We start from the raw sequence: 44552 nt of genomic DNA, 5'->3' as shown, positions 1-44552 counted from the left end.
ACGCATGAAGCTTACCAGTACTAATCGTTCGATTGGCTTGATCGTTCCCATTGCTCATGCTCATCTCCAGATGAGCGACGTGTTCAAAACAAAACGAGTTGGCTCGACCAACTCACCAGCTTCTCATCCGGTTTGCGCCAAGCTAGRCGCAAATCTTGCGCTTTGCCGACCTGGTGGTTCTGGCGGGGTGGCTGCACCCGTTCCCATTCCGAACACGGCCGTGAAACGCCCCAGCGCCGATGGTACTTCGTCTTAAGACGCGGGAGAGTAGGTCGCTGCCAGGTCTGCAAAGCGCAAGAAAATCCGGAAAACAAAGATCACCTTCTCTTCATGCCTCGGCCCAGCCGAAACACGGGCCGCCCTCAAGCGGCCCTTTTGTTTTGCTAGACCGAAGTCATCAGTGCGTCCCTTACACGAGACAAATCGCTTCGCAATTTGCTCGGCACAGACCATAAATCCCTTCGGGATTTACGTTACCGCGATAAATCCCATCGGGATTTACGCTTGGCGCGGGGTGGAGCAGCCCGGTAGCTCGTCAGGCTCATAACCTGAAGGCCGGGCCGCAGGTTCAAATCCTGCCCCCGCAACCAAATCAAAAAAAGCCCGCATGGAGAAATCCAGCGGGCTTTTTGACGTTTGAACGGCGCGCACACAGGGGCGACCCTCATCGGGTGGAGAGAGGCGGCGGCGGTGGCGGCGTCGTCGAGCCCGGACCCAGCGAGCGTTGGACCATGACGCTATCGGCCCAGCGCCCGTAACGATAAGCGACACCCGGAAGCAGGCCGACGCGTACGAAGTTGAAGCGTTCGTGCAAAGTGAGGGAGGCGACATTGTCGGCGTCGATGTAGCCGATCATCTGGTGAAAGCCGGCTGCGGCGCAGGCGTCGATCAGGCCCCGCATGAGCAGACGTCCGACGCCTTGACCGAGATGCTCGTGGTGAACATAGATCGAGTGCTTGACCGTGTAACGGTAGGCGGGGCGCTTGCGAAACAGCACGACATAGGCGTATCCGACCACCACGCCCTCCTTCACCGCGACGAGATGGGGCAAGCGGCGGCTTTTCAGGTTCTTCCGCCGCTCGCGAAGGTCGTCCGGCTGTGGTGCGTCGCCCTCTTCGACACCCTCTTCTATGCCGCGTCGGATGTGGCGGCGATAGATGGCCAGCATGGCATCAACGTCGCTCTCCCGCGACCGGCGAATGATGATTGCTTCATCCTGCGGCATGAGGGGTCTCGAAACTCCAATATTCTATTCAGCGACGACGTAGGTATGAAGTCGTATGCGACCCGACGCGTCGGTTTGGCGGTAAAGGCCCTGGATCTCGACGTCGAAGCCGGGGAAAGTGTTGAAGCAGGTTTCGAACATCTTGAGATAGTCGATCATCGGCTGTGCGCGCTCGGTCAGTCGCTCGCCCGGCACGATTGTGGCGATCCCCGGCGGATAGACGACAAAAGGTGTCGTTGCGATCCGCCCGGCAATAGCGTCGATCGGCAGAAAGTCGACGTCGTTGCGCACAAGGCAGCGCGCCGCGTCGTGGGGTGAAAGGGCGATATCCGGCAGATGCTCTTCAGAAAACTGCTTGGCCTGCAGCGCGCTGACATTGGCGTCGCGGAAGAATCGATGCATCTCGCCGCACAGATCACGCAATCGCACCCCCGCGTAGCGGCCGGGGCGGCGGCGATAGAACTCCGGGATGACCTCTTCCAGAGGCGCGTTGTCGTCATGAAGCCGTTTGAATGCGACGAGGCCGCTGATCAATGTGCCCGCCTTGCTTGCCTCGACGCCGGGCGTGAGCAGAAACAGCAGGGAGTTGAGATCGTTTTTCTCGGCGACGATCCGGTTCTCGCGCAAGTACTGCGCAACGATCGGGGCGGGAATGCCGTGCTCTGAATATGCGCCCGTTGCCCTGTCAAAACCTGGCGTGAGGAGCGTGAGCTTGTTGGGATCGGTCATCGCGAAACCTGGCGCCATGTCGGGAAAGCCGTGCCATGCAGCCCCCGGCGTGAGGTGCCAGAAGGCCGGATTGGTGGCGAGTTGATCGGTGGCGACGCTCTCCCATGGCACGTCGTGTACCGCCCCGGGGCTTGCCACGTCCGGCATGGCCACGCGGTCCGGCACGAAGGGCTCGAAGAACCAGCGGCGCTCGGGCCGACGCTCCTTTTCCTCGAACTCCCTACGCACCGCCCGGATTTTCTTGCGAAGCTCGATGCCGAGCCGGATCGTATCGTCCCACAGCACTTCGCCGGAACGACCCTTCATCATCTGCGCGCCGACATCGAGGGATGCGAAGAGCGGATAAAAAGGCGACGTCGAAGCGTGCTGCATGAAGCTCTCATTGAAGCGTCGGTGCTCGACCCGGCGCTTCTGGCCGGTAATGTGCCGATCCTTCATGTGGATCTGCGATGCCTGCGAAAAGCTCGCAAGCTGCTTGTGCGTGGATTGCGTGGCGATGATACCCGGTGCCTCGGGTCCGAGTTCGGCAAGGCCCATGGCAAAACGACCGGCATAGAGCGGATGAAATTTCATGAAGCCCGCCCAGGCCTCGTCGAACAGGATGTAATCGCACAGATGGCCGATGGCTTTCAGGATCATCTCGGCATTGTGGATCGTGCCGTCATAGGTGCACTGTTCCACCACTGCCACCCGAAACGGGCGCGGTTTCTGCCAGGCATCCGGATCCTTGACCAGCGGGTGGGCGCGGATGCGTTCGCGCAGCGCCTCCTCATTGAGCGCGCCTAAATCCATGGGGCCAATGAGCCCATGGGCATTTCTGGCCGTCGGCACATAGACCGGGATGCCGCCGGAGATCATCAGCGCGCCGTGATGGGCCGCCTTGTGATTGTTACGGTCAAACAGCACCAGGTCGCCATCGGTGACCAGGGCGGAAAGCGCAACTTTGTTGGAAGTCGAGGTGCCGTTAAGGACGAAGTAGGTCTTCTCCGCGCCAAAAATCTTGGCGGCTTCCTTCTGGGCGGCGAGCGCCGGCCCTTCATGGGTCAGGAGATCGCCAAGATCGAGCACGGAATTGTCAAGATCATCGCGAAAGACCGCTTCGCCCAGATGCTCCATGAACACGCGGCCGACCGGGCTGCGGCTGTAGAACACGCCGCCGTTGTGTCCGGGGCAGGTCCAAAGCTGGTTGCCTTCCTCGGCGTAATCCACCAGCGCGCCAAAGAAAGGCGTCTTCATCGTCTCGGCATATTGCTTGAGGCGGCTGATGAGGTTTTTCGCGATGAAGGCAGGCGTCTCTTCGGATAGAAAGACATAGCCGTCGATGAAGTCGAGCACTTCGACCGGTACGTCCTCAAAGCGCTTGCGCCGGATCAGAAGGATGATCGGGAATTCGAGACCGCGTCGGCGCATCAGATTGATGAGGGAGGCGGTCTTGCCTTCCATGCCTTTCTTGCCCCAGTCAACCATCATGCAGCCGATGGCCGCGTCCGTCTGGACGGCGATTTCCGCGTCCTCAAGGCTCCGTGCGCGGACCACCTCGAAACCAGACCGCTCGATCTCCTCGACAATCTGCTTGTACCGGGCCCCCTCGAGATCCTCGTTGTCGAAGGCGGGTGTCGCGAACAAAAAGGTGAAGCGTCTGAAGTAATCCATCTGTGCCTCCGCCATTTACACGAAGCGAGTTGTTCGTGCGTTTCGTGACGATGTTGTGACGGCGGCTCTGGTTAGACGCGATCTGTGAGCCGCAGAAGGTTGCGGAACGCCCGATGCGCTCTTGAAGTTCCACTGCGGCAAGGCGCGCGCGAAGGAATACCGACCACGGGTCGGACGTCCCTTCAATGCCCGATCCAGGCGAGCGGATCGCCGCTGCTAGCAGCAAGGGCTCCTATGAGGCGTGCAAGTCGCGCGATATCGGAGCGCCCAGGCAAAATCCTTCGAACTGCGCGGTAAAACCTTCGCGCTCAGGAGAGCAGGCCATGACACCGATCCGTGCGTCTTCACCGGAGAATGGACATAACCGCGCCATCTGCCACGGACCATCGCCAAGGTGAAACTGGACCCTGAGCGCTGCCTCGTGCCGCGTCAGCCGGATATGCACTTCGGCGTTCGGCTGCGCTTGCGCAAGCGGGATTACGGACCAGTCCGACGTTCCGTTCGTGACGACAACTGAGAAATGCATCAAGCCGTCGGTGAACTCTATGCCGGTCTTGAGCCAGTGTGTTTCGTCGATAATCAGCATCAGCCCGGCTTGATCGTAGAGCTCGCGATAATCACCGCGCACGACCACCGATGCGGTAAAATCTCCGCTCACCGCCTGCAGTCTGGCATGACCGGAATGGCGCCTGAAGCCATAGAAGGTTGTCTGCCAGAAGTCGGTATTCGCCTCCGTTTTGAGGGTTAGCACGCCATTTTCGACGTTCCAGTTTCGAGGCTCATTCAACCAGGTAAAATCCGTCAAAACTCCCTCCAGCCTTACGATCGGCACGCAGGGCGCACCCACCATTGCGGCACATCTATGGCCGAAGCAGGCGTCCGTAAAGGTTTCTGCGCGAAAGGTCGCCTGTGTGGGCGACTTTCGGCCGGAGGCGCAGCCTTCACCTGCATTCGTAGCGCCGGCCGTCACGCCCAATGAATGTTCCGCTGCGCGGGTCATAGGAGCGGTAGCGCGCAAGGCACCGCGCATCGCGATCGTTGCGCCGATAAGCTTCCACCTCGCGCTTCCGCTCGGCCTCCTGTGCCGCACCGATAATGATGGCACCGAGGGCCAAACCGATCGCGCCGGCGGCCAAACCAGCCTTCATATCCTTCTTGTCCTGTTTTTCCTGGCGCTCGCGCCACCGATCGCGCCGCGCCTCCTCACAACGCCACCGGTCTCTTCCGTGAAGGTCCCGACAATGGCGCCAACCTCCATCGTAATCGTCAGCAAGGACGGTTGGAGCTGCAGGCACAGTCGCGCCCAAAGCTGCGGTCAGCGCGAGAACCTTACCGAAGACCGACGCACGCATGGGACATACTCCTTCAAATATCGAATCGACTGTTCAGGAGTCTTGGGGCCACGCGTTGCGAGAACATTGCGGCGAAGCACAGGGTTATGCCGTCGCGGCCAAGCGATTGCTGGAGCTCGATCTTGGCCACGGATGCGGATCAGAGCGGCGCGTCGGGACCGGTGTATTGGGTCACCCATGCCGGAGGCTCTTCCTCCTTGCTTCCATCCACCTTGAGGTCCCGCTCCCTTGCCCAGCGATACCCCCACATTGGTCCGAACTTGGTGGCAAATCGAGGCGGCTGCCTGTACGCCGGGGGGGCTTGCGTCTCCTCCAGGGAGACGAAGCGGTAGCCCGTACTTCTGAAAAGCCCGAGTATTCGATCGATGGTGGCCGCATTGATGCGATTGGCATGAAGCAGGAGAATGCCGGGCGGTTCGCACCCGAGGACCTTGCGGTTCAGATCCGCATAATACGCAATCTCGACGCGGCTATAGTCTATGTAAGCGTCTTCGATCCTGCGGGCCATCGCCGTATCGGATCGCGCCAATGCCCGTTCATAGCAGCATCAAACACATAATCCGACGTATCGATGGTGGATGCCGCGAGATGATAACCGCGTTCGCCAAGTACCCGTTCGAACGCCTCGCGACGTTGATCCGTGTCTCCGAGGTGATTGTAGGGAAACCGGAAGAACCGAAGGGTTCGGCCGGCCTTTTCCACCATCGGCCGAATGGTCGCCTCTCCGTCAATCACTTCGCGACGAAACGCATCGACGTCCAAGGTATTGCTATCGGGGTGGTTCGCACTGTGATTGCCAAGCTCGAATTGGCCAGTGTTCCACGGCTGCAACAGTGCCTGACCGATCTCACCCAGCGCCTGCACACGCCGATCGACGACAAACCCGATAGCGGGAACGTTACGAACGGCGAGACCGGCCAGGATGGCTTCGTTCGTGGCCCTCGCGACCGCAGCGAGTTCCTGCCCTCCCGCATCGCCTGCGCGGGCATAAGGGAGATCGTCGAACGTGATGGCAACCGTTCTGTCGTGCGGAGAAGGGCAAACGGGTTCGATCGCCTGCGACCGGGCCGGATCTGCCGGCGTCAGCAGCAGCACGAGACCCGCCATCACCAGCCTCGTGCGCATTCCATTTCCTCGCTTGGTTTCTCTTTCTGCGCGCGGAGTGCCGTTTTGCGTCGTGTCGCTGTCACAAATGCTCAAGGCCGTTTCGCTCCCTGTTTGAAGTGCGCGGCTTCATGCGCCGACCTTCGCCAATCTTCCATTGATTGGCGAGATCACAGCGCCCGGATTGCCTCAACATTGCGTACGATCCGACAAGCCCAACACGGTCGCGATCAAACGCGGTAGCTCGCCGTCGTCCACGGCCATTCCACCGCGTGAAAATGCTACCCCCTTCAGGCACGGTAGCGAGCGCCGGCCAGGTCTGCCCATCGTTCGACCAGGTCTGACGACGTCGTCCAAACGGTTGCTGTCGGGTCGCATAGAGCTTGATTGCGATCGCCTCGGAGTGGATAAACGCCGGCAAGCCATAGGGAGATTCCTTGCCATGAGAGCACTTGTCCAGCGCGTTTCATCTGCGCGTGTCACGGTAGACGGCGCGGTCACGGGAGAAATCGCCAGCGGCCTGTTGGTGCTCGTGTGTGCGATGAAGGGCGACACCGAGAAGGAAAGCGAATGGCTGGCGCGCAAGATCGTCAACCTGCGCATCTTCAGGGACGATCAGCATCGCATGAACCGTTCCCTGGTCGACGTGGGCGGCTCAGCGCTCGTCGTCAGCCAGTTTACCCTGGCCGCAGAGACGAAAGGCAACCGGCCGGGCTTTTCTACTGCCGCGCCGCCGCAGGAGGGTAAACGCCTCTATGAGCATTTCTCTGCACAAGTCTCGACCCTTGGCGTTGCTGTTGCGAATGGCGTCTTCGGCGCGGACATGCGGGTGGAACTGGCCAATGACGGTCCTGTAACGATCTGGTTAGATACGGCGGCCGGTTGATCGGTTTTGCGCGAGGACGCGCATCAAAGAAAAGCGGCCGACCGAGGTCTCCATGACCAGGGGGGTAGCCCATCGCGCGAGCGTCAGGATGGCTGCGCGATGGCCTCGTTCATTTGGGCCTGCTGACCGTAGAACACGCGAATGGCAAGAACGACACCAGCGATGAGCACCGCGACGCCGGCTGCCTCCATCATCGTCGGCCAACGTGCATGGACAACAAGTCCGCCAATTACGCCGAAGGCCGTTTCCGACACGATCAGCTGTGCCGCGAGCGCAACAGGAAGCGTCCTCGACGCGACATTCCAAGCCCATACCCCGCACACGGTCGCCATCAGTGCCAGCGACGTTCCCCATAGATAGAGGGAGTCGGCGGCTTCCCAACCGAAACCGAGCTTCGGAAGCTGGAAAAGGTCCATCGCCGCACCGACCGGGTAGAAAACCAGCATCTGGAGACCACCGCCGATCAGGATCAATGCGGACCATATGCCCGAAGGCATCGCCGGGCGGATTGCGAGCGCTGCCTGATTGGCGATCGCGAACCATACCCATAGACCGACCGCGGCCAGAGCAAGCGGAATACCAATCCAGAGCGAGCGAACGGAACCGAGACTATCTGCGGTGAACGCCGTGCCGTTGACCAGCACGAGACCGATCGCGACCAGTGCAAGCGGTGTCATCAAGAAGCGCCATGGCAGTGACGCCTGACCCCGGTTTCCAATGACGGCAAGCACAATCGGAACCAGGCCAAGGAAGGCAGGCGCAATGACCGGGCCGGCGTAGATTGCCGCTCCCGTTACCGTCAGGAAGTAGCCGACATAGCCGATGAAGGCCAATCCCGTGGCAGCCATGGCGTTTTGGAACGTCAGGTGGCGCAATGCCGTCTCGCGTTCTGAAAACAGAATGAAGACCCCAACCGTCGCCGAGACCACATGCCGGATAAGAGCAAAGTCGAACGTGGAGAAGTCGCCGATTATGAACGGCACGACGAAATTGAGGGAGAAGGCAAAGGCTGCAAAGAGCGCGGCAAACACGCCGACCGAAAACTGCCTGTTCATCATGAGCATAGCCTCAGAGTTTTGATCGAGCTTTGCCGATTTTTCGTTGCCAAGCTCCGTTTCCACGATCCTTAAAGGGATAATCCTTCCCTTCGCGCGCTTCGACGCATAAGTTCGCAAGAGGGTTTTCGAAAAACAGAAACATGAACTGGAACGATGTCCGCTACTTCCTTGCAGTGACACGCCAGGGCGGCCTCACCGGCGCTGCGCGTGAAGTGAAAGCGAGCGCTTCGACGGTGGCGCGACGGATAGAGACCCTGGAATACGCACTGAAGACGCGCCTGTTCGAGCGCCGGCCGGACGGCTACGAGCTCACTGACGCAGGGCGGGCGATGGTCGAGAAAGCAACGGCGATTGAAACCGCCATGCGCGAACTGGAAGGCAGCTTTTGCGGCCAGGACGGTCGCGTCTCGGGGGCGGTTAGGATTATCACCGTCGACACGCTCGCACATCACCTGCTGATGCCAAACCTGCCTGCTTTGCAGGAAGCCTATCCCGATCTTTCGTTGGGCGTTTCGGTCAACGCCACGTCCTTCGCCCAGATTCCACAGCGAGAGACGGATATCGGCCTTCGGCTCTGCCGCCCTGAACAGGGCAACTATGTGGTGCGTCGGATCGGAACGATTGCGTTCGGTCTCTACGCTTCGAAAGCCTATCTTGAGAGCCACCCCGTCCGGGAAAATAAACTGCCGATCACCGGCCATAGGCTGATTACCTGGGGCGATCCCCTGTCGTTCCTTGTCGTGCCCAAGACCCTGCGCTCGTGGGTCAAAAGCGGCATCGCCAACCTGACGGTCGATACGATGCAGGCGCAGGTGCTCGCGATGAAGGCGGGCAACGGCCTCGGCGTATTGCCGTGTATCCTTGCCGACACGGAGGACGAGCTTGTCCGGGTCAAACCCGACCTTTGCAGGCAGGAGGAAGCCATTTGGCTTGTCGTTCATGAAGGGGTTCGCGACACCAAACGTATTCGTGTTGTTGGCGATTTCCTCGAGACGATCGTGAAGCAAGGGCAGCGCGCACTTTCCGGTCGGTTTTCGGAACAATTGCAAGTGAAGTGACGCATGAGTGTCTTGTCTTTTGGCAGGGCGAAAGGGGCGTCACGGCGCGAAACAATCAGCGGTCACGTTGGCGGGGGTATCATGGATCGCCTCGAAGCAATGAAAATGCTGCTCGCAGTCGTTGATGCCGGCAGCATCTCCGCAGGAAGCAGGAAATTGAATGCTCCGCTGCCAAGTGTCAGTCGCAAGGTTGCCGAACTCGAACGGTACCTGGGGGCGAGCCTCATCGTGCGCACCAGCCGCAACCTTCAACTCACCGATGCGGGCCGGGAATATGTCGAGGCGGCCCGAAAGATCATGGGCGATCTGGAGGAGGCGGAGCGGCGAGCCTCGGGCGAATACCAGACACCGCGCGGCACGCTGACGATCACCATGCCGGTCGAGTTCGGCGCCCGCTACATCATGCCGATCGCCCTTGGTTATATGGAGACACACCCGGAGGTATCGTTGAACCTCCTTTCGCTCGACAGAACGGTCCATCTTGTCGAAGAGCAGGTCGATATCGCCATTCGTCTCGGCGACCTCGCGGACAGTTCGCTCTATGCGGTCAAGGCTGGAGAGTTTCGCCTGCTGACCTGCGCCAGCCCGGCATATCTTGAGCGCCGGGGTGTGCCGACGCATCCGGGCGATCTCGAAGGCCATGACGGAATACTCTTCAACAAGCGGACGTTCTTCTGGACGTTCGATGTCGACGGCCGCCCGATGGAGGCCGTTCCCCGCAATCGTCTTGAGGTGAATACCGCGGCCAATTGCGTGGCCGCGGCGGTCGGCGGAGCCGGCATCGCCCGCTTGTTCGATTACCAGATCCCGGACGAGTTGGCGTCAGGCGCCCTCGTGCCGGTTCTGGAGGGTTTCGACGGCACGTCGAGACCGATCCACATCGTCTATTCCGGTCAGGGCATGCTCACGTTGAAGGTGCGCTCCTTCATTGACTGGGCCCTGCCTCGCCTTCGCACTGTCTTCGGGCGGAGTGAGGCCTTAAAGGCCTAGTCGGCGAAGGCTCGGCGAACTTCGTCGACTGTTCGTGCCGGATCCTGAAGGTGGGGGAAGTGGCCAATACCCTTTAGAACGGCGAATTTCGAACCGGTTCGATTGGCGAACTCCTTGCCCATCTCCGGTTTGATGTAGATGTCCTTTTCGCCCCAGATCACCTTGATCGGGGTCTTGAGCCTAGACAGATTGGCCTCAAGATAATCTTCATCCCGCGTGAAGTGGGCGTAATAGAATGCGAAGGCGTCGGCTGTCGTCACACCGTCGCGCATCCAGGATTCCTTCATGTCCGATAGCACCTCGGACGGCAAGTCGAACTGGTTTTCCGGTGCAAGGCCGCGCCGATGTACGTTCTCCAAGATCTCGTCGCTTGTCTTGTTCATATAGGCGCGCGTTGGTGTTGCCGTCGGTTCGGCCTTCAGATTTTGAAGGCTCTCGTACATCCAATGCGGCCGGTTGAACGGCGCAAAGTCGCCGACGATGATCTTCTTCGCGACCGCCGGTTCTTCCAGCGCAAGAAGCAGAGCGGGAAGGCTGCCGATGTCCGAGGCGTAGATCACCAAATTCGATCGGTCGATGCCCGATCTGTCGATATAGGCTTTGAGAACCTTGGCGTAGTCTCTTGGTGAATAGGAGAACCGCTCCGGGGAAGGACGCGACGACTGGCCATAGCCAGGCCAATCGAACGCATGCACTTCGTACTGTGCGCCCATAGTTTCCGTGATCTTCGTCCAGACGCCCAGCGTCTCGGGAAAGCCGTGCAGGAAGAGAACCGTGCCGTTCGGATTGCCCTGACGGGAAACCATTCGTCGGAGCGTTATGTTCTCGTCGATCGTAATGAAGTCGATTTTCAGGGCCGTTGCGGAGCCGATTGGGCCCGCGTGTCCTGGTGCGGTCGATGCCATGATCGCAGAAGCTGTTGCGACGACGGTCTTGAGCGATGCCATGTCTTTAAGTCCTTCCGGTCTCTGAATGGTGAGTGTGACCAGAGCATCGGGCATCGAGCAGTCCGTCGGCAGATGCAGTTTTTGAGAGGCACCCTCTTGAACTCGGGCAAATTCGCTCTCGAGTGGACGCCAGTGCATTCAAGCGAGAGGATGGCTCTCAGATTTGCTCAGTACCGGGCAGCAGGTGCGATCCGTAGATTCCCGTCATTCATGTATCGGCGGGTTTAGCGACGATCCCGAACGAAGCAGCGAGACGAGACCGTCACTCGCGACGAAAGGACTGAGGAAAATGAACGACATCACGGCCTCCCCGCACAAGGAGATCGCGGAAAAGACAAGAGCGCTCGCCGGCCACTCTACCGTCGGCACGAACGACCTCGATGCCGCAGCGGCTTATTATGACAAGCTCCTTGCCGTCTTCGGCATCAGCCGCGTGCTCGTCCAGCCCGGACGCGCTGTCTATTACGGCCACCGTACCCTCGAATTTGGTGTGACGAAGCCCTTTAACGGAGAGACAGCGGTTGCCGGCAATGGCACCATGGTCGCCTTTGAAGCGCGCTCTCGAGCCCAGGTCGATCAGGCTCATGCCACCGCATTGGAAGCAGGAGGTTCCGACGAGGGTGCTCCCGGCCCGAGAGGCCCGGACGGCGGTGACCCCTATTGTGCCTATTTCCGAGATCCCGAAGGCAACAAGTTTCTCGTCTACCGCAAAGGCCCCGACGAGGTTTGATGATCAATGGAGTGCGGGGGCCGTCGCGCGGGGCGAGCCCCCCGCTCGACCTGTTTCCGCGCATCTTTTGAACAAGAGCTCTGCGCGGATCTCTCCAATGCGCCTTCTTGATTAGCGGACAGGAGTTTTTTGAAATGAACCTGGAAAACAAGGCTGGTGACGGGCCGCTCACGCGACGCTCGTTTCTGTTTCGGGGCGCTGCGATCGGTGTAGCCGCCGCGGTGCTGCCCAGAACCGGCATCGCAGCCGACATCGTGAACGCGACGGCGACGGGCGATGCCATCCATCCATTCAAGGCCGACATTCCTGAAAATGCCCTCATTGACCTCAGACGGCGCCTGGTCGCAACCCGTTGGCCGGACAGCGCGACCGTCGCGGATCGGTCCCAGGGCGTCCAGCAGCGAAAGCTTCGTGAACTCGCGCAGTATTGGCAGTCCTCCTATGATTGGCGCCGGGCAGAGCGCAAGTTGAACGCGTTTCCCCAATTCCTGACGAAGATCGACGGGCTCGACATCCATTTCATCCACGTACGCTCCCGCCATGAGAACGCTCTTCCGCTGATTATGACCCACGGGTGGCCGGGTTCGATCTTTGAACTGCTTGACGTCATTGATCCGTTGACGGATCCGACTGCACATGGCGGTAAGGCCGAAGACGCCTTCCATCTCGTCATCCCTTCAATCCCAGGCTTCGGCTTTTCGCAAAAACCAGACACGACCGGTTGGGAGGCGCAACGGATCGCACGTGCCTGGGACGCCCTCATGAAGCGGCTCGGCTATAACAGCTATGTCTCGCAAGGCGGTGATTGGGGCGCGATCATCAGCGATGCCCTGGCGCGTCAGGCGCCAGCCGGACTGCTTGGCATCCACGTCAACAGGGTGGAGCGTTCGACGACGCTTCCAGCGGACGCTGCCAAGGCGTTGAAGAACGGCGGGCCAGCTCCCGAGACCATGTCTGCCGATGAAAAGAAGGTTTTCGACGAGGCTCGCGACTTCCTGAACAATGGTTTCGGCTACGCCTCGATCCTCAGTACGCGCCCGGAAACGATCGGCTACGGCCTTGCCGATTCACCGGTGGGGCTTGCAGCCTGGCTCTTGGACAAGATCGCCGACTGGGTGTTCACGCGTGGCGATGCGGAACAGGCGCTCGGCAAGGACGCCATCCTCGACAATATCACCTTGTATTGGCTGACCAACTCAGGGCCCTCAAGCGGACGTATCTATTGGGAGAACGTCAAGGCAGGCGCGAAGCTCACGCCAGCCAAGGTTCCTGTGGCCGTCACCGTCTTTCCGGGCGAGGTCTATCGGCCACCGAGACAATGGCTGTCAAAGGCTTATCCAAAGCTCGTCTACTACAACCGCGCCTTAAAGGGTGGGCACTTCGCCGCCTGGGAGGAGCCCGAAATCTTCGTCGAGGAGATCAGAGCAGGTTTCAAGTCTATGCGCTTTTAGACGACGGATCGCCATTCCAAGAGACCAAGCAAGCTCCGCGCGGAGCCGGCATCGGTATCGGCTTTGCGGCAGAATACTTAAGTCGAGTAGTCAGTAGCCGACGTGCTTGATCCGATGCGATACCGGGATATCGATGATGGCGAGGAATTTAACGACCGCGTCGAAAGCTTGCGTTAGCGCAACGAGGCCTGACGCCAAACATCTAGCAAGGAGCAGCCGGGTTTCGCGGATCGAGCACATTGGAGGGCTCAAATCATGGTCGAGATGGAACAGAGGGATCCAACGTTATGCGATTGCACGATTGAGGTTGCTGAACTGTTTGCCAGCATCCCGGCTGCTGGCATTGACGACGGCTTTTTGCTCGATCTTCTTAGCGTTCGCCTTGAGGCATCACGGGTCCGTCTGACGCGGCCTCATCCGCGCGCGAGGGACGACACATCATCCAAAAGAAAAGCTCTATGCTGACACTGACAAACCGACGAGTTTTGCGCGTCGAGCGCGACGCCAGTGGCGATTTCTCCGTGCCGGCGGCGACCATGTCGTCGGCGCTGCGTCTGCCCCCGACTGAGCTTAGAAATCGCCTCGGCCGGGGAGAAGTCAAGAGCCAGGTTGAGATCGGTCAAGGGGAGCACCTGGGCACATTCCGGTTGACGCTTCGGTGCGGCGGGCGTCTCTGGAATGCAACCGTATCTTCCGATGGTACGGTGATCGATGAAGTCTTCACGTTCGATCGCGAGCGCCTGGCGAACTGGCGCCGTCGCCACGGCACCAGCGGCAAGGGCTCTTAACGGTCATTCAGATCTTCAACGATTGCGATCCTTCCGGAATAAAGTTGCGTTTCGACAAAGAACGATCGGAAGAACTGCCCCAGCTTCTCCCTTGAACAACGATCATGGATCGCCCCGCTTTGAAATCGATTGCGGATCATGACCTTTTAGGCGCCAAGGAGAGCACATTGACCGAATACACATTGGACACAGCCGTCGGAGTGATTGCGTGCGAGCTTCCCGGTGCCGCGGAACTCTTCAGACAGCACGGTATCGGATTTTGCTGTGGTGGCGATGTACCGCTTGCGCAAGCGGCCGCGGATGCCGGCATAGAGGCCGCTGATCTGCTCGATCGGCTTCAGGCGTTGGAGCTTGCCGCAAGACGCGAGGCTCCGGATGCTACAGGCGAGCTTATCGCTCATATTCTGGAGCGTTATCACCAGACCCACCGCACCGATCTGGAATGGTTGATCCCGCTTGCCCAAAAGGTGGAGCACGTCCACGGTGCTCATCGCTCCGCGCCACTTGGTCTTGCCGACGCGCTGGCCGAGCTCAAGGACCACCTTCTTCCCCACATGGCGCGGGAAGAGCTTGCGCTCTTTCCGATGATGCGCCATGAGCCCGATCCAGACATCCGACATCTGATTGCCGGCATGCGGGACGATCATGCATGCGAGAGCCGGAGCCTCGCCGTGATCGAGCATTTGACGCATGGTTTTACGCTTCCGGACGGGGCCTGCAGGTCCTGGACGGCGCTCTATGTCGGGGTTCAAAAATTCTGCGACGATCTCGTTACACATATGCATCTGGAAAACAGCGTTCTGTTTCCGCGGTTCGCTGGCATTGATGCATTTGAGGGTTCCGCTCTCTCGCCAGCAGCGCTTTCTGCGGGGTGAGGCCCTGACAGGTCTTTCCGGCATCGCTTTGCCCAACGGGAGGAGGCGGAGCTTCACACATCTTTTTGCACGCAATCCGACCCGGCGCTTAGCGCCGGGCACACCTTCACTGTTTTGAGCTGGCGCCGCCATGCCCCCACGAGGCACGGCGGCGAATAATCTGCTCTTCGCGAGCCGAGCTCACAGGGCGGAACTTGTTCGCACGACCCGCAGTAGTTGTGGGTGACGGGCTGCCTGCCGTCCCCTGGCAGGTATTGCGGGGAGGGCAGGCCATGGGCCGGGCGATCCGACTTCAAAGGTATTGTTCTTGCGCCGGTCGGCCGCCGGCTTGACGCGAAGTCCATTCCCCAGCTCCATCTGAGCATCAAATCGTGCACGACATGCGGCAATCAAGGATTGCAATCAACGAAGCTGTCTTTGTTTGAGCTAGATCAAAGAATGTCCCGCGCCAAAGTTTCAATGCTCCGGCAACGATTTGCGGGAAAACACCCTGGAATGAAACTCTTCCGTCTTGTCCTTTTCCTCTGCCTCAGCCTCTGCGGTGCCATATCCGCCAGCGCGGCATCGGTGCTGCAGGCGTTTTTGCCGACCACCACAGCCTCCGATCTTGTGCCAGGAGCGGACGGTTTTGGCGCTGTGCGTGATGATGTGGCGGCGGCCCCGGTGCTGAAGGGCGGCCAGACGGTGGCGTGGGTTTTCGTGACCTCGGATTTCGTCGGAACGACCGGCTATTCCGGCAAACCCATCCATACGCTCGTGGCGGTGGACAAGGATGCGAAGATCGTCGGCGTCCGGCTGGTGAAACATTCGGAACCCATCGTCCTCATCGGCATTCCCGACGCCAAGGTGAAGGCGCTTGTTGCCGGCTACGCAGGCCTTGATCTCGTCGCCGAGGCGAAATCCGGCGGCACGACCCACGAAGTCGATATCATCTCGGGCGCGACGGTGACCGTCATGGTCATCGACGATTCGATCGTCCGGTCCGGGCTAAAGGTTGCGCGCGCGCTCGGGCTTGGCGGATTGACACCGGAAGCGGACAATGCCGGCCCGCGCTTCGAAATCGATCCCGCGGCTACCGCGCCGGCCGACTGGGTCGAGGCAGAAGGTGACGGCACGCTGCGCCGCCTGTCGCTCGACGTTGCGCAGGTCAATGCTGCTTTCGCCGGCCATCCCGATGAGCGCGCCCGCGAGCGCGCGATTGCGCAAGCGCCGGAAACGACATTCATCGAGATGCAGGCGGCACTGGTCTCGGTACCTTCCATCGGCAAGGCCTTTCTCGGGGCAGCCGAAGAGAAAAACCTTCAGGCTTGGCTTGGCGAAGGCGAACACGCGATCGCCGTGGTCGGACGCGGGCTCTATTCCTTCAAGGGATCAGGCTATGTGCGCGGCGGCATCTTTGATCGCATCGTGCTGATCCAGGACGATGTTTCCGTTCGCTTTCGTGATCGCGACCACCGTCGCCTGGGCGCAATCTCGCTTGCCGGTGCGCCGGAATACAACGAGATGGACCTGTTCCGCATTAAAGCAGGCCTCGGCTTCGACCCGACAAAACCTTTCCGCATACAGCTCCTGGCCCAACGTGAGGTTGGACCGGTCGAAAAAGTCTTTCATACCTTCGATCTGGGTTACCAGCTTCCGCAGAAGTATCTGCGTGCTGTCGCGCCACCACCGGTGAAGGACGTTGCAGCCGTTGCTGATCGTGACGAGGGGACTGCACAGTCCGACCTGTGGAAACGCATCTGGGACGACTCGAAGCTGAAGATCGTCGTGCTCGGCGCCATGTTGGTCGTGCTGACGGGCGTGTTCTTCTTCCAGACCTATGCGGTCAGGAACGCGCGAGCGTTCTACATCTTTCGCATCATCTTCCTGACGGTAACGCTGGTCTTTCTTGGCTGGTATGCCAACGCGCAGCTTTCTGTCGTCAATCTGATGGCGCTCTTCGGCAGTCTCGTCAACGGGTTCAGCTGGCAGGCTTTCCTGCTCGATCCGCTCACCTTCATCCTGTGGTTTGCCGTTGCCGCGGCACTCCTGTTCTGGGGACGAGGAGCCTATTGCGGCTGGCTCTGCCCCTTCGGCGCACTGCAGGAGCTGACCAACCAGATCGCACGCAAGCTGCGTATCCCGCAATGGACATTGCCATGGGGCCTGCACGAGCGACTCTGGCCGATCAAATACATGATCTTCCTCGGCCTTTTCGGGGTCTCCCTGATGAGCGTCGAGCAGGCAGAGCATCTGGCCGAGATCGAGCCATTCAAGACAGCGATCATCCTGAAGTTCATCCGCGCCTGGCCGTTCGTGGCCTATGCCACAGCACTTCTCGTCGCCGGGCTCTTCGTCGAGAGGTTCTATTGCCGCTACCTCTGCCCGCTCGGTGCGGCGCTTGCGATCCCTGCGCGCATACGCATGTTCGACTGGCTCAAGCGCTACCATGAATGCGGGAACCCCTGCCAGACCTGCGCCCACCAATGTCCGGTGCAGGCGATCCACCGGACCGGCGAGATCAATCCGAACGAGTGCATCAACTGCCTGCACTGCCAGGTGCTCTACCAGTCCGAAACCGTCTGCCCCGTCGTGATCAAGAAGATGAAGTCGCGGGCGAAGCTTGCGGCAAGCCCGGGCGGCGTGCCGACCCATCAACCCGCAGCCAAAGTTTAATCGAAGCCAAGGTTCAAGCAAAAAGGAACCAGATCTATGGAATCTAAGGAACACAAGGGACTAAGCCGGCGAGCACTTTTCAGCGCGACTGCAGGCAGCGCCATTCTGGCGGGCACTGTAGGGCCGGCCGCATTCAGCCTCGGCGCTGCAGGATTGGCGACACCGGCCCGTGCGGCCACGGGCGCCGACGGCTCGGTCGCACCGGGCAAGCTCGACGATTACTACGGCTTCTGGTCCTCCGGTCAGACCGGCGAGATGCGCATTCTCGGCATTCCCTCGATGCGCGAACTGATGCGCGTGCCGGTGTTCAACCGTTGCTCGGCCACCGGTTGGGGGCAGACCAATGAATCGATCCGGATCCATCAGCGCACGATGACGGAAAAGACGAAGAAGCAGCTTGCCGCCAACGGCAAGAAAATCCACGACAACGGCGACCTGCATCACGTCCATATGTCCTTCACCGACGGTAAATATGACGGTCGCTACCTGTTCATGAACGACAAGGCCAATACGCGCGTGGCGCGCGTGCGCTGCGACGTGATGAAGACCGACGCCATCCTGGAGATCCCCAACGCCAAGGGCATCCACGGCATGCGTCCGCAGAAATGGCCGCGTTCAAACTATGTGTTCTGCAACGGCGAGGACGAGGCCCCGCTCGTCAACGACGGCTCGACGATGACGGACGTGGCGACCTACGTGAACATCTTCACCGCCGTCGATGCCGACAAGTGGGAAGTGGCGTGGCAGGTGAAGGTCTCGGGCAACCTCGACAATTGCGATGCCGACTACGAGGGCAAGTGGGCGTTCTCCACCAGCTACAACTCCGAAATGGGCATGACGCTGGAGGAGATGACCAAGTCCGAGATGGACCATATCGTCGTCTTCAACATCGCCGAAATCGAGAAGGCCATTAAGGCCGGCCAATATGAGGAGATCAACGGCGTCAAGGTGGTGGACGGGCGCAAGGAGGCCAAGTCGCTCTTCACGCGCTACATCCCGATCGCCAACAACCCGCACGGCTGCAACATGGCGCCGGACAGGAAGCATCTGTGCGTTGCCGGCAAGCTTTCGCCAACCGTCACCGTGCTGGACGTGACGAAGTTCGATGCCCTGTTTTACGACAATGCCGAGCCGCGCAGCGCGGTGGTTGCGGAACCGGAACTGGGCCTCGGCCCGTTGCACACCGCCTTCGACGGGCGCGGCAACGCCTATACGTCGCTGTTCCTCGACAGCCAGGTGGTAAAGTGGAACATCGATGAGGCCATCCGCGCCTACGCCGGTGAGAAGATCAATCCGATCAAGGACAAGCTCGACGTTCAGTATCAACCCGGCCACTTGAAGACGGTGATGGGCGAAACGCTCGACGCCGCCAACGACTGGCTCGTTTGCCTGTGCAAATTCTCCAAGGACCGGTTCCTGAATGTCGGCCCGCTGAAGCCGGAAAACGATCAGTTGATCGACATTTCCGGTGACAAGATGGTGCTGGTCCATGACGGCCCGACCTTCGCCGAGCCGCATGACGCCATCGCCGTCTCCCCCTCGATCCTGCCGAACATCCGCTCGGTCTGGGATCGCAAGGATCCGCTGTGGGCCGAAACCCGCAAGCAGGCCGAGGCCGATGAGGTCGACATCGACGAATGGACCGAGGCCGTGATCCGCGACGGCAACAAGGTTCGCGTCTACATGACCTCGGTCGCACCCAGCTTCAGCCAGCCGAGCTTTACGGTGAAGGAGGGCGACGAAGTCACGGTCATCGTCACCAATCTCGATGAGATCGATGACCTTACCCATGGCTTCACCATGGGCAATCACGGCGTGGCGATGGAGGTCGGCCCGCAACAGACGAGCTCCGTTACCTTCGTTGCGGCCAATCCTGGCGTCTACTGGTACTATTGCCAATGGTTCTGCCATGCCCTGCACATGGAAATGCGCGGCCGCATGTTCGTGGAACCGAAGGGCGCCTGATCGATGCGGCTGTCCGTTCTCCTGATCGGCTTTCTTCTCGCCTCTCCGCTCTTAGCGGCGGAGCGCGCAGTCGTGCCGGGTGCGGGCAGTCTTGCCGCAGCCATCGCCGGGGCCCAACCCGGCGATGTGCTGGTGTTGACCGACGGGGCCTATGACGGCCCCGTCACCATCGACCGACCACTGACCATCACCGGTCCGCGTGGAGCGGTGGTGAATGGGCTTAAGCAGGGTAGCGTGGTGACGATTGCCGCGTCGGACGTCACCTTGACGGGGTTCACCGTCACCGGTTCGGGTCGCATCAACCAGGATCTCGACGCCGGGGTCAAAATCGTTCAAGGCGCCAATCGCGCCCGTGTCGAAAAGCTGCTCGTCACCGACAACATGCACGGCATCGACGTCCATGGCGGCCGCGACACGATTGTCTCCGGAAACGAGATCATCGGCACGCGCAGCGCCCGCATGAACGAGCGCGGTAACGGCATCTATGTCTGGAACAGCCCCGGTACGCTGCTTCAAGACAATATTATCCGCTACGGTCGCGACGGCATCTTTTCAAACGCCAGCGCCGACAGCATCTATCGCCGCAACATCATGCGCGACCTGCGCTTTGCCGTGCACTTCATGTACACCCGCAACACCGAGGTTTCCGACAACATCTCGATCGGAAACCATCTGGGCTTTGCGATCATGTTCTCCAACCGCGCGAAGATCCTGAACAATCTCAGCCTCGGCGACCGCGAGCATGGGCTGATGCTGAACTATGCCAACAATGCCGACGTGTCAGGCAATCTGGTGCGCGGGGGCACGAAGAAATGCCTGTTCATCTACAACGCCCACAAGAACCTGGTCTGGGGAAATCGCTTCGAGAGCTGCGGCATTGGCATACATTTCACCGCCGGTTCGGAAAAGAATGTGCTGACAGGCAACGCCTTCATCGCCAACCGCGAGCAGGTCAAATACGTCGGCACCCGCAATATGGAATGGAGCCATGAAGGCCGGGGCAATTTCTGGTCCGATCATCCGGCCTTCGACCTCAACGGCGACGGCGTTGCCGACAGTTTCTACCGCCCCAACGACCTGATGGACCAGATCCTCTGGTCGCAGCCCGCGGCAAGCCTGCTCACCGGCTCGCCGGCCGTGCAGATCGTTCGCTGGAGCCAGCGGGATTTTCCCGCCACGCTGCCTGGAGGCGTGCGCGACAGCGCGCCGCTGATGCGCCCCCTGACCATCCCTGTCCCGCTCGAAATCCTTGCCTATGAGGCCGAGGCCGCAGGGCGCTGGACTGAAGGAAATTACGATGACACCGACGCTGACAATCTCCAGGCTCACTAAGCGCTTCCAATCGGTGGAAGCGCTCAAGTCCGTTTCCCTTGCGCTGGAGCCGGGACGGCGCGCGGCACTGCTCGGCCATAACGGTGCGGGCAAGTCGACGATGATGAAGATCGTGCTTGGCCTCATCCCCTTCGACAGCGGCGAGGTTTCTGTTTGCGGCTCCGCGCCCGGTTCGCCCGCCGCGCGGACCCAGGTGGCGTATCTGCCGGAAAATGTCGCCTTTCACCCGGCTTTGACGGGAGAAGAACAGCTTCGCCACTATCTCGCACTGCGTGGCGAAAACCCGAAGCAGGCCACGGAGCTTCTTGCGAGGGTCGGACTTGGCCACGCGGCGCGGCGTCGGATCGGTACCTATTCCAAGGGCATGCGCCAGCGGGTGGGTCTGGCCCAGACGCTGATCGGCCGCCCCCGTCTCCTGGTGCTGGACGAACCGACCTCTGGCCTGGACCCGGTGTCGCGACGGGACTTCTATGACCTGCTCGACGGGTTGGCCGCAGAAGGAACCGCCATCCTGCTCTCCTCCCACGTGTTGACCGAGGTGGAGGCCCGCACCGACAGCATCCTCATCCTTTCCGGTGGCGAACTGGTGGCAGAAGGTACGCTTGCCGATCTTCGGACCCGCGCGGCACTTCCGGTCGCCTTTTCCGTTCGCCCCGCACCGGGCCATGCGCCGGCGCTGGCAGCGACCTTTCCCGAGGGGGTGGAAGGGGAGGACGGTCTCTTGCGCCTTCGCGGTTCGCAGTCGGAAAAACTGCCGCTCCTTGCCCGCATTGCGGCGCTTGGGAGCGCCATTGCCGATCTTGATGTCATCCCTCCCAGCCTCGAGGACATCTACAGCCACTTCAGCCGGAGGGACGGGCAATGAACCGCATCCTTGCCACCGCCGTCAGCGAATTCCGTATCGCTTTGCGCAATCGTTGGGTCTCTATCGCCACCGGCATGATGGTGCTGTTCGCCCTGGTGCTGGCCGCCGCCGGCTCTGCCCCGACGGGCGATGTCGGCGTCGACCGGCTCTCCGTAACGGTCGCCTCGCTCACTTCGCTTGCGGTCTATCTGGTTCCGCTTTTGGCATTGCTGATGAGTTTCGATGCGGTGGCTGGCGAAGTGGAACGCGGCACGCTGCCACTGCTTCTCACCTATCCCGTCTCACGCCTGCAGATTCTGCTCGGCAAACTGCTGGCGCATCTCGCAATCCTCGGTCTTGCCGTGACGCTTGGCTACGGCGCGGCGGCGCTCGCAGCCGTCTGGTTCGATCCTGGAGCAACCGCGGGGCTTGGCGCCCTATGGCGGCTGATCTGGTCCTCGGTGCTGCTGGGTGCGACCTTTCTTGGCACCGGCTATGCGCTTTCGGCTTTGGCGCGACGGCCGTCGGGGGCGGCGGGCTTGGCCATCGCGCTCTGGCTGGTGGCGGTGGTGCTCTACGACCTCGCCCTGTTGGCGTTAATCGTGACGGATGGAGGCGGTGCCTTCACCACATACGCATTGCCCGTTGCGCTGCTTGCCAACCCTGCCGACGCCTTTCGTGTCTTTAACCTCTCGGCCGCACAGGCCGTTTCTGCCGCAGGCGGACTGGGTGGCGCCGCCGGCACGATCCCGCTCTGGCAATCGGCAGCCTCCCTTCTCGCCTGGCCACTCGCCGCCATAGCCCTTGCCGCCGCAGCCTTCCGAAAGGTGACCCCATGAGGACCCGACTTCGCTTCGTTCTCGTTGCGGCCGCTCTGGCGCTGCTTTCCGCCTGCAAGGAGGACGTCGCCCAAAGCATCGTGCCGCAGGACATGACGCCCGAGACCCTCGGTCATTACTGCCAGATGAACCTTCTGGAGCACCCCGGCCCGAAGGCCCAGATCTTTCTGGAAGGAAGCCCCGCGCCGCTCTTCTTCAGTCAGGTGCGCGATGCGATCGCCTATGCGCGTGGGCCGGAGCAGATTGCGCCGATCCTCGTCATCTATGTCAATGACATGGGGGCTGCGGGGGCAACGTGGGACCAGCCCGGTGACGGCAACTGGATCGCCGCCGACAAGGCGTTCTACGTGGTCGGCTCTGCCCGGCGAGGCGGCATGGGTGCGCCCGAAGCCGTGCCGTTTTCAAGCCGCGACGAGGCTGCGGCCTTCGTTCTTGCCGAGGGCGGCCAGGTGCTTGCGCTCGCCGATATTACCGATGCCATGGTTTTGACGCCGGTGGAGACCGGCTCGGAACCGCGAGCGGACGACGAAGACTATCTCGGCCGTCTGCGCGCATTGCCCCATCCAGCCGGAGGTTGACCCCATGCTGCTGACCCGACGCCGCTTGATTGCAATTTCTGCAGTTCTCGCAACGGCGCCCGCCATCGCCCACGCCAACGCGGCAACCCGCTTCTGGACAGGTCAGGCTCTTGGCGCGCGTGCCTCGATCCGGATTGCGCACCCCGAGGCCGAGACGGTCGTCTCCAGGGTCATGGCGGAGATCGACCGTCTGGAAAACATCCTTAGCCTCTACCGTGCCAACAGCGCGCTTTGCCGCCTGAACCGCGACGGTCATCTTCAAGACCCGCCATTCGAGCTTTTGGAATGTCTGTCACTGGCCAACGCAGTCCACCTGGCAAGCGGCGGGCGCTTCGATCCGACGGTACAGCCGCTCTGGACGCTCTGGGCTCAATCGGCTGCAAACGGCACGCGACCCGGCCCGGCGGACGTTGATCGCGTGCGTGGCAACGTCGGCTGGGGCAAGGTCAAGCTCGATGCAGCAGCGATCACGCTGCATCCGGGCATGGCGCTGACGTTGAACGGCATCGGCCAGGGGTATGTCGCCGACCGCGTAGCAGCAATGCTTGAAGCTGAGGGACTGACGGACATTCTGATCGATACCGGCGAGTTCCGTGCGCTCGGGGGACGACCGGGCGGCGGCGGATGGCCCGTCCGGCTGGAATCAGGCGAGCGCCTGCCGCTGCGCCAGCGGGCGGTCGCCACCTCCGCCCCTCTCGGCACGACCTTCGATCAAGCAGCCAGAGACGGACATATTCTCGACCCCCTGACCGGAATGCCCGCGCCAGCAAACTGGCGCTCTGTCTCGGTGTCGGCATCATCCGCTGCCATCGCCGACGCGCTGGCGACGGCTGCATGCCTGATGCCTGATGCCGGATCGATCGTTGCGATGAACGCGCGTTTTGACGGCGTCCGCCTGGAAGCCGCCTCCGTTTAAGGTGGGCGACCAAGGAACGTCATCGGGGGCTTGAGAAGGGTCGGATCCGTCTCGGCCCCGATCGGCGAAAGGTAGGCGGCTGCGACCGCAGCGACGATCGCCTGTGATGGTGTTGGTGTTCTTCCTGAGCGCGCCGAACGGGGCAGTCCTTGCGGACTACCTCGCCTCCACTGGTCCTGTTCCGCGCCCATCGAGAAGCCAGGCGATGTTGACCTGCAGGATGCCGGCCATCATGTCGAGGCGGTTGGCCCTCGGTTCTGCGCGGTCGTTTTCCCAGCTGATCCAGGTCTCTTCGGTAACACCCGCGATTGCCGATATCTCTTCGATCGAAAGCTTGATGGCATCGCGGGCAAGCGAAATGCGGCCACCGATCGTGTCGTCAGTGGCGTCGGCCGTGGCGCGGGGTGCAAGCATGTCGTTCATGATGTCGATGATCCTTCTGTCGGGAGGTACGCCCGCAACGAGATCGCGGGCGTCGGTTGTGGACGCGAGCGGCAGAGCTTAGCCACCGTCCTTGGCGAGCCAGGCTTTGATCTGGTCGGGATGATCCGCGATGTACTGGTCGACAGCCTTTTCGTAGGAGGTCTGCTGGGCGTTAAACATCGCGGCTTCAAGATCGGCGATCGGCAGCTTCATGCGCGACAGCAGGCCTGAGACTTCGGGGTTGTCTTTTTCGATGTCCTTGCGTGCCAGCACGTCCACACGTTCGGCCTTGCCGAGCGCGTTCTTCGGATCCGCTATATAGCGAAGCTCGTACTTGCCGAACATCCAATGCGGGCTCCAGGCCGTGGCGACAAACCAATCCTTCTTGCGCATCGCGCGGTCAATGGTCGTCAGCATGCCGGCCTCACTGGAGATCTGCAGCTTGTATCCGTCGAGCGCGTAGTTCTTGACTGCCTGCTCGGACAGACGCGTAAGGCCCGCGCCGGGATCGATGCCCTCGATCCTGCCCTTGAGCTTCTCCTTCACATCGTCCTTCTTGAGGTCGTCGATCGAGGCGATTGCGTCTTCGGGAATGTATTTCGGAACCACCCAGCCGAGCCTGGCGCCGTCGTAAACGGTCCCGAGGGTCGTTACCTTGCCCTTCACCTTGGCGAAGTAGTCGGCGTGGGTTTCCGGCAGCCAAGCCATCATCATGGCATCGAGGTCGCCGCGGCTGACACCCTGGTAAAGCGGAGCGATGTCCGTTTGGACCAGTTCGACCTCCTGGCCGAGCTCGTCCTTGATCAGTTTTGCGGCGAGCTTGGTGACGAACTCGGCGTCCGACCAGGCGGCCCAACCGATCCTGACGGGTGGCTTTTCCTCTGCGGCAGCCGCGCCAAACGTACCGGCGGCAATGCTGGCCGCAAGGCTGATGGTCGCAAGGGTCTTGAACATGGATGTTCCTTTCTTGAACGTTTGCAAGCGGCAGTGCGAACGCTGCCAGATGGATGGGAAAGTCCGCAGCGTCAGGCAGTGACGGGGGAGGTCCGGGGTTGTTCCTGTCGCCGGCGGAACAGGACGCGCCACGGGCTGGCGCGCTCCTTGCCGAAGCTCTGGGTGATCCGGTCGAGAATGACGGCGAGAATGACGACGGCGAGACCGCCTTCGAAACCGGTTCCGACGTCGAGACGCTGGATGCCGGTCAGGACCGTGTTGCCGATGCCGCCCGCACCGATCATCGAGGCGATCACCACCATGGAGAGAGAAAGCATGATCGTCTGGTTGATGCCGGCCATGATCGAAGGCATGGCGTTCGGCAGTTGCACCTTCACGAGCAGCTGCCAGGCGGTGCAGCCGAAGGCGTTGCCGGCCTCGATGAACTCGACATGCACCTGACGGATGCCGAGATTGGTGAGCCGCACGACCGGCGGCATCGAGAAGATCACCGTTGCGATCGTCCCGGGCACGGCGCCAAGGCCGAAGAACATCGCCGCCGGGATGAGGTAGACGAAGGCCGGCATGGTTTGCATGAGGTCCAGCATGGGCCGCACGGATGCCGCGACGCGATCGCTGCGCGCCATGGCGATGCCAAGCGGCAGGCCGATGAGCATGGCAACGAGCGTCGATGCGATGACGAGCGACAGGGTTTCCATCATCGCGGACCAAAGGCCCATGTGTTCGACCAGCATCAGTGAAAGGGCGGTAAAGACCGCAAAGCCGAAGCCGACGCGCCATAGCGACAAAAGCACGAAGATCGCGAGCCCGAGGGCCAAGGGGGCGGCGAGAAGTGCCGCCTGGATGCTGTTGGTCACGGTGCCGATGGCGGCAGCGATCAGATCGAGCAGCGGTGCGAAATTGTCGAGGATGTAGTTGACGGCGCTGTCGACGCCGTCACCGATATCGAAAGTCATGAATTGTCTCCGAAGGACTGGATCAGGCGGTGCGATCGAGCGTTTCGAGTAGCGCGGATTTGCTGATCGAGCCGAGGTAGCGGTTGGCTTCGTCGATGACAGGCATTGGGAACGCGCTTGCAGCCACCTTCCCAAGCACGTTGGACAAGCTTTCCGACGCCGGGATCGGCTCGATATCCGGCAGGAAGGCGCGCCGATAGGGGTCGGCGGCGCCGTCGCGGGCGGTTGCGATCAACGAAGACCGGCTGATCATGCCGTGATAGGTCTTGTCGCGGCCGAGAATGATGGCGACCTCGCGATCGTAGTGTTCCATGCGCTCAAGTGCAGCTGCGGCCGAAACACCCTGTCGCTCGATGATCGTTACCTGCGTCTTGCGGGCGACGTCGCCGGCGCGGAAGACCTGAGAGACATCGACATTGCGGAAGAACGACCGCACATATTCGTTGGCGGGCTTCAATACGATTTCGTCCGGGGTGCCCACCTGCACGACCTCACCATTTTGCATGATGCAGATGCGGTCGCCGATCCGCATGGCTTCGTCGAGATCATGGCTGACAAACACGATGGTCCGACTGTGTTCGGCCTGAAGGCGGACAAGTTCGTCCTGCATCTCGGTGCGGATCAGCGGGTCAAGGGCAGAGAAGGCTTCGTCCATGAGGAGCACGGAGGGCTCGGCGGCGAGCGCTCGCGCAAGGCCGACGCGCTGCTTCATGCCGCCGGAGAGCTGGTCGGGACGGCTGTCGTCGTATCCTTCCAGCCCGACAGCGTGCAGAGCCGTCCGGGCGCGGGCCTTGCGCTCGGCCTCGCCGACGCCAGCGACCTCGAGGCCGAAAGCCGCGTTGTCGATAACGCTGCGGTTCGGCAGCAGCGCGAAGGACTGAAAGACCATGCTTATGTCGCGGCGGCGCAAGGCGATCAGTTCGCTGCGCGGCAAGCGTGCTACGTCTTTGCCATCGATCTCGATGGAACCGGAGGTCGGTTCGATCAGGCGGTTGAGGAGACGCAGCATCGTCGACTTGCCGGAACCCGAAAGCCCCATGATCACGAAGATCTCGCCGGCCCGAATGTCGAAGGTCGCGTTGTTGACGCCGATGGTGCAACCCGTCTCGGCGTGGATCTGCGCCTTCGTGCTGCCGGCTTTAAGAAGGCTCAGCGCCTCGTCCGGCCGCTCGCCAAAAACCTTGAAAACGTTCTTGATACTGATCTTGACCGGTTGCTCGTCGGCCGAGCGGTCGCTCTCAGTTTGAAATGCCATATGTTCTGGGCCCGGCTCCGGAAGCGGGGCACTCTCCTTTGTTTATGAAAGGCTGATGAAACGATCAGCGAAAACGGAGAAGCGCACGACCAGAAAGGCCTGCGCAAATACGACATCATGTCGCAATCCGATTGTCTTTTGGCACACTCGTGCAGAAATGTCCACATTGTGAGAATAGAAAACTAAGTCCTGGCGGTATTTGTCGCAGAAAATGGAATGCTTTCGCGCAATCTGAATGCGGTTATTCGGTGGCGGATGTGCAGGCGCCCGAAGACGAAAACGCGTTCGCCGTAGAAGCGAACGCGCGCGGCAGGGCCGGTCACTATTTCTTCAGCTTGCCGTAATCGAATTTTGGTGCCTTGGAGAGGTCATCCTTGTTGGTGTCGACATAGGCCTTCCAAGTGCCGTTGTCGTTGGCAAGTGCAATTGACGCCGGGTCGATGACGACATAGCTCTCGCCCACGCCGAGGAAACCGCCGACGCTTGCGACAATGCCGATGACGGACTTGCCGTCGCCGATGACGACGTCGGAAATCTCGCCGATCGTCTCGTTCTGCTTGTTGTAGATATCGACGCCGATGAGCTGTGAATTGACGATATCGGTGTCTTTGATTTCCACATATTTCAGCGGCATCGTTGCGGCGGTACCCATCGTGATGCCGGGGCCGACCAGCATCGCATCTGCGCCGTTTGCTGCGGGTTCTTGCGCGAAGGCGGCGCTGGAAACGAGGGCAAGGGAAAGCGCGGCGGCGGTCACATAATTCATGCATATCTCCTGTTCAGTCTCGCCACCGACCGGGGCGGTCGTGGCGGCTTCTAAACGGAGCCTGCTCAAAAAAGTTCCACGGAATCATTGGTATAAGCAATCTTGCGAAGCCTTTGATCCTTTCGCCTTCGTCCCCAATGCCCTGCACAATCCACAGCTATCCCGCCTGTGGCGCGCTGGCACCGGCTGTTCGCACAGGCGCGGGGAGCCCGCGGTAGCAACCAATAATTTTCACTTGAAGCAATTTCACCCAGGGTTACTTGTAAACGATTGCTGGATGCGAAACCGCTCTTTGCGAACTGTTACCCGCTCGCCAGTTCCTCGACGCTGAGCGCGATCGCTCCGGTCACAGTCTGGAGAGGCTGCAGGCGGACGAGGCCGCCGTCGCGTTGATCGCGGTGCGCGTTCGGCCGATGGCTCATCGGCTCGAAGCAAAAGAAGCTGCTTGTCGCCGACGGCGAGTAGAGAACGAAGAACCGAAAATGCCCATCGGCCTCGAGCGAAGCGGCAAGCCCCGTTTCCGGCCATTCGATGCGGGCTCGTCCATCCCAGCCGTCGAAGGCATTGTTCAGCCAGTTCGGGGGCAAGGGGGAACCGGATGCAAAGTTCATGTTCTGAGGGATGGGGCCGGGGCGGTCTGGCAGATGACCTTCCCGTTCGCTCCAATATCGGTCGGCACGGGCGATGAGGCGCGTTTCAGGCGTGCGCGGAAAGAATGGATGGAAGCCCAGTCCGTATGGCAGGGCCTGGTCGGCGCGGTTGGTGATGGAGAGCGAGAGGATCAGGCGCGGTCCGTCGATGGCGATCGTCTCTATCGCTTCATAGGCAAAGGGTGTGGCAACGCTTGCCTCCTGGTCCAAGCGAAGGGTGAGCGATTGCCGATCGCGCTGCAGGATCGACCAGCGTCCAAGCCAGCCGTCTCCGTGCAAAACGAGCGGATCGGTGGTTTTTCTTTCCAGCCTGTAGTCGCGACCGTCAAATTGGAAGCCGTTGGCCTCAATGCGGTTGCCAAAGGGCACCAGCGGAAAGCAGGCCTCGGCGCCGAACACTTGCGAGGCAAGCCCCGGTGCCGACGTCGGCGCCAGCAAAGGAATACCGCGCCAGCGGGCCGACAGGATCGCGCCGCCAAGCGGGCTCACCTCGACGGTGAGCCCTTCTTCGTTTTCGAGGAGGACGATGTCTTCCGTCATGCCCTAACTGCGACGACCGGCGGCGGCCGAGCGCAGATTGTCGAGCAGCACCGCGAGCAGAAGGATCAGGCCGCGCACGACATACTGGTAGAAGGCCTGGATGTTGAGCAGGTTCATGACGTTTTCGGCAATGCCCATGATGAGAACACCGACGATCACGCCGGTCATCGCCGCCCGGCCGCCGGCAAGCGAGACGCCGCCGAGCACACAGGCAGAAATGACCGAGAGTTCGAGACCGGTTGCCGCATTCGGCTGGCCTGACGTGATGCGCGAGGCGAGCAGCACGCCGGCAACAGCGCAGACGAGGCCCTGCAGTGCGAAGATCCATATGCGCATGTTGGAGACATTGACGCCGGCGAGGCGTGAGGCTTCCGGGTTGCCGCCGATCGCGAGCGTGTTCTTGCCGAAGACAGTGCGGTTCAGCACGAAACCGAAGACGAGGAAGAAGCAACCCATCACCCAGATTGGCGTCGGGATGCCCAGGAACTTCGACAGTGCCAACTGATAGAAGCTCGGGTCGTTGATGCCGACGGCGCGACCGTCAGACGCAATCAGCGCGAAACCGCGCACGATCTGCATGGTGGCAAGCGTCGTGATCAGCGCGTTGATGCGGAAATGCGCAATCACCACGCCGTTGACGAGGCCGACGAAGCCGCCGCACAGGAGTGCCGCAATCAGGCCGACGAGGATCGAACCCGAGGCGTTCGATGCCATCACGGCGGCCATGCCCGAGAAGGCGACGGTCGAGCCGACCGAGAGGTCGAAGTCACGCGAGGCCAGGCAGAACATCATCGTGCAGGCGACGATGCCGATGGTGACGACCGACTGCAGCAGGCCGAGCATGTTGCGCTCAGTCAGAAAGTTCGGAACCGTCAGCGCCACGATGGCGAAGGCGACGGCGAAGATGACGACCAGACCCTGTTCGCCGAGAAGAAGTTTTTTCAAGGAAGTCATGACGGCTGAACCTGCTCGGTTGGAACATCGGGAAGGGCGGCGGCGAGGATGCGTCGTTCGTCGAAATCGGTGCGCGCGAAATCGGCGGCGATCCGGCCCTGGCACATGACGAGGATTCGGTCGGTAATGCCCATCACCTCGGGCAATTCGCTGGAGATGACGACGATCGCCATGCCCTGACCAGCGAGTTCGTAGAGGATTTCGTAGATCTCCGACTTGGCGCCGACATCGATGCCGCGCGTCGGCTCATCGATGATCAGCACCTTCACGCCCTGTTCGGAGAGCCAGCGGCCAAGGATGACCTTCTGCTGGTTGCCGCCGGAGAGATTGATGATGTCCTGCTTGCGGGACGGCGTGCGCACCCGAAGTTTGGCGATGAAGCGGTCCGCCAGTTCCGCTTCCTTCTTGCGGTTCAGGATGCCGAAGGGCGAAAAGTGCCGGCGCGACGAAATCGCCATGTTTTCTTCGATGCTGCGCCCCTGAACGATGCCGTCGAACTTACGGTCCTCTGGGCACAGGACCATGCCGGCGCGGATCGATTGTGGCGGGTTGTCGGCCCGCACGATCGCGCCGTCGATCGTCACGGTTCCCTGGTGGCGTCTGTCTGCGCCATAGACCAGCCGGGTCATCTCGCTGCGGCCAGCGCCGATCAGGCCGAAAAAGCCAAGGATCTCGCCGCGCCGGACCGAGAAGCTCAAGGGTGTCTTCAGCTTCGGACCGCAGATCGCGTCGACGCGCAGACGTTCCGCGCCGAGATCGCGGCCCCGCCAGCCCCAGATGTTGGAGATCTCGCGTCCGACCATCTCGGCGATGATCTGGTCGCGCGTGACCTTGGAAATGTCAGGATGATGGGCGGCAAGCTTGCCGTCGCGCAGCACAGTCAGGCTGTCGCAAAGCCGGAAGATCTCATCGAGCCGGTGGGAGACATAGAGGATCACGGTGCCATTCGAGCGCAGGCGTTCGATCAGGGCAAAGAGGATTTCGCTTTCGCGGGACGACAGCGACGAGGTCGGCTCGTCGAGCGCGATGACGCGCGCATCAAGCATGACGGCCTTGGCGATCTCGACCATCTGGCGCTCGCCGATCGAGAGCGAGGCGATCTTGGCGGACGGATCGACGTCAATGCCGATTTCCGCAAGCTTCTCGCCGACGACGCGAAGCAACTGGCGCCGATCGATTACCCCGCCCTTGCCGGGGAAGTGGCCGAGCCAGAGGTTTTCGGCGACCGTCAGTTCCGGAACGAGCTGCAGTTCCTGGTGGATGACGATAACACCGGCGCGAAACGCATCGCGCACGGAGCGATAGCCTTGTGCTTCGCCTTCAATACGGATCTCGCCGTTATCGGCGGACTGGTCGCCCGAGAGCAGGCGGATAAGCGTCGACTTGCCCGCGCCGTTCTCGCCCATGAGGCCATGGACGGCGCCCTTGCGCACAGAAAACGAGACGTCCGACAGCGCCTGGACGCCGGGATAGCCCTTGGAGATCGATTGGAATTCAAGGAAGTCTTGCATATGCGGCTCCGATACGGAACGCCAGGCAGCCGGGCCGCCGGGCCGATAGAGCGGGATGCGGAAAGTGTGCGCGGTTTTCCGCCCGCATCCCGCTCTAAACTACCAGAATCGATCACGTTGATTGTTTGGGTCGGTCCGACCCAAACAATCGTGATCTCGTGTCGCAAGCAGCGATTACTCGATGCCGAGTTCCTTGCGTACGGCCTCGTAGTTGTCGCGCAGCGCAAGCTGGCCGGCGGTCAGGGTCAGCTTTTCCGGTTCCTTGCCGTTGGCGATCCACTCATACATGTTGAGTGCGGTCTCATAGCCGTGGCGCTTCGGCGAGATGATGACGGTGCCGAAGAAGCCGGTCGCTGCAGGCTTCTTGAACTCGTTGATCGCCGAGTCCGCGCCGCCAATGCCGACGCCGATCATGCTGTCGGGAGCAATGCCGACCGTCTCGGTTGCGCGCACGGCGCCGAGTACCGCTTCGTCATTGAGGCCGATCGCAACCCACTTTTTGATGCCGGCGTTCTTATTGAGCACGATCGTCGAGGCGTTAAGTGCTGCCTCCGTATCGGTCTTGGCCTGCGGCGCGTCGAAGATGTTGGCTTCCGGGAAGCCGTTGGCCTTGAGAACTGAAAGCGCGCCCTCAACGCGGTCGACCGCCGTTGGGAGCTGGTCGTAGGAAACGCGGATCGCGCCGACGTCCTTCATGTCCCAGCCACGCTTCTTGATTTCGTCGACCAGGGCTTGACCAACAGCTTCGCCGATTTTCGTCGCCGAAATGCCCATGTGGGGCACGTCTTCGATCGGGCTGCCGTCGGCGTTGACCAAACGGTCGTCGACCGTCATCAGCTTGAGGTCGTTGGCGGCCGCTTTCGCGACGATGCCGGGGCCGAGCTTGACGTCAGGGGTGCAGACGATGAAGCCCTGCGCGCCCTGGGCGCCGAGATTGTCGATTGCCGACTGAACCTTCTCGCCGTCTTCCGCACCGATCTTGACCAGCGTGAAGCCCTTTTCCTTAGCGGCGACGTCGGCGAACTTCCATTCGTCCTGGAACCACGGCTCTTCCGGCTGCTTGACGATGAAGCCGATTTTGACGTCGGCAGCGAACGCCGAGGTTGCCGCAAACACGGCGACGGTACCAGCCAGAATGGCTGCCTTGATAAAGCGCATGATGTCTCTCCCTGGTGAACTGCCTCCTGCAGTGAGCCTTTGTGTATGATGAATCATCATATTCGTCAATTGCCTTTGTATGATGAATGAGGTAGTGATGTATAACGATAATGTGCTTCGCTGCGTTGTCGCCTCCAAGCGTCTGCGCTATGGAGCGACAGGGAGACGGGAGCGGGAGGAAAATGGCGGTGGAAGAGCAGGACTACAGCAACGGCGCGCAGGAGCGCGGCCAGCGTCGCCCTCGCGTTCAAAAGAACGTGACGCGCGCCATCGCCTCGGACATCTGCGCCGACGTCTTTCCGGTCGGCTCCTTCCTGCCGCGCGAAAACGACCTTTGCGAACGTTATGGCGTCAGCCGGACCGTCATTCGCGAAACCTTGAAGGTGCTGGAATCGAAGGGCATGGTCCGCGGCCGTTCCCGGGTGGGCACGATCGTCTGCAACAAGGACGAGTGGAACATCCTAGATTCCCAGGTGCTCGAATGGATCGGCGAGCGCATCTTTGAATTCGATCTTTTGAACTGCGTTCTGGAGGCGCGCCGCGCGATCGAGCCGGCGGCCGCTGAGTTTGCGGCCGAACGCGCGACCGTCCAGGAAATTGCCGACCTCGAGCGCGCCTGGCAGGCGATGCGTGACGGCGAGCGCGATGTCGTCGGTTTCACCGATGCCGACGTCGCCTTTCATACCTGCCTGCTCAAGGCCAGCCATAACCAGGTCTTCCTGCAACTCGTCGGCATCATCCAGGCGGCGCTGAAGTTCTCGCTGTATGCCTCCAATGAAGTTGCCGAACGTCGTGACGAAGCAATCGATATCCATGGCGAACTGGTCGAGGCACTGCGTCTGCGCGACAAGGCGAGGGCGCGCGACTGTTCCACGCGCATGCTGGATCTTGCCGCCCGCGACCTCAAGCTTGCCGTAGAACGTCACCGGCCCGCCCCGTCGGCGCGCTGAAACCCCTTCCCGGCGGCCGACGTCGTCGCCTTGCTTGACCCAGCGGATATCGCACCATGAAGATCACCAAGCTCACCACCTACATCGTTCCGCCGCGCTGGCTGTTTCTGAAGATCGAGACCGACGAGGGCATCGTCGGCTGGGGTGAGCCGGTTGTCGAAGGCCGCGCCCTGACCGTGGAAGCCGCCGTCAACGAACTTGCGGACTATCTGATCGGCAAGGATCCGCTGCTGATTGAGGACCATTGGCAGGTGATGTATCGCGGCGGCTTCTACCGCGGCGGTGCGGTCCACATGTCGGCGATTGCTGGCATCGACCAGGCGCTCTGGGACATCAAGGGCAAGGCCTATGGCCAACCGGTGCATGCGCTGCTTGGCGGCCAGGTGCGGGACCGCATCAAGGTCTATTCCTGGATCGGCGGTGACCGTCCGTCCGATGTCGCCAAAAATGCCCGCGACGTCGTCGCTCGCGGCTTCAAGGCCATCAAGCTCAATGGCTGCGAGGAGATGCAGATCGTCGACACCTGGGAGAAGGTGGAAAAGGCGGTCGAAACCATTGCGACGATCCGCGAGGCGATCGGCCCGCATATCGGCATCGGCGTCGATTTCCACGGTCGCGTGCACCGGCCGATGGCGAAGGTCCTGGCGAAGGAACTTCAGCCCTTCAACCTGCTGTTTATCGAAGAACCGGTGCTTTCGGAAAACCGCGAGGCGCTGAAGGAAATTGCCAACCATTGCTCGACGCCGATCGCGCTCGGTGAGCGGCTCTATTCGCGTTGGGACTTCAAGTCGGTGCTGGCCGACGGCTATGTCGATATCCTGCAGCCGGACCTGTCGCATGCCGGCGGCATCACCGAATGCCGCAAGATTGCTGCGATGGCGGAGGCCTACGACGTGGCGCTGGCACCGCATTGCCCGCTGGGACCGATCGCGCTTGCCGCCTGCCTTCAGGTCGATGCCGTCAGCTACAACGCCTTCATCCAGGAACAGAGCCTCGGCATCCACTACAACGAGGCCAACGACATTCTCGACTACATCTCCAACAAGGAGGTGTTCCACTACGCGGACGGCTTCGTGTCTATCCCGCAAGGCCCTGGCCTCGGCATCGAGGTGGATGAGCAATATGTCATCGAGCGCGCAAAGGAAGGCCATCGCTGGCGCAACCCGATCTGGCGCCACGCCGATGGCAGCGTAGCCGAGTGGTAGGGAGCGCGGATATGGCGGGTCGTCTTGAGGGAAAACGCGTCGTTGTCACCGGCGCAGCGCAAGGCATCGGCCTTGCGATCGCTGAAGCCTTCCTTGGCGAGGGGGCGGGCCTCTTCCTCATCGACCGTGATGGCGACCTCTTGGCGAGCGAAGCCGAGCGCCTGCGTATGTCGGGCGGGAAGGTCGGCTACGCCACGGCCGATATCACCGATGCCGATGCCATCGAGCAGGTCGTCGTTACCGCCGCCCGTGAGATCGGTCAGCCGAATGCGCTCGTCAACAATGCCGGCGTCAACGTCTTCTTCGAGCCGTTGAAGCTCTCGGATGCCGATTGGCAGCGCTGCTTCGACATCAATCTCAAGGGTGCGTGGAATTGCAGCAAGGCTGTGCTGCCGGGCATGATCGAGGCGGGCGGCGGCGTCATCCTCAATATTGCCTCGACCCACGCCTTCACCATCATCCCGCACACCTTCCCCTATCCGGTCGCCAAACATGCGCTTCTCGGCATGACCAAGGCGCTGGGGCTCGAATATGCCGGGCAGGGCGTGCGCGTGAATGCGCTGGGGCCGGGTTATGTCCGCACGCAGAAGGCCGTGGAATACTGGAACAGTTTCCCCGATCCGGTCGCCGCCGAGGCCGATACCATGAAGCTCCATCCCGGCGGCCGCATCGCAACACCGGAGGAAATCGCCAAGGCTGCACTCTTCATGATCTCGGACGAATGCCCGTTCATGAACGCCACCTGCCTGACGGTCGATGGCGGTATGAGCGTGCTGCACCATCCCTGAAGGGCCACTTCGACAGCTCCCCTCCACTGTTTTCGACCTCCGGCCTCACCAGCCGGAGGTTTTTCTTTGCCTTCCCGTCAGGCCGGTCATCGCTTGATTTGTAATAACTCCGATTATATGAGAAATGCAATGAGCGCGAGCGCTTGAGGTAATCGGGGAGGACACATGTCCAGGAAATTAAGATCGCAGCATTGGTTTGGCGGACTGGACAAGGACGCCTTCATTCATCGCAGCTGGATGAAGAACAACGGGTTGCCCGACGACGTCTTCGACGGGCGGCCGGTGATCGGCATCTGCAACACTTTCTCGGAGCTGACGCCCTGCAATGCGCATTTCCGCGGGCTGGTCGAACACATCAAGGCAGGCGTGCTCGAGGCCGGTGGCCTGCCGCTGGAGTTCCCGGTGTTTTCCTGCGGCGAGTCCAATCTGCGGCCGACCGCCATGCTTTTCCGCAACCTTGCCTCGATGGACGTAGAGGAGGCGATCCGCGGCAACCCTATCGACGGCGTCGTGCTCATGGCGGGCTGCGACAAGACCACGCCGTCGTTGGTGATGGGGGCCGCCTCCTGCGATCTTCCTTCGATTGTCATCTCCGGCGGGCCGATGTTGAACGGCCGCTTCAAGGGTCGCACGATCGGCTCAGGCACCGATGTCTGGAAGTTTTCCGAAGACGTGCGTGCCGGTGTCATGTCTCAACAGGATTTCATGGCGGCCGAAAGCGCCATGTCGCGCTCGCCAGGCCATTGCATGACGATGGGCACCGCCTCGACCATGGCGTCCATGGTTGAAGCGCTCGGGCTTGCGCTGCCCGGCAATGCCGCCTGTCCGGCGGTTGATGCGGGCCGCGCCCGGCTGGCGCGGCTAACCGGGCGGCGGATCGTCGAAATGGTTGCCGAAGACCTGCGCCTGTCGAAGATCCTGACCCGTGACGCCTTCGCCAATGCCATCCGCGTCAACGGTGCGATCGGCGGCTCCACCAACGCCGTTGTGCATCTCCTGGCAATCGCCGGGCGGATTGGCACGAAGCTCTCTCTCGACGACTGGGACCGGCTCGGCCGCGATATTCCGACCATCCTCAACCTCATGCCTTCGGGGCGCTATCTGATGGAGGATTTCCACTATGCCGGCGGGCTGCCCGCCGTCATGAAGGAGATTGCCGCGCTTCTGGAACTCAGCGCCCTGACGGTGACCGGCCAAAGCGTCGGCGCCAACATCGAGTCTGTCGAGAACTACAACGACGACGTCATCCTGCCGATCGATCGGGCGCTGACGTCGAGTGGCGGCATCGCCGTGCTGCGCGGCAACCTTGCGCCTGACGGCGCGATCATCAAGCCTTCCGCGGCGACCCCGGCGCTGATGCAGCACCGCGGCCGCGCTGTCGTGTTCGAAACCATCGACCACTACAAGGCGCGGATCGATGACCCGGATCTTAACATCGACGAGACCTCGATCATGGTGCTGAAGAACTGCGGCCCGAAGGGCTATCCGGGCATGGCTGAGGTCGGCAACATGGCTCTCCCCCAGAAGCTCCTGAAAAAGGGCGTGCGCGACATGGTGAGGATCTCGGATGCCCGCATGTCGGGGACGGCCTTTGGCACCGTCGTCCTGCACACGGCACCCGAAGCTGCGGTTGGCGGCCCGCTGGCCCTGGTAAGGGATGGCGACTGGATTGAGCTCGACGTTGCCGGCCGCCGACTCCACCTCGACGTGAGCGACGAGGAACTGGCGCGGCGAAAAACCGCCTGGACCGCGCCACCCCCGGAAATGGTCGGTGGTTATCAGGGCCTCTATGTCGAGCGCGTGATGCAGGCCGACACCGGCGCGGATCTCGATTTTCTTGTCGGCAGCCGCGGCCACGCAGTTCCGCGCGAAAGCCATTGAGGAGGCGACGGTGGACGACTTCCGTATCGAAAGCCTTCATGGCATCCACGCCATCCTCTACGCGCTTTTCGACAAGGACGAAAAGCTCGATCGTGCCGCCATGCGCCGCCAGACGGAGATCTGCCTGGCAAGCGGCGTGCACGGCATGGCAGGGCTCGGCCTTGCGACCGAGGCCTCCAAGCTCGACGAGGTCGAGCGCATGGCAATCATGGAGTGGCTGGTCGAGGATACGGCCGGCCAGGTGCCGGTCGTCCTGACGATCTTTGGCGCGTCGGTCGAGGAACAGGTGCGCCAGGCGCGCCATGCGGCACGGGCCGGCGCCGACTGGCTGATCCTCCAGCCGCCGATGGTCGGCCAGTTCTCGGCCGCCGAGTACATCCGCTTCTTCGGCCGCGTCGCCGATCAGACCGAGCTGCCGCTTGCCATTCAGAACGCCCCGGCCCTGATGGGACGAGGGCTGACGGCCGCAGATATTCGCGAGCTGGTGCGCCAACACCCCAACATTCGGCTGGTCAAGGGCGAGGGGCCTGTCGTCGACATCGCCCATCTCATCGAGGTTACCGAGGGCCGGTTGCCGGTATTTAATGGTCGTGCGGGCCTCGAGCTGCTCGAGAACCTGCGCATCGGTTGCCACGGCCTGATCCTTGCGCCAGATTCGATCGACTATGCCGTGCGCGCCTACGAGTTCTTTTCAGACGGTTGGGACGAGCACGCGCAAGAGGCTTATCGGCAGATGCTGCCCGGCGTGGTCTTCACCATGCAGGGCATCGAGACGCTGCTTTGTTACGGGAAGCGCCTTTTCGGCGAACGGGCGGGCATAACCATCCACGACCGTGCGCCGGCCATGCGACCGACCGCGATTGGCATCGAGATGACCCGCCGCTACGCGGCCGCGATGGGTGGCTTTTCCTGATCGGGGCGACCGGCTATGAACGGGGCGGAGATGCAATGGAGAGAGTGGGCATGAAGGCAATCGCTCGGGAGGATCGCGGCCTGCCTGCTCGCATCGCAGGCGATATTGGCCGCCGCATCACGCTCGGCGAGCTGAAGGTTGGCGATACCCTGCCCAAGGAAGCCGACATGCTGGCGACGCTCGGCGTCAGCCGCACGACGTTGCGCGAAGCGCTGAAGATCCTGTCGACCAAGGGCTTCATTGAGGCAAAGCCCCGCCTCGGGACACGCGTGCGGGCGGCCGAACACTGGAACACCCTCGATCCCGTCGTGCTTTCGTGGCAAAGTGACGCGGAGGATCAGGCAACGCTTGCCGAAGAACTGTTCGAGCTCCGCCTGTCGATCGAACCGCTTGCTGCACGCCTTGCCGCCAGACGCGGATCTGCGGCCGAGCATGCAGAGATTCGGGCCGCTTTCGCACGAATGGCGGAAGGCGGCGCTCGTGTCGAAGACGCGATCGAGGCTGATATCGCCTTTCACCTCAACATCTTTCAATCCGCGCACAACCGCTTCCTCTTGCCGGTTGCTTCCGTCATTCGGGCAGCGCTCTCCATCAGCATCCCGAAGACGATGGCGGCTACAGGCGGTTTCGGCCAATCCCTGGCCCAGCATGAGGCGATCCTCGTCGCGATCGAAGAACGCGACGAGGACAAGGCATTCGAACGCGCTGCAGCGTTGATCGCGTCGACCTACAAGCGCAATTTCGCCTCCTAACCAGTTGCTCCGGCGATACCGCCCGCAAGTTCGAGATCGTCACCGCGGCTCACGGGGAGACCTGATCCAAGAAAATCAGGCGCAGAGGTTCTTCAAGGAGGGTATCGATTTCGGTCGCGAAGGCTTGAAAATGGGGTGTTGCGAAGTGCGCGTCGAGCGCAAGCTGGTCGGCGAAAGCTTCGCGCATGTAGAAGGTACCGGGCTCATCTCGCAGCTCGAACAAGACATAGTCGAGGTTGCCGGGTTCTGCCCGCGTTGGAGCGATGAGACCAAGCAGGCCTTGCCGGAGGGCCTCGCGTTGGTGCGGTTTGGCCTTCAAAATCGCGATGGAGATTACCTTTTGTGTGGTCATGACGGTTCCTTGCGTCGGGCGCTGGTGCGAACGATCTCGGGGTGGTTCTGCGGGTTGGTGGCGTGTGAACGGGTTTGAAATGCCGTGGGCCGATCGAGGTACATACTCATCTAGGAGCCCGGATCGACCAAGAGTGACGATAGTGCGGTGCAGCCCGGTCCGATAATCCGTCACGGACAGAAATGTTATTTCGGAGTTGGCGAATAATCTGTGCTCGCGTTGCCGGATCGCCGGCCTCGGTTCCGGCGGCAGGCCGCTGCTTAGAGCAAATCTCCTAGAACTCGACCGCCGACGTGCCCCTCGTTTTCTATGATCGGATGGCGTCGAGGACGATCTCTATCAGTCGGCCAGACGGTGCGTTGCGTGGCCTGAGCAAACCGATCTCACGGCTCGGCGCGTTCGGCAGCGGTAGCCGCGCGACGCGCAGGTTGTCGAAGAGCGGCGAGCGCCAGTCGGGCATCAGCGACACGCCAAGTCCAGCCTCAACCATCATCGATATGGCTTCAAGTGAATCAAGCTCCAGCCACTCTCGAGGGAGAATTCGCTGGGTTTGAAGGTAGGTATCGGCCAGTCGGCCACCCCAGTTGCTTCTGTCGTATCGAATGAACGGTTGCTCGCGAAGCAGGCGGTCGACGGGGGTCTCTGAAAGGTCCGGGGGGGCCAGGAGTACGAACCGTTCCGACCGGATGAGGTCCCAGTTGAGCGTCTTTGGAATGGGGAAGGGCGGTTTGACAAGGATTGCCGCGTCGATCTTCTCTTCAGCGACACTGTTGTAGAGTTCGGCCGACGTGCCCGGCAGCAGGAAGATGTCGATGCCCGGCGTCCTGTCGAAAACCCGCCGCAAGGCATTCGGAAGCAGGCCGGTCAGAACCGTCGAGATGGCGCCCAGACGGAGTTCTCCGAATGCCTGGTCGTCGCGCGCCACGCCTTTTAACTGCCTGACTTCGGCCAGAACGCGCCGGCTCTTTTCCAGGATTGCGAGGCCCGCTTCGGTTGGCTTCACCCGCCGGCCTGATCGCGCAAGAAGAGGCAGTCCGATCTCGTCTTCCAACGCCTGGATCCGTTGCGCGACCGCCGCTGGCGTGACGCCCATGCGGCGTGATGCCTCGGCGAGCGAGCCATGCTGAACCACCGCCAGATAGGTTTCGAGAAAGCGCGTTTCCATCGTTATTTTTACTATCGTCTGAAGGGATAAAAAGGAAGGTTTTTCTTCCGTTTCCGCCTTGGCATAGTGCCGTCAAACAACAGGAGGAAGAGTTGGATCTTCAGTTGAACAGCAAGACCGCGCTCGTATTCGGCGCCGGTGGTGGGCTTGGCGGCGCGATCGCCAGGTCGCTCGCGGCCGAAGGCGTTTCCGTCGTTGTCGCCGACATCCACGAGGAAAGCGCCACGGCGACGGCAGAGGCAATCAGCGGCGCAGGCGGCAAGGCCATTCCGCTCGTTTGGGACATCGGCGACCTTTCCCTGATCGGTCAGAAGCTCGATGCCATAAAAGCTGCGTTCGGACCGGTCGACATCCTTGTCAACAACACCGGGGGGCCGCCGCCAACGCCCGCCGCCGGACAGTCGCCCGACGATTGGTCGAAATATTTCGACCTCATGGTTCGCTCGGTGATCGCGGTCACCGATGCGGTGCTTCCGGGTATGCGCGAGCGCAAATGGGGACGCATCATTACCTCGACGTCCTCCGGCGTCGTCGCGCCGATTGCAAATCTCGGGATATCGAACAGCCTGCGCCTGGCCTTGGTCGGCTGGTCGAAGACCCTGGCGCGTGAGGTTGGTCGCGACGGTATCACCGCAAACATCGTGCTGCCGGGGCGTATTGCCACCGGGCGGATCGTTTTTCTGGACGAACAGAAGGCCAAGCGCGAGAAGCGCCCCGTCGCCGAGGTCACGGCTGAAAGCACCGCGTCGATCCCGGTCGGCCGCTACGGCGATCCGAAGGAATATGGCGACACCGTCAGCTTCCTTGCGAGCCCCCGCGCATCCTATATCACCGGCTCAGTCATCCGTGTCGATGGCGGGCTGATCAACAGCATCTGATGTGCGAGGTTTCTAATGACACTTGAGCCTCACGTCGTTGAAACTCTGAAGAGCGTCTCCACCGCGACGCTCACCACGGTTCTCCTCAAAAAAGGGCTTCGCAACATCTGGCTGCGCGGCACGAAACCACTGAAGCCCGGCCGGGACGGGTTGTCGGCAAGGCCTTTACGCTGCGCTTCGTTCCTGCCCGGGAAGACCTCGCCACGCCTGCGAGCTGGGCGTCGCCAATCTCCACGCGGGCGGCGATCGAAGTGATGCCAGAGGGCTGCGTCGCCGTTGCCGATGCAGTGGGCGTCAGTGATGCCGGCATCTTCGGCGACATCCTGTGTGCCCGCATGGCGAAACGCAAAGTTGCCGGCCTCGTTACCGACGGCGTGATGCGGGACGCCGAGGGGGTGCTGGCGAGCGGCATGAAGGTGTGGTGCAATGGTGTTGCGGCACCGCCTTCAGTCGCAGGCTTGACCTTCGTTGGATGGCAGGAGCCGATCAATTGCGGCGGCGTCGCCGTTCTGCCTGATGATATTGTCGTCGTCGACGACGACGGCGCAGTCCTGATCCCGGCCGCGCTTCTCGAAGAGGTGCTCGCTGAGGCACCCGAGCAGGAGCGTATGGAAGCCTGGATCATGAGTGAAGTGGATCGGGGTGTGCCGCTTCCCGGTCTTTACCCGATGACCGCTGAAACGAAGGCCCGGTACGAGGCCTGGAAGGAAAGCCAGAAATGACGTTCAGCACGCAATCCAAGGGCGTCTACGCCATTGCGACGACACCGTTCTTCGAGGACGGCTCGATCGATTTCAATTCGATCGACAAGTTGACAGACTTTTATGAGGAGAGCGGTTGCACCGGCGTCACGATCCTTGGGATCATGGGCGAGGCCCCGAAGCTCGAACCGGAGGAAAGCAGAGCCATCGTCAAGCGGGTGGTCTCCCGGTCGAAGATTCCTGTCATCGTCGGGGTATCCGCTCCAGGTTTTGCCAGCATGCGCTCGCTGGCGCGTGACTCGATGGAGATGGGTGCTGCCGGCGTCATGATCGCTCCGCCACCTGCGCTGCGCACGGATGATCAGATCGTCAACTATTTCGCAGGTGCGGTGGAAGCGGTCGGCCAAGATGTGCCGTGGGTTTTGCAGGACTATCCGCTGACCCTCACTGTTGTCATGGCGCCTGGCGTCATCGCGAAGATAATCGCCAACCATTCGTCCTGCCTGATGCTGAAGCACGAGGACTGGCCCGGTCTTGAGAAAATATCAAAGTTGCGCGCCATGCAGAAGGCGGGCGAACTTCGCGAATTTTCCATCCTGTGCGGCAATGGCGGCCTCTTCCTCGACTTTGAGCCGGAGCGCGGTGCCGATGGTGCCATGACCGGCTACGGTTTTCCGGACATGCTTACCGAACTGATGGAGCTTTCTGCGGCCGGGAAAAGGGATGAAGCGCACGATCTATTCGACGCGCACCTGCCGTTGATCCGTTACGAGCAGCAGCTCGGGATTGGCCTTGCCATTCGCAAGCACGTTCTGAAGCGTCGCGGCGTTATCGCCACCGACGCGCAACGCAAGCCAGCCCAGATGCTGACCCCGACAGCGCGGGCGGAAGTGGACTATCTGCTTGCCCGTCTCGCGAGATACGACAGGCGAGCTGCTTTCTAGGCCGCTTCTTCTCCCCGGGGGCCCCCGTCCGTCTCTGATCTGAAGCGGCGGACGGGTTGTTAAAGGTCGTTCCCGTTCTGCGACTTGTCATTGCGGTCTGTGCTCGCGCTCGCGCGCCTGATACTCTGACCTTGCCGATTGTCGATACACCTGTTTCAGAACGAGGTTTGACGATGCAGGGCCAGGAAACTTTCCTTGAAAGAACGTTGCGTATCGGTGTGATCGTTGTGGTCGCGATCCTGCTTGCGGCGATCCAGTACGTGGTGTCTTCGCGAGGCCTCTATCCCGTTCTCTGAGAGAAAATCGCGACCTCCTGAGCTGGCGGCCTCGGAGATTATCCTTGCGGCCTGATCTGTATATCGAAACAGCCCCGCCACCCAACACCGAGATGGATGTTGGACGCCGGGGCTTGCCTCACATTCAAGCGAACGTGTAGGCCGTCTTGACGGTGGTGTAGAACTCGGCGGCGTAGCGCCCCTGCTCGCGCGAGCCGTGGGACGAACCCTTGCGACCGCCGAAGGGCACGTGGAAGTCGACGCCCGCCGTCGGCAGGTTGACCATCACCATGCCGGCTTCGGCATTGCGCTTGAAATGGGTCGCGTGCTTCAGGCTGGTGGTGGCAATGCCCGAGGACAGACCGAAGGGCGTGTCGTTGGCGACCGTGAGCGCCTCATCGTAGTCCTTGACCCGGATGACGGATGCAACCGGGCCGAAGATCTCTTCCCGAGAAATGCGCATCGCGTTCGTCGCTTCGGTAAACAGCGCCGGCTGCAGGTAGAAGCCGGGCGTGTCGCGCTTCAGAAGCTCGCCGCCGAAGGCAAGCTTGGCGCCTTCCTGGCGGCCGATGGCGATATAGTCGGTGTCCTGGTTGAGCTGGCTCT

At 61.4% G+C, this 44552-nt stretch carries 43 protein-coding genes, 1 tRNA gene, 1 rRNA gene and 2 pseudogenes; 27 read left to right on the top strand and 20 right to left on the bottom strand.

The genetic code is table 11. The features are described from left to right. Window positions 1–169: 169 nt before the first annotated feature. Both rrf and ASD01_RS19140 read left to right on the top strand, forming a co-directional pair. Window positions 170–284 (top strand): 5S ribosomal RNA (gene rrf, locus ASD01_RS19145). Window positions 285–508: 224 nt separating this feature from the next. Further along, window positions 509–590, top strand: a tRNA-Met gene (locus tag ASD01_RS19140). Between the two features lie 74 nt (window positions 591–664). Here the strand turns inward: ASD01_RS19140 and ASD01_RS19135 are convergent. The 6 genes from ASD01_RS19135 to ASD01_RS19110 form a co-directional block, all read right to left on the bottom strand. Further along, on the bottom strand, window positions 665–1225 hold the full coding sequence (locus ASD01_RS19135) for a GNAT family N-acetyltransferase (protein ID WP_034799029.1): 561 nt from the start codon (window positions 1223–1225) through the stop codon (window positions 665–667). A 24-nt stretch (window positions 1226–1249) separates the two neighbouring features. After that, window positions 1250–3607 (bottom strand): Orn/Lys/Arg family decarboxylase, encoded by a 2358-nt coding sequence (locus ASD01_RS19130; RefSeq protein WP_034799028.1) that lies wholly within the window; start codon window positions 3605–3607, stop codon window positions 1250–1252. Between the two features lie 232 nt (window positions 3608–3839). After that, a complete protein-coding gene (locus ASD01_RS19125; RefSeq protein WP_371273340.1) occupies window positions 3840–4412 on the bottom strand; it encodes a DUF1349 domain-containing protein in 573 nt (190 codons plus the stop codon). A 136-nt stretch (window positions 4413–4548) separates the two neighbouring features. Beyond that, window positions 4549–4959 carry a BA14K family protein gene (locus tag ASD01_RS19120; RefSeq protein ID WP_060644252.1) on the bottom strand — a complete coding sequence of 137 codons (411 nt, stop codon included), beginning with the start codon at window positions 4957–4959 and terminating at the stop codon, window positions 4549–4551. 139 nt (window positions 4960–5098) lie between these two features. Beyond that, complete coding sequence (locus ASD01_RS19115; protein WP_034799026.1) at window positions 5099–5467, bottom strand: polysaccharide deacetylase family protein; 369 nt, start codon at window positions 5465–5467, stop codon at window positions 5099–5101. Then, window positions 5437–6084 carry a polysaccharide deacetylase family protein gene (locus tag ASD01_RS19110; protein WP_034799025.1) on the bottom strand — a complete coding sequence of 216 codons (648 nt, stop codon included), beginning with the start codon at window positions 6082–6084 and terminating at the stop codon, window positions 5437–5439. The genes ASD01_RS19115 and ASD01_RS19110 overlap by 31 nt, the downstream gene beginning before the upstream one ends. 421 nt (window positions 6085–6505) lie before the next feature. On the opposite strand from ASD01_RS19110, the gene dtd reads away from it, so the two are divergent. Next, the gene (dtd, locus tag ASD01_RS19105; RefSeq protein WP_060644250.1) at window positions 6506–6949 is read left to right on the top strand and encodes a D-aminoacyl-tRNA deacylase; all 444 of its coding nucleotides are present in this window, start codon (window positions 6506–6508) and stop codon (window positions 6947–6949) included. An 83-nt stretch (window positions 6950–7032) separates the two neighbouring features. Here dtd and ASD01_RS19100 read toward each other — a convergent pair whose 3' ends face one another. Then, window positions 7033–8004, bottom strand: coding sequence for a DMT family transporter (locus ASD01_RS19100; protein WP_034799075.1), 972 nt, complete (start codon window positions 8002–8004; stop codon window positions 7033–7035). Between the two features lie 143 nt (window positions 8005–8147). Here ASD01_RS19100 and ASD01_RS37610 point away from each other — a divergent pair. From ASD01_RS37610 to ASD01_RS19090, 3 genes and pseudogenes are all read left to right on the top strand, one after another. Next, window positions 8148–8273 (top strand): annotated as a pseudogene (locus tag ASD01_RS37610) (LysR family transcriptional regulator); the annotation flags it as partial. 63 nt (window positions 8274–8336) lie between these two features. Next, window positions 8337–9065 (top strand): LysR substrate-binding domain-containing protein, encoded by a 729-nt coding sequence (locus tag ASD01_RS19095; RefSeq protein WP_244495263.1) that lies wholly within the window; start codon window positions 8337–8339, stop codon window positions 9063–9065. An 81-nt stretch (window positions 9066–9146) separates the two neighbouring features. Next, window positions 9147–10055 (top strand): LysR substrate-binding domain-containing protein, encoded by a 909-nt coding sequence (locus tag ASD01_RS19090; RefSeq protein ID WP_034799021.1) that lies wholly within the window; start codon window positions 9147–9149, stop codon window positions 10053–10055. On the opposite strand, the gene ASD01_RS19085 is transcribed toward ASD01_RS19090, so the two are convergent. Then, window positions 10052–11002, bottom strand: a complete 951-nt coding sequence (locus ASD01_RS19085) for an alpha/beta fold hydrolase (protein ID WP_034799020.1) — start codon at window positions 11000–11002, stop codon at window positions 10052–10054. The two genes, ASD01_RS19090 and ASD01_RS19085, sit on opposite strands and share 4 nt — an antisense overlap. Before the next feature lie 289 nt (window positions 11003–11291). Between ASD01_RS19085 and ASD01_RS19080 the strand changes: the two genes are divergently transcribed. The 11 genes from ASD01_RS19080 to ASD01_RS19030 all read left to right on the top strand — a co-directional run bounded on the left by ASD01_RS19080 (window position 11292) and on the right by ASD01_RS19030 (window position 23975). Next, window positions 11292–11732, top strand: coding sequence for a VOC family protein (locus tag ASD01_RS19080; protein WP_034799018.1), 441 nt, complete (start codon window positions 11292–11294; stop codon window positions 11730–11732). Between the two features lie 134 nt (window positions 11733–11866). Beyond that, window positions 11867–13183: an epoxide hydrolase family protein gene (locus ASD01_RS19075; protein WP_034799015.1), complete on the top strand. Its 1317-nt coding sequence runs from the start codon at window positions 11867–11869 to the stop codon at window positions 13181–13183. Between the two features lie 458 nt (window positions 13184–13641). Beyond that, a complete protein-coding gene (locus tag ASD01_RS19070) occupies window positions 13642–13971 on the top strand; it encodes a DUF6522 family protein (protein ID WP_051659472.1) in 330 nt (109 codons plus the stop codon). Between the two features lie 167 nt (window positions 13972–14138). Further along, on the top strand, window positions 14139–14846 hold the full coding sequence (ric, locus tag ASD01_RS34810; protein ID WP_082584650.1) for an iron-sulfur cluster repair di-iron protein: 708 nt from the start codon (window positions 14139–14141) through the stop codon (window positions 14844–14846). Between the two features lie 495 nt (window positions 14847–15341). After that, complete coding sequence (locus ASD01_RS19060) at window positions 15342–17501, top strand: NosR/NirI family protein (protein WP_034799011.1); 2160 nt, start codon at window positions 15342–15344, stop codon at window positions 17499–17501. 36 nt (window positions 17502–17537) lie between these two features. After that, window positions 17538–19466: a TAT-dependent nitrous-oxide reductase gene (gene nosZ / locus ASD01_RS19055; RefSeq protein ID WP_034799009.1), complete on the top strand. Its 1929-nt coding sequence runs from the start codon at window positions 17538–17540 to the stop codon at window positions 19464–19466. A 3-nt stretch (window positions 19467–19469) separates the two neighbouring features. Next, window positions 19470–20798 (top strand): nitrous oxide reductase family maturation protein NosD, encoded by a 1329-nt coding sequence (locus ASD01_RS19050; protein ID WP_060644248.1) that lies wholly within the window; start codon window positions 19470–19472, stop codon window positions 20796–20798. Beyond that, window positions 20764–21663 carry an ABC transporter ATP-binding protein gene (locus ASD01_RS19045; protein ID WP_060530200.1) on the top strand — a complete coding sequence of 300 codons (900 nt, stop codon included), beginning with the start codon at window positions 20764–20766 and terminating at the stop codon, window positions 21661–21663. Before ASD01_RS19050 ends, ASD01_RS19045 begins: the two co-directional genes overlap by 35 nt. Further along, complete coding sequence (locus ASD01_RS19040) at window positions 21660–22481, top strand: ABC transporter permease (RefSeq protein ID WP_060644247.1); 822 nt, start codon at window positions 21660–21662, stop codon at window positions 22479–22481. Before ASD01_RS19045 ends, ASD01_RS19040 begins: the two co-directional genes overlap by 4 nt. Then, entirely contained in the window at window positions 22478–23059 is a 582-nt protein-coding gene (locus ASD01_RS19035) for a nitrous oxide reductase accessory protein NosL (protein WP_029742711.1), read from the top strand. The genes ASD01_RS19040 and ASD01_RS19035 overlap by 4 nt, the downstream gene beginning before the upstream one ends. A gap of 4 nt (window positions 23060–23063) precedes the next feature. After that, window positions 23064–23975, top strand: coding sequence for an FAD:protein FMN transferase (locus ASD01_RS19030; protein WP_082584649.1), 912 nt, complete (start codon window positions 23064–23066; stop codon window positions 23973–23975). A 156-nt stretch (window positions 23976–24131) separates the two neighbouring features. Here ASD01_RS19030 and ASD01_RS19025 read toward each other — a convergent pair whose 3' ends face one another. The 9 genes from ASD01_RS19025 to ASD01_RS18985 all read right to left on the bottom strand — a co-directional run bounded on the left by ASD01_RS19025 (window position 24132) and on the right by ASD01_RS18985 (window position 33142). Continuing rightward, window positions 24132–24398 carry a helix-turn-helix domain-containing protein gene (locus tag ASD01_RS19025; protein WP_226020894.1) on the bottom strand — a complete coding sequence of 89 codons (267 nt, stop codon included), beginning with the start codon at window positions 24396–24398 and terminating at the stop codon, window positions 24132–24134. A gap of 78 nt (window positions 24399–24476) precedes the next feature. Then, a complete protein-coding gene (locus ASD01_RS19020; RefSeq protein WP_060644246.1) occupies window positions 24477–25352 on the bottom strand; it encodes a glycine betaine ABC transporter substrate-binding protein in 876 nt (291 codons plus the stop codon). Window positions 25353–25423: 71 nt separating this feature from the next. Continuing rightward, window positions 25424–26308 carry an ABC transporter permease gene (locus ASD01_RS19015; RefSeq protein ID WP_029742707.1) on the bottom strand — a complete coding sequence of 295 codons (885 nt, stop codon included), beginning with the start codon at window positions 26306–26308 and terminating at the stop codon, window positions 25424–25426. 22 nt (window positions 26309–26330) lie between these two features. Beyond that, window positions 26331–27563, bottom strand: coding sequence for a glycine betaine/L-proline ABC transporter ATP-binding protein ProV (proV, locus tag ASD01_RS19010; protein ID WP_060644245.1), 1233 nt, complete (start codon window positions 27561–27563; stop codon window positions 26331–26333). Window positions 27564–27885: 322 nt separating this feature from the next. Further along, window positions 27886–28329 carry a PRC-barrel domain-containing protein gene (locus ASD01_RS19005; RefSeq protein ID WP_210339140.1) on the bottom strand — a complete coding sequence of 148 codons (444 nt, stop codon included), beginning with the start codon at window positions 28327–28329 and terminating at the stop codon, window positions 27886–27888. Between the two features lie 302 nt (window positions 28330–28631). Further along, window positions 28632–29519: an aldose 1-epimerase gene (locus ASD01_RS19000; protein ID WP_034798998.1), complete on the bottom strand. Its 888-nt coding sequence runs from the start codon at window positions 29517–29519 to the stop codon at window positions 28632–28634. Between the two features lie 3 nt (window positions 29520–29522). Then, entirely contained in the window at window positions 29523–30473 is a 951-nt protein-coding gene (gene araH / locus ASD01_RS18995) for an L-arabinose ABC transporter permease AraH (protein WP_029742703.1), read from the bottom strand. Next, a complete protein-coding gene (gene araG, locus ASD01_RS18990; RefSeq protein ID WP_034798997.1) occupies window positions 30470–31984 on the bottom strand; it encodes an L-arabinose ABC transporter ATP-binding protein AraG in 1515 nt (504 codons plus the stop codon). The genes araH and araG overlap by 4 nt, the downstream gene beginning before the upstream one ends. A gap of 174 nt (window positions 31985–32158) precedes the next feature. Beyond that, on the bottom strand, window positions 32159–33142 hold the full coding sequence (locus tag ASD01_RS18985) for an arabinose ABC transporter substrate-binding protein (RefSeq protein WP_060644244.1): 984 nt from the start codon (window positions 33140–33142) through the stop codon (window positions 32159–32161). A 182-nt stretch (window positions 33143–33324) separates the two neighbouring features. Here ASD01_RS18985 and ASD01_RS18980 point away from each other — a divergent pair, with 182 nt between their 5' ends. From ASD01_RS18980 to ASD01_RS18955, 6 genes are all read left to right on the top strand, one after another. Continuing rightward, window positions 33325–34092, top strand: coding sequence for a FadR/GntR family transcriptional regulator (locus ASD01_RS18980; protein WP_090301412.1), 768 nt, complete (start codon window positions 33325–33327; stop codon window positions 34090–34092). Between the two features lie 56 nt (window positions 34093–34148). Next, a complete protein-coding gene (gene dgoD, locus ASD01_RS18975; RefSeq protein ID WP_034798993.1) occupies window positions 34149–35297 on the top strand; it encodes a galactonate dehydratase in 1149 nt (382 codons plus the stop codon). 11 nt (window positions 35298–35308) lie between these two features. After that, window positions 35309–36085 carry an SDR family oxidoreductase gene (locus ASD01_RS18970; RefSeq protein ID WP_060644243.1) on the top strand — a complete coding sequence of 259 codons (777 nt, stop codon included), beginning with the start codon at window positions 35309–35311 and terminating at the stop codon, window positions 36083–36085. Between the two features lie 165 nt (window positions 36086–36250). Continuing rightward, on the top strand, window positions 36251–37966 hold the full coding sequence (gene araD / locus ASD01_RS18965; protein ID WP_060644242.1) for an L-arabinonate dehydratase: 1716 nt from the start codon (window positions 36251–36253) through the stop codon (window positions 37964–37966). Between the two features lie 10 nt (window positions 37967–37976). Next, window positions 37977–38879 carry a dihydrodipicolinate synthase family protein gene (locus tag ASD01_RS18960; RefSeq protein ID WP_051659479.1) on the top strand — a complete coding sequence of 301 codons (903 nt, stop codon included), beginning with the start codon at window positions 37977–37979 and terminating at the stop codon, window positions 38877–38879. A gap of 50 nt (window positions 38880–38929) precedes the next feature. Beyond that, window positions 38930–39631 carry a FadR/GntR family transcriptional regulator gene (locus ASD01_RS18955; RefSeq protein ID WP_051659470.1) on the top strand — a complete coding sequence of 234 codons (702 nt, stop codon included), beginning with the start codon at window positions 38930–38932 and terminating at the stop codon, window positions 39629–39631. 49 nt (window positions 39632–39680) lie between these two features. Here ASD01_RS18955 and ASD01_RS18950 read toward each other — a convergent pair whose 3' ends face one another. Together ASD01_RS18950 and ASD01_RS18945 are read right to left on the bottom strand one after the other, a co-directional pair. Next, window positions 39681–39983, bottom strand: a complete 303-nt coding sequence (locus tag ASD01_RS18950; RefSeq protein WP_034798984.1) for a putative quinol monooxygenase — start codon at window positions 39981–39983, stop codon at window positions 39681–39683. A 307-nt stretch (window positions 39984–40290) separates the two neighbouring features. Then, window positions 40291–41148 carry a LysR family transcriptional regulator gene (locus ASD01_RS18945; RefSeq protein ID WP_060644240.1) on the bottom strand — a complete coding sequence of 286 codons (858 nt, stop codon included), beginning with the start codon at window positions 41146–41148 and terminating at the stop codon, window positions 40291–40293. Window positions 41149–41240: 92 nt separating this feature from the next. Between ASD01_RS18945 and ASD01_RS18940 the strand changes: the two genes are divergently transcribed. From ASD01_RS18940 to ASD01_RS37290, 4 genes and pseudogenes are all read left to right on the top strand, one after another. Continuing rightward, a complete protein-coding gene (locus ASD01_RS18940; protein WP_060644239.1) occupies window positions 41241–42026 on the top strand; it encodes an SDR family oxidoreductase in 786 nt (261 codons plus the stop codon). A gap of 15 nt (window positions 42027–42041) precedes the next feature. Next, window positions 42042–42748: pseudogene (locus ASD01_RS18935) on the top strand (ribonuclease activity regulator RraA). Beyond that, window positions 42745–43671, top strand: a complete 927-nt coding sequence (locus ASD01_RS18930) for a dihydrodipicolinate synthase family protein (protein ID WP_034798976.1) — start codon at window positions 42745–42747, stop codon at window positions 43669–43671. Before ASD01_RS18935 ends, ASD01_RS18930 begins: the two are co-directional and overlap by 4 nt. 173 nt (window positions 43672–43844) lie before the next feature. Continuing rightward, window positions 43845–43967: a hypothetical protein gene (locus ASD01_RS37290; RefSeq protein WP_255381371.1), complete on the top strand. Its 123-nt coding sequence runs from the start codon at window positions 43845–43847 to the stop codon at window positions 43965–43967. A gap of 124 nt (window positions 43968–44091) precedes the next feature. Here the strand turns inward: ASD01_RS37290 and ASD01_RS36845 are convergent. Then, on the bottom strand, window positions 44092–44552 hold a 461-nt coding region (locus ASD01_RS36845), incomplete at its 5' end, for an aldehyde dehydrogenase family protein (protein ID WP_244495262.1).

The sequence above is a fragment of the Ensifer sp. Root423 genome (genome assembly GCF_001426275.1).
GTDB classification, from domain to species: Bacteria; Pseudomonadota; Alphaproteobacteria; order Rhizobiales; family Rhizobiaceae; genus Ensifer; species Ensifer adhaerens.
Note: the sequence above shows the minus strand (reverse complement) of the source record. Positions and strands in the feature narration are given on the sequence as shown.

Coding starts and splice junctions, on each gene's coding strand:
- ASD01_RS19135 (WP_034799029.1), bottom strand. CDS start 1,225: ATGCCGCAGGATGAAGCAATCATCATTCGCCGGTCGCGGGAGAGCGAC.
- ASD01_RS19130 (WP_034799028.1), bottom strand. CDS start 3,607: ATGGATTACTTCAGACGCTTCACCTTTTTGTTCGCGACACCCGCCTTC.
- ASD01_RS19120 (WP_060644252.1), bottom strand. CDS start 4,959: ATGCGTGCGTCGGTCTTCGGTAAGGTTCTCGCGCTGACCGCAGCTTTG.
- ASD01_RS19115 (WP_034799026.1), bottom strand. CDS start 5,467: ATGGCCCGCAGGATCGAAGACGCTTACATAGACTATAGCCGCGTCGAG.
- ASD01_RS19110 (WP_034799025.1), bottom strand. CDS start 6,084: ATGCGCACGAGGCTGGTGATGGCGGGTCTCGTGCTGCTGCTGACGCCG.
- dtd (WP_060644250.1), top strand. CDS start 6,506: ATGAGAGCACTTGTCCAGCGCGTTTCATCTGCGCGTGTCACGGTAGAC.
- ASD01_RS19100 (WP_034799075.1), bottom strand. CDS start 8,004: ATGAACAGGCAGTTTTCGGTCGGCGTGTTTGCCGCGCTCTTTGCAGCC.
- ASD01_RS19095 (WP_244495263.1), top strand. CDS start 8,337: ATGGTCGAGAAAGCAACGGCGATTGAAACCGCCATGCGCGAACTGGAA.
- ASD01_RS19090 (WP_034799021.1), top strand. CDS start 9,147: ATGGATCGCCTCGAAGCAATGAAAATGCTGCTCGCAGTCGTTGATGCC.
- ASD01_RS19085 (WP_034799020.1), bottom strand. CDS start 11,002: ATGGCATCGCTCAAGACCGTCGTCGCAACAGCTTCTGCGATCATGGCA.
- ASD01_RS19080 (WP_034799018.1), top strand. CDS start 11,292: ATGAACGACATCACGGCCTCCCCGCACAAGGAGATCGCGGAAAAGACA.
- ASD01_RS19075 (WP_034799015.1), top strand. CDS start 11,867: ATGAACCTGGAAAACAAGGCTGGTGACGGGCCGCTCACGCGACGCTCG.
- ASD01_RS19070 (WP_051659472.1), top strand. CDS start 13,642: ATGCTGACACTGACAAACCGACGAGTTTTGCGCGTCGAGCGCGACGCC.
- ASD01_RS19060 (WP_034799011.1), top strand. CDS start 15,342: ATGAAACTCTTCCGTCTTGTCCTTTTCCTCTGCCTCAGCCTCTGCGGT.
- nosZ (WP_034799009.1), top strand. CDS start 17,538: ATGGAATCTAAGGAACACAAGGGACTAAGCCGGCGAGCACTTTTCAGC.
- ASD01_RS19050 (WP_060644248.1), top strand. CDS start 19,470: ATGCGGCTGTCCGTTCTCCTGATCGGCTTTCTTCTCGCCTCTCCGCTC.
- ASD01_RS19045 (WP_060530200.1), top strand. CDS start 20,764: ATGACACCGACGCTGACAATCTCCAGGCTCACTAAGCGCTTCCAATCG.
- ASD01_RS19040 (WP_060644247.1), top strand. CDS start 21,660: ATGAACCGCATCCTTGCCACCGCCGTCAGCGAATTCCGTATCGCTTTG.
- ASD01_RS19035 (WP_029742711.1), top strand. CDS start 22,478: ATGAGGACCCGACTTCGCTTCGTTCTCGTTGCGGCCGCTCTGGCGCTG.
- ASD01_RS19030 (WP_082584649.1), top strand. CDS start 23,064: ATGCTGCTGACCCGACGCCGCTTGATTGCAATTTCTGCAGTTCTCGCA.
- ASD01_RS19025 (WP_226020894.1), bottom strand. CDS start 24,398: ATGAACGACATGCTTGCACCCCGCGCCACGGCCGACGCCACTGACGAC.
- ASD01_RS19020 (WP_060644246.1), bottom strand. CDS start 25,352: ATGTTCAAGACCCTTGCGACCATCAGCCTTGCGGCCAGCATTGCCGCC.
- ASD01_RS19015 (WP_029742707.1), bottom strand. CDS start 26,308: ATGACTTTCGATATCGGTGACGGCGTCGACAGCGCCGTCAACTACATC.
- proV (WP_060644245.1), bottom strand. CDS start 27,563: ATGGCATTTCAAACTGAGAGCGACCGCTCGGCCGACGAGCAACCGGTC.
- ASD01_RS19005 (WP_210339140.1), bottom strand. CDS start 28,329: ATGAATTATGTGACCGCCGCCGCGCTTTCCCTTGCCCTCGTTTCCAGC.
- ASD01_RS19000 (WP_034798998.1), bottom strand. CDS start 29,519: ATGACGGAAGACATCGTCCTCCTCGAAAACGAAGAAGGGCTCACCGTC.
- araH (WP_029742703.1), bottom strand. CDS start 30,473: ATGACTTCCTTGAAAAAACTTCTTCTCGGCGAACAGGGTCTGGTCGTC.
- araG (WP_034798997.1), bottom strand. CDS start 31,984: ATGCAAGACTTCCTTGAATTCCAATCGATCTCCAAGGGCTATCCCGGC.
- ASD01_RS18985 (WP_060644244.1), bottom strand. CDS start 33,142: ATGCGCTTTATCAAGGCAGCCATTCTGGCTGGTACCGTCGCCGTGTTT.
- ASD01_RS18980 (WP_090301412.1), top strand. CDS start 33,325: ATGGCGGTGGAAGAGCAGGACTACAGCAACGGCGCGCAGGAGCGCGGC.
- dgoD (WP_034798993.1), top strand. CDS start 34,149: ATGAAGATCACCAAGCTCACCACCTACATCGTTCCGCCGCGCTGGCTG.
- ASD01_RS18970 (WP_060644243.1), top strand. CDS start 35,309: ATGGCGGGTCGTCTTGAGGGAAAACGCGTCGTTGTCACCGGCGCAGCG.
- araD (WP_060644242.1), top strand. CDS start 36,251: ATGTCCAGGAAATTAAGATCGCAGCATTGGTTTGGCGGACTGGACAAG.
- ASD01_RS18955 (WP_051659470.1), top strand. CDS start 38,930: ATGAAGGCAATCGCTCGGGAGGATCGCGGCCTGCCTGCTCGCATCGCA.
- ASD01_RS18950 (WP_034798984.1), bottom strand. CDS start 39,983: ATGACCACACAAAAGGTAATCTCCATCGCGATTTTGAAGGCCAAACCG.
- ASD01_RS18945 (WP_060644240.1), bottom strand. CDS start 41,148: ATGGAAACGCGCTTTCTCGAAACCTATCTGGCGGTGGTTCAGCATGGC.
- ASD01_RS18930 (WP_034798976.1), top strand. CDS start 42,745: ATGACGTTCAGCACGCAATCCAAGGGCGTCTACGCCATTGCGACGACA.
- ASD01_RS37290 (WP_255381371.1), top strand. CDS start 43,845: ATGCAGGGCCAGGAAACTTTCCTTGAAAGAACGTTGCGTATCGGTGTG.